Consider the following 57,671-nt stretch of genomic DNA (forward strand, 5'->3'; position numbering starts at 1 on the left):
GCGAGAGGCGAGAGGCGAGAGGCGAGAGGCGAGAGGCGAGAGGCGAGAGGCGAGAGGCGAGAGGCGAGAGGCGAGAGGCGAGAGCCAAATCTCGTCACGATGACCGGCGTTCCGTCGACCCACAGCTTTCTGTCCTGACAGCCGAGGACACTCGACCGTCAGACCGGGTTCAAACCCCTGAAACCCACTTCCGACCGTCAGACCGGGTTCAAGTCCCTGAAATCCATTTCTGCAGAATCATCGTTACGAGAAATCCCGCGATGCAGAACATGACCCAGCCGATATTGCCGAGCGTGGCCACGAACACGGCGTCCATCAGGGAAATACCGGCGATCATGCTGACCACGGCTCGCGGAATATCGCCCGAGTGCCTGCGCCTGAGATATCGCATGACGACCAGTAGCCAAGCGATCAACAGCAGCAAGGGCAGGAAGACCAGGCTGTCAATGGATGCGCCGTACAATCCGAACAGGACCGGTGTGAGCAGAAACAACAGTGGCCACATGTTTCGGACTTCGCCGAGACTTTCCTGCTTCGCCGTATACGTCAGTCCGATCAGATAGCACAATGAAATGACAGCGCCCGCGTAGAGTAGCGCATCTGGTGTGCTGGTGTAGCTCAGGCCTGCCGTGAGGTACACCAGTAGCCTGCAGGCGCCCATGATGACAGGGCCCAGCGTATTTCCCTTGTGCCATGCATTGTAGAGAGTGATGGTGGCACACAGGAAAAAAGCCGCGATGACAGCAGTCCAGCCTCCGCCCTGGATTGACAATGCGCAGGCGCTGACCAGCAGGATGGATAGCGCAAGCATGGAGAAGCCGGCGATGAAAACACTTCTCCTGCTGACTTTGCCAGAGGGTATCGGTCGTTCAGGACGCTTTCGTGAATCGATCTCGGCATCGAAGGCATCGTTCAGAAACATTCCGCCTGTATAGGCAGATGTCATTGCCAGCAGCAGCACGGGGAAACGCCAGTCAGCAACGGCTGCACCTGACAGCAACATACCTGCTGCCGTGTTTGTCCAGGCAGTTGGCAGATTGGATACCCGGCCGAGCTCGAAGGCGGTTCTTGTCGTCCAGCTCAAGACAGAGCCTCCATGACCCAGCGCATCTCGCGAATGATGGCCTGATCAACGGATTCGGTGCGCAGCTCAGGCGGAAGTACATCCCAGGTGTAGGTCTCGACTTCAAGGTGTTCACTGACAGGTTTCAGCTTGTGCCTGTTCAGTACGGCTTCCACAAAGGTTTGCGTGGAAGAAAAGTCCGCCAGCTCTTCCAGAAAGATCGGAACATGAAAGTGCACTCGCCATTCCCGGCTTTCCTGGCTGTCGCCCAGTTGCTCGATGGCCTCGGGCAGGTCTGTGAAGCGATTGAGGGTGCCGTCGTGATACTCGACAACCTGATGCAGATACACATTGTCGATGTACGGTTCAAGACGACCTACCGTATCGGCATTGACATCCTTCAACCGCAGACCGGAGCTTATCTGCAATTTGCCCACGGTGATGTTGGCTGATTCAAGCTTGGTCAGGCAGGCTGCAGGATCCTCGAATTCAACCGCAGCATGGCAGAGGTCAAGACAGAGGGTCAGGTGTTTCTGCAAAAGGTCCCGGGCGGTCTGTTTGCTGGTAGACAGCAGATTAGCCATCAGCGCGGCGGAAGTCTCGCCAAACAGCTGCTCGCTGAAGAAGTGGACACTCTCGTCAATGGTTTCCAGGTAGCAGCAAGGCTCGGGTTCCAATGCAAGGGACATGAACCTGCCAGTGTCTTCATGAAGCCTTGCCAGGTGAGCGGCGTGCCTGACCAGATTGTCGGCCATCTGACGAACATCATCGAGACTGATGACTCTTGCCTTGAAGGCTCCGGGGACTGTGCTGATACTGCCGTTACAGGCCTCCGGTAAAATGCGCGCAAGGACATTCGCCAGTTGATTGGTGTAACGCAGTCTCTCTTCATCCATCCAGTCTGGCAGGTAGACGTCTTCTTTCACCCGTGTACCGTGAAAGGGGCCATAGGGAAAGCCATTGATGGTGAATACGTAGAGATTGTTCTGGTCGAGGAATTGGCGGAATTCGTGCAAGGCATCCGTCCGGTCCAGATCGTCGACTGCTGCTGCCGAGAGCCTCAGGCCGATTCCGAATGCTTCTCCGGGTACCAGTGCGTCACGAATGCCGGGGATGTAGCGCTGCAGGTTTTCTCGCACTGCCTGCCAACTTTCACCTGCATGGATGTTCGAGCAATAACCAAGGTGGCTCAGGCTGCCTGATGCATGAACGAGTTTCACTGAAGGTTCTGTTCCAGCGTGGATGGAGTAGGCCACTACAACATAAATACGTTTGGATTAAAACCATCACATGAGTATCATCTCGCCATGAACAAGACACTCGTGATATTGGTCGTCGGTCTCAGCCCTGCGCTGGTTGGCGAACATACGCCTCATCTGTCGGCACTTGCCAAACGCGGTGGCTTGAGGCCGCTCAAGGCAGTTACGCCAGCAGTGACCTGTTCAGCGCAGAGCACATTGCTCACCGGCAAATTGCCGGCCGAGCACGGTATCGTCGCCAACGGCTGGTATTTTCGAGACTTGTCCGAAGTGTGGCTCTGGCGTCAGTCCAACAAGCTGGTAGAAGGAGACAAGATCTGGGATACAGCGCGCCAGAAAGACAGCCGCTTTACGTGTGCGAAGATGTTCTGGTGGTACAACATGTATTCCACCGCCGACTGGAGCGCCACGCCCCGGCCCATGTATCCGGCTGATGGTCGAAAGATCCCCGATCACTATGCCTACCCACCAGAATTGCATGATGAGCTGGATGAGAAGCTCGGGCAGTTCCCCTTGTTCAAATTCTGGGGGCCCGCCGCGGATATCACGTCGAGCAAGTGGATCAGCGATGCTACCCGGTATGTCATGGATACGCGCAATCCGACATTGACGCTGACCTATTTGCCACACCTTGACTACAACCTGCAGCGACTGGGGCCGAATCTGGATCATCCCGATATACAGAAGGATCTGCAGGCAGTGGATGAGTTGTGCGGAGAGTTGATTGCCACCGCCGACAAGCAACAGCAGAACATCATCGTGGTGTCAGAGTACGGTATCACGCCGGTAAGTGACGCTGTGCACATCAATCGGGAACTGCGACGAGCCGGGCTCGTCAAGGTTCGCAACGAGCAGGGGCGAGAGCAGTTCGATGCCGGCGCATCCGATGCGTTTGCCGTGGCAGATCATCAGGTAGCACATGTCTATGTCAACAACCCGGATGCACTGGAGACAACCAGAACCTTGCTGGAAAACCTGGACGGCGTTGAGCATGTACTGGACGAGGAGGGGAAGAAGGCCTGGGGATTGAACCATCCACGTTCCGGCGAACTGGTTGCGATCTCGAAGGCTGACCGCTGGTTCAGCTATTACTACTGGCTGGATGACGCTCGTGCACCGGATTATGCCCGTACGGTCGACATTCATCGGAAGCCGGGTTACGACCCTGTCGAATTGTTTGTCGACCCGGAAATCACATCTCCCAAGGCTGCAATCATCTCGCGACTGGCCAGAAAGAAGCTGGGCTTTCGTACTCTGATGGATGTCATATCCCTGAAGGACACCAAGCTCGTCAAGGGAGCACATGGCCGACCGACCGACAACCCTGAACATGGCCCCCTTGTGATCAGCTCACTGCCGGACCACCTGCCAGAGGGCGAGGTGAAATCAGTGGATTTCAAGGATCTGGTCTTGCAGCATATATTTGCCTAGGCTCAACCGGGTGGGACATTGCCCGGAGACCCTGAGGTTGCATTTGTCCAGGTGGCCACGGGCTATCTGGACCGGATCAACGTTGCCAATTCCGATAGATGCGGATGGAGTCAACGTGACTGCGCAGACTATCATGCTGATAAGGCAATTCTGGCACCACTATCATTGGCGTGCGCGATCCCATTGAATGTCCTTCGATCAGAAAACCGGTGACCTGTTCATCGCGAACATTGCTCAAGATCACTGGAGGAGGTGGGCCTTGAATAGGCCGGTAATCGCGGTCTGAAAGACGGCCGGGGTCGTGTGGAAGCATTCAGAGAAGGGTAGTCAGGACGGGCCTGCACAGCTGATTCATCTCTGAAAGAGCCGCCGGAGCAGTAGCGTGTCAATCATGAACACGCTGCCCGTGCCGCTCTTGCAGAGGGGTCTCAGCTCACTTGTTCACAGAGAAGAGCATCGATCATCTGCCGATGTTCGGTCATGTAGATCTTGAACCATTGGGTATAGTTTTCGGGGTGCTGCTCGATCTGCAACAGGGTTTCCGGAATGGTCATCCACTGAACATCACAGACTTCGTTTCGGTTGTAGTTCTCTACATCGTTGGCTTCATCGAATTGCCCATAGAAACAGTGAACGAATTCGTTTTCGAACAGTTCGCCAACACGAGCCTGATAAGAGATTTCCCCGAATTTTTCGACCGGAACCTGCCAGCCCAGCTCCTCTTTCTGACGCCGGTCAGCGCATGCCAGGTAGCTCTCATTCCACCGTGGATGAGAGCAGACGGTATTGGCCCACAGGCCGCCGGAATGATATTTGGTCTCGGCCCGTTTTTGCAGCAGCATTCTGTTGCCGTTGAAGACGAATATCGAAATGGCAGCATGTCGAATGTTGTTGAGGTGTGCATCCAGCTTCCTGATCGGATAGGCAGCCGTGTCGTCCTCGACACTGACTGCGGTAATCAGATCATCCAGATTGCTATCGATGATGCGGTTTTTCAACATGAGGTTTTATACTGCTACTCGATGATGAGCTTGTTCAGTGTGTGCTTGTCAGTATATTCCTCTATGACAGGTTCGCGTCCGCCTCGCAGCACGGAATTTCCTTCGTACAAACCGCGTTGGTCAACAGGTGGTGGATTCAGCCAGTCATCTTCCTTCATCTGGCCACTTTGCCCATAGGCATCGAGTGCATTCTGGTAACAGACGAGCTTGACGTGTTCCTCGGGTATGCCACGCTCCAGCGCGAGAGCGGCTGTTTTGGCTACACCCAGTGGTTCCGATATTCCCCAGTCACAGGCTGAATCGACCATGATTCTTTCCGCACCGTATTCGGCCAGAATATCGACCATGCGACTGTTGCCCATCTTGGTGGACGGGTAGATCGAAAATGCTGCCCAGAATCCCCGGTCGAGCACTTCACGCACGGTCTCTTCATTGTTGTGGTCAACGACGATTTTTGAAGGATCCATGCCGTGTTCGATGCATACGTCCATGGAGCGCGAGGTGCCCCGTTTCTTGTCTCTGTGTGGGGTATGGATCATCACCGGCAGATCCAGTTCCTTCGCGAGCTCGAGCTGCGCTCTGAAGTACTTGTCTTCCAGCTCGGTCTGTTCGTCATAACCGATTTCGCCGATGGCCACCACACCCTCTTTCAAGGCGAATTGCGGCAGTATTTCCATCACCGCTTCCGCCAGCTCCTCGTTGTTGGCTTCCTTGGAATTGAGGCCGATGGTGCAGTAATGTCGGATACCGAATTGACCCGCACGAAAGCGCTCGAAACCGATGATCGACGACAGGTAGTCCATATAGGTCGCGACATGAGTGCGGGGCTGACCCAGCCAGAAGGCTGGCTCGATGACAGCGACAACGCCTGCCTTCGCCATGGCTTCGTAATCATCCGTAACGCGAGAAATCATGTGCGCGTGCGGGTCAATGAACATCATGTGCTGATTTCCTGTCTTGTGCTTGATGTCAACGGAGAGGCATTGAGCCTGTTATCCGGGTTGATTGGTCTGTTCGATGATAGAGTCCCACGAGAGTTCTTCGTTGGCAACCGCGCTGACTTGTTCGGGGTAATTTGCAAGCAGCTTCTCAGCCCGTGGATCCGGGCAGCGGCTCAACGCCAGTACGGCTCCCTGATGCTCCAGTGGAAGTCCGGATTCCAAAACCTTTTGCAGGTCGTCAAGCATGCTACCCCTGGCGAATGGGCCCACACAGCGCCAGAGCTCCGGTGTCACCGGACGATGGGCTGACCAGCGTTCATGAGCGTAGTCACACAGTATACGCGCCAGTTCGGGGTTCGCTCTTTCATCGAGTCCCTGAATGGGATGCAGGGTGCTGTCGACAAACAATGCCTTGAGTACCATGTGGTTCCAGCGTAATTCTGAAAAGTGCTTCGCTGGATAGGGGTTGTGGTGTGCGATAGCCTCGAAAACAGCGCGCATATTGGTTCGCAGACCTTCGCCAATCTGCTTGTCCAGTTCATCCGATTGAGGGTAGAGAGCCGTTCCCCGATAAAGGCAGATGGATTCACTCAGATCGGCTGTCTGGCACATGGATTTGAACAATGCGGCAAAGTCTCGATTGGTCTGTTGAGAAATTCTGCAGAGAAGCAACACTCTGGCAGCCATGTCCAGGCTCCAGTCGGAGAGATTCCAGCCATTGACAATGGCATCTGCTGTGGCATTGTCCTGTGAGGAGGCCGCCAGGTCCTGACGACCCAGACGTCTGGGAATGAGACCGAAGGTAATGTGGATATCCCGCAAACTGTCATCGCTGTGCAACAGGTTGAGACGTTCCTGCAGCCAGTCGTACTGGTCAGCGGGCAGGCGTTGCATCAACAGGGCATCTAGGAAGTCCGGAGCTGTTGTCGTGTTCATTGCTGGCGGTGACAGGTTCAGTGGGGCGAATGACGTTACTGGCTACGACGTTGCTTCAGCCATTGGATGGCGTTCTCGACCAAGGCCGTATCGATTTCGTGTACTTCGATGCCGCGACCCAGAGCGCTCAAGAGGGTGATGGTCAGCTCACCCCCGAGATGTTCCCGGAAATCGGTCAACCCCTGTATGACATCCAGTTCGCCAGCGACGTTTCTCGTTTCCAGTGCGGGGTGCCACAGTTTGAATCCGAAATGTTCGAGCAGGAAGCAGATGCGCTGTTCGCTACCTTCGGGTAACAGGCCTCGCAGTACCGAGTAACGTGCATCCAGAGCAATACCGATGGCTACGGCTTCACCGTGACGCAGATGATATCGGGTCAGCGTCTCCAGGCGGTGCGCGGACCAGTGTCCGAAATCCAGTGGTCGCGCGCTTCCGGATTCGAAAGGGTCACCGCCCTGGCCAATCTGAGCCATATGCAGTTCAGCGCAACGCTTGATCATGTATTGCATGGAAGCCGCATCGAATGTGGCCAGCTTGTCGGCATTCTCTTCCAGCCAACCGTAGAATACAGGGTCTCGAATCAATGCAACCTTGACGGCCTCCGCCATGCCTGCCACCTTGTCTCTGGCAGGTAGCTGCTCAATGAATGCGTAGTCGTTGAGTACGGCAAAGGGTGGACAGAACGTGCCTATGTAGTTCTTCTGGCCAAACAGATTCACCCCGTTCTTGACACCGACTCCCGAGTCGTTCTGGGACAGTACCGTGCTGGGTACACGAACATGCCTGATACCGCGATGAGATGTGGCGGCTACCAGACCAACGGCATCGAGCAGTGCTCCACCACCGATACCCATGACATAGGAGTGCCTGTCGACATGATGATCTACAATCACCTTTTGCATTTTTTCCACGAAATGCAGATCGGATTTGATGGTCTCTCCCCCCGGAACAACAGTCGGTTCTGTCACGAGTTCCAGCTGTTCTGCGTGCACCGTGGCGTACTGTGCAATGTCTGCAATCAATCGTGGCTGTGCTTCTGCCAGGCCTTCATCAAGAAAGACCACGAAGCGATGACGTTTCAGTGGCTCGAGATGACTCAGGGTTTCTGCAAGCAAGGGGTTGTCGGGATTGAAAAGGTTCTGTGTAAACGACACAGGGAATCGGTAGGGCACACTGAACTCCTGCCAGGAGGTCGAATTCTGGAGGATGGGAGCCTGTCGGAGGTCTTCAGTCATCAATACTTCCTGTCAACGTTCGGGGTAGGAATGGCCGGATAACCCATCTATCCCGGCTTGCAGGGTGAATTCCTTCATCATAGTCCTGAACCAGGTAGAGGCATAGTCGCAGGGGATAACCAGCAAGAGGTACGCCGGGAAACTGTGACAATATGTCTTGCTTGTTGTAAGTTTGGGTCAATTGATAATGCCTGAGGCGACATTGAAGTACATCAACCTGGTTATCTGCATCCTGATGTTGATCTTCATCGGAGTTCAGTACAACGATCCAGACGGGCCGTTGTGGATGGCGATCTATGCTGTGCCTGCTTTCTGGGCTGCTCTGGCGTTTTTCAACCAGCGCTTGTTTCAAGTGCTCGTCGCGAAGAAGCTGATGTTGGTGTCGCTGATCGCGGCCTTGGCTGGCATGGTGTATTTCTGGCCCACGTCATCACATTGGTGGGCAAAGGATGTCTGGTGGGAAACCGAAACCGCTCGGGAAGGCATGGGCATGATGATTGTCACGATTGCCTTGCTGACCAGCTGGGCGGTCGGAAGAGTCCGATAGGGTCACGACGGCGCCCGCTTGAGTTACTCGAAGGTTACCTGTGCGATGGTGTTCTGCGTCGTCGGATTGCATCCTGTCGAGAAGAAAAAACCCTCGGTAGATTACCGAGGGTCGATGGTCTTCCCTGACCAGTGGCCGCTCGACGCTGAGCATCCTTGCTTTACCGGACTCCTCCCTGATCCGGTGTTCTTCCGAAACACGCCGAAGCTGCCTGCAACATCCTGTTGCGAGTCAACGCCTGGATTGCTGGAACAATGCCATTCGCTGTTACAGCGCTCTTCCCTGAACGCAGATTCATTGTGCAAGGACATCGGTGCCACGACTATCGGAAATGGCTTCTTCTCTTGTAGGAAATTTCCGAATTCAGCGAAAGCGTGATGCAGTATTCATATGCCAGGCGCGAGTCAGTTGGCGTCTGGAATGGAGGGTTTCTTGAGGACGCCCTGTCGGGTGGTGGGCAGGGTCTTGTGAGACTGATATGTTCCCGGAAACGGAAAAAGGCCTTCAGTGAAACACTGAAGGCCTGGTGCCATCCTTGGCAGCGGTGGGATTGGCGTTGAGCGTCATTGCTCGTTCCAGCTCCGTCCATGAGCTGGTGCTCATCCTGAGTATGCCGTTCCCACCTGCAACATCCTTTCTTCGGGTCTTCCTTGGCCTTGCTGCTAGAGACCGTTCGGATCCGTCCGAACATTGCCACGATCTTCCCTGACCGCGATTGCATTGTCGGTAAATTCCGGCAGCTCTTCTATCGGAAAAGGCTTCTTCTCTTGTAGGAATTTTCTGATTGCGACAGAACTGTGATGGAGCTGACATCATATTTGTCAACAGGTCGTGGTTTCCCACCGCACGGGGTCGGACCATGACTTTCGGGGTCGGACCATGAGCTCGAGAAATCGAGAATCAGCTCACAATTTGATCTGACGGGGTCGGACCATGAAAAGTGACGGGCTCGAAACATGAAGCCGGGAAGCCGAAATCAGGCGTCGGTTCTGAGCTGAAGGGGAAATAGAGGCCATGAGGGCAATGCCCTGTGACTCACAGGGCATGCCTTTCGTCGTGTAGGACGGACCAACAACGAGCTCTGAGCGTTTAACAGGCCGAAATCAGGGCGTTTCTGCAGCAGATAGGGGTGAATTTGGTGCCGATTTTCACGAAAATGTATGTTAAAACATGGCCTTATGGTGGTCCGACCCGTGGGTTAAAACATGGCCTTATGGTGGTCCGACCCGTGGGTTATGTGCGTTGGCGTTCCTGGTGGGTGAAGGCGGCGAATTGCCAGTGACGGATGGCGAGCAACATGGTTGTACCGTGTTTCAGGTCTGTGTCCAGTTTGCGGTCATCATTGGCCAGGTCGTCGAACAGCGTGCCAGCAGCCTGCAGACGCTGTACCAGCAGGTTGAAGGTGTGGTGGGAGATGTCGCCGCTGCGTGCAACCAACTCAGCGGTTTTGCCATTGAAATCGCCATCAAGGAACTCTCCCTGCACCTGATGCCGGAAATAACGCTCTATCGGTCCGTCCGGCTGCCAGTGAAAATTCGGGCTGATCAGGGGGCGAATCCGGTTGCCGGGTAGAAGCTCGGCGACTCGCATGCGATCCAGTTCTGCCAGTCGTTGTATGCACTCTGCCTCGGTGATGTTGTATTTGTCCAGTATCTGCTCGAAGCGCCAGTGGTTGACGACACAGTAGGCAACCAGCAGCAACTGGGGATCGCCCACCAGCCGCTCTTCCTGCTCAATGGTCAGCTGCTCCAGTACTTCCCGGCCTTGCCTCGCCAGGTTGGCAAGTTCAGAGAAGTCCAGTTCTAGGATTTCGCACAGTTCGTCGAGTCGTTTCAGCGTGAAGTTGCCATTGGCAAACATCTGCTTCACTGCCGACTCAGACAGGTTCAAGCGTGTAGCAATCTCTTTGTAAGCGATGCTGCGACGCTTGAGTTCCCTCTTGAGTGCGTCAACCAGTCGTCCTGATTGTTTCATGACATCAAAGTGCTGAATTGTTGTACTGGATGGGTAGTTTAGCTGCACTTTTACGACCAAAGTTGTCTCATGCAGACCGATTGACGAGACTTCATCCTGCTTTCAACACCAACGGAAGGATGGACATGAAGTTATTCACACGAATTTCAGCCACGCTCAATGCCGGCGCGGAATCGGCGGTCTCCCGCTTCGAGAACCATGAAGCGATTGCAGAGAGTGTATTGAAGTCGATTCGTCAGAATGCCTCGGAAGCCAGAGTGAGGCATCAACGAGTGGTCAGAGACGGGCAGGATCTGCGGCGTAGCATTCAAAATCTGAATCAGCAGATCGAACAGTGGAGCAGCCGGGCAAGAGCGTGCGCAACGGATGATGAAAGTCGTGCATTGGCTTGCCTGGAGAGACGCGCCTCGTGTCGCAAGCAATTGGCGCAGGCGGAAGAGGCCTTGCGCCAGCACATGGCACTTGAGGCTCGTGCCAGTTCGGATCTGGAGAAAATGCAGACCAGATTGGAACAGGTGACATTGCAGCGTAATCAACTGAGGTCGCGAGAATCGGTTGCCAAGGCGACCAGAGCATTGGATGCGGTTGATGGTCAAGGGTCTGCCGGAATCAACGAACTGTTCGAACGCTGGGAGGTGGTCATTGGCGAGTCGGAAATTCTCAGTGAAGCGGCAGCTACCACAACGGACCCATTGGCGCGTGAATTCGAAAACGAGGAACAGTGTGTTCAATTACGAGGTGAGTTGGAAGAGCTCCTGCACGGAGACTCTGATGACCATCAATGAGAGCGAGTACACTGTCAAGTTGTCTCGCCGCCAGATGACGATGGAGGGACCCCACAGGCCAGATTTCATGACAGGGCCAGGTGAATTCGATTGTGAGGATGATCCTTCACAGGAAGTAGCGCAGGATGTTCACTCTGTTCTGGATGAAAACTGTACTGCCGATGTTCCCCCGAAGTCGGCAATCCTGCAGTCGATCATTCGTTCCATGGTTCGTACCTCTACACTGGCCGGAGCCATACGTTTCTGCGGTGCAGGCATGATTGTCTTTGCCCTGTCTCTGTTCCTGATGCAGGGAGTCGATGCGGCCAATGACCTGCAGCGATTTTTGCTGTTGCTGATTCAGACTACCTTGCTGGGAGCCTCCGGGTTTGCAGTCGGATATCTTCTGAAGGAACCCAGAGGTGCCAGAGTATTCTTTTTAATTGCACTGATGTCGATACCGGCCAATCTGGCTGTGTTGGGGGGCATGATCTATTCTGTTGTGCATGCCGGGGAGTTGACGACACACTATCCGGAATATGCAAACTGGCACGCCAGTAATCTGGTCGAGATACTGACAGCGATGGCCTCGGGTGCCGTTGTACTTGCCCCGATGGCGTTTTTCGCGTTTTCCGTATTTGCTCGACAATCGCGGGTCTGGCTCACCGTCGCCTACCTTCTGGGCTCCACAGTTCTGCTGTTGCCTGTGCGAAGCATGCTCCCGGCAACCCTCATTGCAGCATTGCTTGCCACGGCGCTGATCCTGCTGATTCGGCGACATGGCTCTTCTCGGGACAAGGTCATGACGGGGGAAGAAAGACTCGCCAGGCTGCTGTTGTTCTTTCCACCTGTGTTGATACTTGCTCGCTCGGCGACGCTGTACGCCAGTGAGTTCAGCATGCTGGTGTCGCTGTTCAGTATCGTTTATCTGTTAATGAGGTTCTGCTGCAAACAGTGGCATTCACCATCGTGGTTCGCCAATTCTGTCCACCTGCTTACTGCCCTGGCTGCAACTTGCCTGGCTGGCTTGTACAGTTCTCTGCTGGCAATTGGGCACATCAATACCTCAGTCAATCTGTCATTCTGTCTCATCCTGGGAGCCTTGTTGCTGGACTTGTCGAGACAGGTGTCGAGTTCATCGGTTCGCTGGTGGATACACGTCGGGTGGGCGCTACTCTGTATCCCTGCGCTGTTCAGCTATCAACTGTTCCTGGGCGGTGCAAGCTCGCTGGTAGTGACGCTGTTGATTGGAGTACTGATCGTGGGCTCCGGCGTCATGACCAGACGTCGACTGGTCACTGCCGTTGGTATATTGGCGCTTCTGGGCAGCGTGCTACTGCAAGGGAGGTATATGACTCACATGCTGATGACCAGCAACTGGATGACACTGGCTCTGGTGGGTGCTGTGATAGTAGTGACAGGTTCCTTGATAGAACGTTATGGTGTTTCCGGGAAGCTTGGATTGCAGGCGTGGTTGAACAGGCCGGAATCAACACAAATGTGTCAGTCGTCATTCACGGAATCGAAAGATGTCAGGCTCGCCTTGAAGCAGAATGATGAGAAACGACGGGACATGGCAGCCTGAATGCCAGTTCTGAACATTCAGGGGAGACACACTCACAATGGTTGTGTCTCCCTTGTTCGTTTGCCAGAACCTGGCGTGTAGCCGGATTACTGTCTGGTCGTGCCTTACAGCATCATCTGGTAACTGGTGGGTACATAGCGATACCCACCTTCACCACGAGTTTCCACATAGCCCATTCCGGGAAACGGCATGTGATAACCCACGAAAGGCACCTTGTCGGTAGCAAGCATGTCGAATACCGTTTTCCTGGTCGCTGCTGCCTTGGCCTTGTCCATGTCGAATTTCACTTCCCATTCGGGGTAGGCCAGTGACCAGACGTAATGATTGGCCGTGTCTGCAACCAGAGCAAGCTGTCTGCCGCCGGATTCAAGCATGTACATCATGTGCCCTGGCGTGTGGCCGGCTGCTGACATACCGGTTATACCGGAAATGACCGAGTCACCATCTCCGATGAACTCCATCTTCTCCGCCAGCGGCTGAACCTTGGCCTTGAATCCCTCGTTATCCATCTTGGCCCAGGCGTCGTATTCGACCTGACCGGTCACATATCGGGCATTGGCGAAGGTGGGTGTCCCGTCATCCCCGGCCAAGCCACCGATGTGATCTCCGTGCATGTGCGTAATGACCACGACAGTCACTTCATCGGGTGATATGCCGGCTGCCGCCAAAGGTGCCGTGATGCCGGCGGGGTTCAATCCGGTGTCGAAGAGAATGACATCGGTGCCACTTCGGACCACGGTGGGTGTGAAGAAGAATTGCGCCTTGTCGGTTGGCAGAAAATTGGCTTCGCTGACGGTCTGAAACTCTTCTTCGGAAACGTTCATGCCAAAAATGTTTTGCGGTGCGTCTACCGTGCGAGTTCCTGCCAACAACGTGGATACTTCGAGGTCTCCCATCGTGAAAGTATTCTTGATCGCATTGGGCTGAGCCTCACTGGCGTGGCCATCAGCATGCGCGTCTTTCAGGCCGGCAAACACTGTGGCGGTAACTGGCAAGGCCACTGAGGCCGCCAACATCCGTCTGCGACTGATAACGGGCTGGGTCTGCAGCGTGGTGGAAGTCAGGTGTTTGGTCGTCATCTGCTTGTTCTCCATCAGGATGTTGTCTGTAGGTCGGAAAATTGTCGCACAGGTGGGGCAATCCTGATCGTATACGGCAATCACGTGATGGCAGATGATCAGAATAGCTCGCTGACCGCTTTGACAATGAAATGGCAGAATGATTCTGCAGACCTTTGCGATAGTTGCGTCAGGCGGGGTATGAACGATTCTGGTGAATCGGGTGAATCGGGTGAATCGGGTGAATCGGGTGAATCGGGTGGTTCGGTCGATTCGGGTAGATCAGGTGCTTCCCGCGCTCGACGACATTCACTCGCCTCTGTTGAAGTGTATGTCTCGAATGAATTGCGGGCGCATGAGCGACCTGGTGCCCTTCCGGCATGCCAGTTTAGACTGTGACGTTACTTTCGGAGTGGCAGTAGAAATGCGAAGAGCAATTACTGATCGGTGCTGGTGGCGTTTGCCGACGGGCAAAGACAATACGATTGCCGATGTCGCGGGCGTTAGCGTCGGTGAGGTGTCGATATATGACGAAGAGACCGTTTGCACCGGAGTGACGGCTGTACTGCCCCATGGCGGGAACCTCTATCGGAGGCCGGTACCTGCCGGTGCCAGTGTAATCAATGGATTTGGCAAGAGCATGGGACTGATTCAGTTGCAGGAGCTGGGTGAGATCGAATCTCCGATTCTCCTGACCAACACGTTTGCTGTACCGGTTTGTACCAGTGCATTGACCAAACGGGCTATCGAGAGAAATCCGGAGATAGGCCGTTCCGGCGCGACCGTCAACCCGCTGGTGCTGGAATGCAATGATGGGCAGGTCAATGACATCCAGGCATTCGCCGTGTGCGAGAAAGATGCAATGAGGGCACTGGATACGGCGAGTACGACTGTCAGGCAAGGCACGGTGGGAGCCGGAAGCGGTATGCGTACTTTCGGTTTTGCCGGAGGTATCGGTTCAGCATCCAGAATCGTCGAACTGCCAGGCGGCAGCTCGTTCACCCTGGGCGTTCTGGTGCTGTCGAACTTCGGGCAGCCATCCCGATTGCGGGTATTCGGCAAGCACGTGCCGATTGAAAAAGGCGATTTGCAGGAGGGTCGGGAGCCGTCGGAGAAAGGCTCGATCATCGTGCTGATGGCAAGCGATGCGCCGTTGGACGCACGGCAGTTGACACGGCTGAGTCGTCGAAGTGGTGCCGCTCTTGGCAGCCTGGGAAGCTGTTATGGGCATGGCAGCGGAGATATCGCGGTGGCTTTCTCAACGGCCAATGTGATTGAGCGTGGAACACAGGATGTTCATTCGACCAGTCGTCTTTGCGAGACTCGAATGGATGCGTTCTTCAATGCGGCTGTTGAAGGCACCGAGGAGGCGATTCTCAATGCTCTGTGGCATGCCGAACCGCGTGTCGGCTACGATGGTTCAGTGCTGCCGTCATTCAGAGAGGCGTGGCACGAAGCGTCAGGTGGGGAGACTTGAGCGCATCGTGAGGTATCCGCCCAGCCCAAACCAGGCGGAGCGATTACCATGGCACCCCTCAATCGGGTTGATAGGCCTGATCGAAGAATCGTTGCTCGAGCGCGACGGTGCGACTGAAGATATCCTCGACATGAGATTGCTCTGTGTCGTCGAGTGTGGCCCATACGGTATCCAGCTGTGTTCGCAGGTAGCTCACGACGCCTTCGAAATCAGGTCCAGCATGCAGGCTTATCCATTCGGCAAAATAGAAGGGTAATGTATCGGCCGGCGGGTTGAATGGTGTTGCCCACTCCAGATAGCTCCATTCGGCAACAACCAGCACCGCGATCATGCGAGCGTAAGAGCCCGACAATCGTGCCTCTGTCATTATGGCCTGAAAATCCTGCGTGACTGACCAAAGCTGCGGATGTCTCCAGCGTTCTTCACTGACGCCCAGAGCGTCGAACGAGCGCAGGAAATAGGTGTTCTCGGGACCGGTAATGACGGCCAGAAACTGCGCCAGCGGCACAGAATCCTTCAGTGTGGGTGCGTGCGCGATGGCAGTTGCGGCCAGACGAACGAAACCGTCGATGAAGGAATAGTCCTGAATCAGGTATTCGGCCATCCGGGCATTGGGGAGGGAGCCTTCGGCAAGCTCCCTGCAGAAGGCGTGTTGTGCGATGGATTGCCAGGCAGTGGCATTCGATTGCTGCAGAACGTGTGTGGGGGACATGGAATGTTCGAGGAGCGCGTCAGGTACCGGCATCAACGATACGCTGACGGTTGAGGGAAGATTTGCTTTCGGTGAGTATCAGAATACCAGTCCTTATCTGTTGGAGGAACCAGCAGGAGAGCGGTCGCAGCGCGATACCCATGCTGTCGACATTCTTCAATCTACACTGCCATGGTCCTGCTGGAACATCTCGACATGACTACCCACTTCATCGATATCATCCTTGAATCTTGCCAGATGAAGGACGGCATCTCCCTCATGGACCACCGGTAGTTCCATTCTGCCAATGATGACACCGTCGTGCAGAGAGCGGATCTCGTGGCGAGTGCCTTCGGAAGCGGATGCGATATGTCCCACGATATCGCCCTTGGACACCTGTGCTCCGAGACCGACATCGGCTCGGAACATGCCACTCTCCGGTGCTCTGATCCAGCGGCTGCTGCGAGCGACAAAGGGATCTTTCACCTTGCCTCGGGAAGCACGAGTGGCAGGCAGCATGTCCAGTGCTCGCATGACGTTCAGGATGCCGCTGACACCGGCGCGGATTGCCATGTCGTTGTAACGAAGTGCCTCACCTGCCTCATAGAGCAGGGTTGGGATACCCATTTCACTGGCAGACCCGCGCAGGGAGCCGTCGCGCACTGATGAATTGAGCATCACCGGAACACCGAACTGTCTGGCCAGTCGTTCGGTTTCAGGGTCGTCCAGATCTGCCCGGATCTGCGGCAGATTGGTACGATGACCCGAGCCGGTGTGCAGATCGATGCCATGAGTGCATACGGACACGATTTCCTGAATGAACAATTTTGCGAGGCGAGCAGCCAGAGATCCGTTGTCCGATCCCGGAAATACCCGATTCAGGTCGCGGCGATCGGGCAGGTAGCGGCTGACGTGTATCAGGCCGTAGGCATTCACCACGGGAACAGCAATGAGTGTCCCCTTTATCCTGCTCAGTGTTCTGGATGCCAATACCTGACGGATGATCTCGATGCCATTGAGTTCGTCCCCATGAATGGCAGCGCTGACGAACAGTACCGGGCCGCTACGCTTGCCATGCAGTACATGCACCGGCATGTAGATGCCAGTCTGTGAGCTCAGGTCAGGCATGGGCAGATTGATCAAACGCCTGTCGCCGGCAGCGATTTCGTTACCAGCCAGAATGAACGGATCTCTCATTTATCAGCCCTTGCCTCGTGTTCTGGTTAGGGTAGCTGGATTGGTGTCTTTTGCCATATGTTTTTCCATGAATTCGGCCTGCATGCTTGCAATATTCAGGGACGTTGCCCCTGCTCGTCGCACTCCAGTGCGTCTTCGTCGGGTCGCCTTGTCGGACGGGCGTACGCGGACTCTGAGTATCACCTTGTTTTCCGGTCGATCCACTAGTTATCCTGCTTTTTTCGACGTGGCCGTTTTGGCAGGGCAACGCGATATTTGAACTCGCTGATGACATCGCTGATCAGGTCCAGGCGGTCTGTGCGCACCGGATGAATGGCATAGACGCTACGTGGAATGGGTGCAGCGTCACGAACCAGAAATACCTCGCCGCCCTTGATTTCATCCGCGATTTCGCGCCAGGAAAAGTAGGCTGCACCACCGAACTCCAGAATGAAATCCAGCGCAACACTGGCGTTGGCGATTCGTATGGCGGGCTCCGGGGCATCGGGATAGAGTCGGCGATGCTGGAGCGCAGCACTCAGTCCCCAGTCGACACTGATGTAGCCATCTGCCATGGCCTCTTCGACAGTGACGTCCGGACGGGTCGAGGCCATGACCAGCTCCAGTTCTGCCACTTGCACTATATTGATGATATCGATCTGGGGAGGTTCCAGAATGAACCCCAGATCAAGCTGTCCGTCGAGAAGCTTGCGAATGAGTGTCTCGGGAGTGTGGTATTCGAGAATGAGGGCCAGCTCCGGATAGGTGCGGTGCACATCGTGTACCCACTCCTGCATTCCGGCATCCCAGACCCGGATAGTACCGCCCACGGCAAGCTGGGACGCTGTCTGTCCGAGTGAGACATCATGCCGAGCCTTGCGCCACTCCGCAATGAGGCGTTCCGCATAGCGTTTGAAGCGGTGCCCTTCCGGTGTCAGGTCGATCTGCCGCTTCTGACGGATGAACAAGGGCACGCCCAGCGTTTCTTCGAGCAGTTTGATTCTGGAACTGACAGCCGCCTGTGTTACAAACAGTTCTTCGGAGGCCTTGCGGAAATGCCGTAATCGCTCGACTTCAAGAAAGGTTCGGAGCAGCTCTATGTCCATGAACGACAGTTGATTTCAGGAGACAAGCCTTGAAGCATATACCTTACCGAATGCTTCTGTGTGTTGAATCAGGCTCTGGGGATGAAGCGCTGCGTCAGCGGTAGTCATAGCCATCCATCATCGTTCGGAGTGTGGCAAGTGGTTCGGTCTTCTACAGTCATTTGTAGTGTCGAGCTCGCTCCCGGGCGGTAGTAAGTGATTGCGAGTATTGACGTTCTGCTCTGCTGCGATAACCTCACGACTTGCCGCGCTGGCACTTGAGAGCGTCGCCCAGGGTACGAGCACTCCAGCCGATCATGACACCGATCAGCAGTACCAACCCGATCAGCACTGAACGCGGGATTTCGAAGCGCCAGCGGAGAAACTGGATATCGACCAGGCCGACATTCTGCGCACTGAAGATCACTACCATCAGAAACAGGATCATGGATATGCCTATTCGGGTGCGAAGATAGTTTGTATTCATTCGAAAGGTATCGTTGTTGTCGCGGTAGTGATTCTGTTGATTCCTGGATGACAGGCCCTGTGTGCCTGCCTGAACACGTTCATGGCACGGTAGCGGCGCATCGCGGTTGTATGGAGTAACGGGTCGAGAATTGTCGCCATCTGCGCGATCGATAACAGGTGAATGCACCTCAGTACTCTTCCCAACCCGGACCTCGAGACACATCGGAAGTTATCCGATTGCCTTCCGTTTTGTTTCCGGGGATGCGTCCTGTGAATCTCTGGTTGGGTGGGTTCCAGCTTGTTTCCGGTCGGTTGTCGAGTGGCGCGAATGATCGGGTAACACCTTCAACAAGTAAAATTGAATAAAATTGTGACAATGATAAAAATAATTTGTTGATAGGTGTTTGTGTACCACCATGCCTTGAGCGTATGGTGAAGGGTTCAAGCTGCAGTCGAGTCGTCTGCAGACATGCATCAATGGCGAAGAGGTTCGAATCTGACGCAAGGCAATATTTTGTTACGGCCTCTATTTTTCTGAGATTCGGGGCAGTGGCTGACCATCATCGTTTGCCAGGGTAGTCGGAGACGTCATTGCTTGTTGTCTTGTAGCCGTTCGACGATCAACTGTGCGTAGAGGCATGGCAACATGGCGAATTCACCCGACAACCCCATGGTGACGAACGACGGAATCAAGGTTTTGCCCTCGCGGATTGTGGCGGTCCCCACCGGTGTACCGGTGTTCATCGGCTATACCCGCAAAGCCGGCGAGGCTGATCAAAGTCTGAGCGGCAAGCCCGTTCGGATTGCATCGTTCGGCGAGTTCGAACGGGTGTTCGGGGCAGGCCCTGATCCGGTGCTGACGATTGATGAATTCTCTTGCGATGAGACCGGGGAACCGGCCATGGCTGACGGTGCCGCTTCCTATACCTTGCGTCGAGTGACGCCTGCATTCCATCTGTTTCAGAGTCTGGAGTTGTTCTATCTCAATGGTGGCGAATCCTGCTACATCATCTCGGTTGGAGACTATGGGGAGGTACCTGCAGCAGCGACATTGATCGCAGGATTGGAGGTGCTGGAGAACGTGGCAGAGCCCAGTCTGGTTCTTGTTCCTGATGCCGTGTCTCTGGATTCCCTGAGCGAGTGCGTCTCGGTCCAGCAGGCAGTACTGGCTCATTGTGCGCGAAGCGAGGGTCGGTTTGCCATTCTTGATATTCCTGAAGGCTATCGCTCACGCGACGACGGCAAGGATTGCATCGGGCAGTTTCGCGGAGCACTCGGTATCAACCACTTGAGTTACGGTGCCGCCTATTATCCGTGGTTGTACTTGAAGCCATCGCTGCTGCCTGACCCGTCATTCCGTAATCTTGATAGCGAGAGTCGCATGACCTTGGGCAGAATCATTGGCAAGGAGCAGGACAAGGAGCAGGACAAGGAGCAGGACAAGGAGCAGGGTAAGGAGCAGGGTAAAGAGCGAGGACATGAATCGGACGCCGGTCTTGGAGAGGCAGTCGCTTGTGACGCGGAAGTCGACAGCGATGCTGACTTTGGAGATATTCAGGCATTGTCAAACCGACTGATCGAAGGACTTCAGCTGGGCACTTCGATAGAGATAGACGGGGATGCTGGCAAACTGGAGCTCGCGTTGCGCGAACGCAGCCTTGCCTATCGGCAGTATGTTCGCAAGTGCCGGGAATTGCTGTCGCTGGTGCCGCCGGGAGGGGCAGTTGCCGGACTCTATGTTTCCGTTGACACTGGTCGTGGAGTCTGGCAATCACCGGCCAATGTCAGCTTGAACGGAATATCGAAACCTGCGGTACGTCTCACCGATGACGATCAGCAGGATCTCAACAATACGCCCCAGGGAAAGTCCATCAATACCATCCGGTCTTTTGCAGGAAGAGGTGTGCTGGTATGGGGAGGTCGAACGCTGGATGGCAACAGTGATCAATGGCGCTACATCAGTGTGCGTCGAACGGTGATCATGGTTGAACACTCGATTCGTCGTGCCTGCCAGGCGTATGTATTCTCGCCCAATGATGCTGGTACCTGGAACGCGATGAAGTCAGTGATCAACCCGTTTCTCGAGGACATCTGGCGGCAAGGGGGATTGAGGGGGAGCAAGGCGGATGAGGCTTATGCCGTACGTCTGGGACTGGGAGAGACCATGACCGAGCAGGACGTCCTGCAAGGGCAATTGCACATTCAGGTGATGATGGCATTGTTGCGTCCGGCGGAATTCCTTGTCATCACCATTACCCTCGATATGCAAACCCATTGATCTTGAGAGAAATCGGCACCGGCGTGTTTATTGAATTCTGGTTATCATTCCACCCCGATTGAGCAGAGTGCTGGTCCGCCACGACAGGATCAGATGCCACCATCAGGAAAGAATGAATGTTGCAAGAAGCAGGGTTGACTCACGAGCAGTTTCTGGAGCGTGTAGCGGTGTTGGCGAATGAGGCTCTGCAACTCTGGCCACTACCGGCTGGAGCAACGGCCCGTTTGATCAATTTGTCCGAAAATGCCACCTTTCTAGTTGAGGCTTCTGGTGGTTACAGGTCTGTTCTTCGCGTACATCGGCAGGGCTATCATTCACGGCAGGCGATTCTGTCTGAACTGGCCTGGATGATGGATCTGAACCAGAACGGGCAGGTGCCAGCTCCTGAATCCATTGCTGGTCGTAACGGTGAGGTAGTGCAAGAGTGGAGCGTTGATGGGATGCCGGGAACACGCTATCTTGTACTGTTCAAGTTCATTGAGGGAATTGAGCCGCACCCGACACAGGACCTTGTATCCTCCTTCGAGGAGCTGGGCGAGATTGCGGCGCGTACTCATCTGCACTCACTGGGCTGGCGTAGACCTTCAGGGTTCGAGCGTCTCGTCTGGGACCTGGCAGCAGTTTTTGGTGATGAACCGATATGGGGTGACTGGCGTCACGCACCCGCCATGGACGCTGAATCTATGGAGCTATTGGAGCACCTTCAGGAGCGTATCATTCAACGATTACAGCAATACGGAACCGGTAGCGATCGCTATGGCCTTATTCACGCAGACATGAGATTGGCCAATCTGCTGATTGACAACGGGGCGACGCGGCTGATTGATTTTGATGACTGTGGATCAGGGTGGTTCATGTACGACTTTGCTGCGTCGATCAGTTTCATGGAGGATCACCCGCAAGTTCCCGCCTTGAAGGAAGCATGGATTGCCGGTTATCGTAGAGCCCGCCCATTGACCGACGATGACGAAGCCGAGATGGACACCTTTGTGATGTTGCGGCGCCTGGCCTTGTGCGCCTGGATAGGGACTCACAGCGAGGTCGATATTGCAAGGGAGTTGGCTCCTGTTTTCGTGCCGGTGACGGCGGAGCTGGCAAGACGCTATTTGCAGCAGGAGTAACGCATTGCGACGTCGGTCGGATATTGGGGCAGCGATTCCGAGACAAGGACTGGTTCTTGGTACGGAAAGCGGCCGTTGCGGTGCAGTTTGTTTCGCCTGTTCATGCGACATTCAACAATCATGAGGGCAAGATGCTTGAGTCCTTATAATGACTTCGGTGTCGGTGTCGGTGTCGGTGTCGGTGTCGGTGTCGGTGTCGGTGTCGGTGTCGGTGTCGGTGTCGGTGTCGGTGGCAGGCTCATCGATCCGTGTGAGCACTGGCGCCTGTCGTGTTGAGATTTCAAGGGGGAAGGGCATGCAGAGAGTACTGGTTGTGGGGGCAGGACCGGCCGGACTGACCGTTGCGCTTGAACTTGCCCGTCAAGGCTTGAAGCCGGATATCATCGAGAAGAACCCGGTTGGATCGACTTTTTCCCGTGCTGTCGGTCTGCTGCCATCGAGCATGCAGATTTTCGAAGCTTCCGGAGTGGCGGAAACGATACGACGGGAGGCCATTGTGTTTGAGGCAGCCGTTTTTCATGTCGATGCGAAACAGACAGCCCGTGTGTCACTGCTTGCGGAGAGTGGTCAGAAGTCGATGTTGTTGGGTCTGGCACAAGACCGAACGGAAGCCATTCTGAAAACTGCCTTGCAGAATGCAGGTGTCACGGTTGGACATGGCGTCGAACTGGTATCACTTGATCTGAAGAAATCTCACGCCATAGCCACATTGTGTTCCGGTGAAGGAGGCAGAGAGGTCAGGGAATACGATCTGGTGGTCGGGGCCGACGGTGTGCGCAGCAACGTTCGCAGGAGTCTCGGGATGGCGTTCGAAGGCTTCGATCTCCCTGAGTTGTGGTCCATTGCAGATATCGATGTAGAAGGTTGGGACACATCCGTGTTCAGTGTGTTTCGCATGTCGGGTGGGCGTGTTGCGGTTGTTGCACCACTGGAGAAGAATCGCGTACGCGTCATCGCCAATACGGAAGACGCTGTCAAGAGCTTGCCCGTGCCCATCACGGTCACCCGAACCCGTCGAACAGCTACATTCAGAATCTCGGTGCGACAGGTGCCGCAGTACAATCACGGGCCTGTATACCTGGTTGGAGATGCGGCTCATTGCCATTCACCGGTTGGCGGTAGAGGCATGAATCTCGGGATTTCCGACGCCGCGGATCTGGCCAGACGAATTATCGAAGGCGATCTGGAAGGCTATGGTGTCACTCGCCATGCAGCCGGGCGAGATACCATCAAGTTCAGTGAGCGAGCACGCCGTGCGATGACAACCCGTAGTCCTGTCGTGAGGTTCGTGTTGTCAACGATGCTGAAGCTACTCGAGCGACACGACAGATTGCGGGAGCCTTTGCTTCGACGGTTGCTTGAATTACGCTGATTGCCGGGAGTTTGCCGGGAGTTTGCCGGGAGTCAGGCAAGAGTCAGGCAAGAGTCAGGCAAGAGTCAGGCAAGAGTCAGGCGGTCGAATCTGATTTGGTTCCTCCATGAGTAAATCACCAGCGCTGATGCGAAGACGGGAAGAACGCATTCCAGCCTGATAACATGGAGGTTCGATCCACGAATATTCATTTCCCTAAATCCATGATTCACGTTGTCGCAATTCTTACCGCAAAGCCAGGCAAGGGCCCCGAGTTGCTGGAGGCTATAGCGAAGGTGGTGCCTCAGGTTCACGCAGAAAAAGGCTGTATCGAGTATCAACCGGTTACGGATGCAGAAAATGCAGGGGCATCGCAGGACAAGGTCGGTCCTGATTCACTGGTTGTCATTGAAAAATGGGACACGCTAGACGATCTCAAGGCGCACTCCGCTTCCGCTCACATGGCTGCATTCGGCAAATCAGTGGCAGACATCATGGTTGGCAAAACGGTCCACGTTCTCGATTGAATGACAGAGGGGCTTTCCCGAGGCAGGGTTTCCGGCAGGCTCGCAATTGAGTCATCTGCCAAGGAGAGAGGCTGTTCATGCTGGCCTCCGCAGCTTGTCAACGTTGAAACCAGACGGTTTCGAAGTCAATACATGAAGTAATCGGCTTTTCCGACACGCGCGTCTTGTCAGTGGCGACAGGTCGCGCTAGTTTGCCAACAAATCACATGAAGACTTTACCAAGGATTGGGTATCGAACATGGAATGGACTCGCGCCATACAGCGCCTGCCCGCAACTGCGCTGCTTCTCGCGTCGTTGACAATTGCCGGTGAGGCGCTTGGGGTATCACTGGAATGTCCCATCGCATCCTCCACCGGACAACCGGCTTGTGGCAGCAGTGTCGATGTAGGCGCCAATGCACCGAGTAGTTCTCGTTCAGAACACGTGGGTAATCCCATCGATGTGGTGTCTGGCAACAAATACCAGAGCGAGATCGATATCAGGCTGGGTGGTTCCAGGCTCTCTCTGGCAAGGCACTACAACAGTTCACATGCCGCAGTAAATCTCGGCTTGGGCAATGGCTGGCGGCATACCTACTCGGTGGTGTTGTCCACCAATGGTGAGGACATTCGTCAGATCCAGCAATCTGATGGACGGTTGATAGAATTCTTCAGACAGGGAGACTTGTTCAGAGCCAATGACGTCTCGGACGGGTACGTGGTTGAATCTGTCAACCGGGCACACGTCTGGTATTTGCCGGACGGCCGCAGACTCTCCTTCCATGGGTCCTTTCTCACTCGTCTCACGTTTGCTGATGGCGAGCGTTTGAGCCTGATGTATCGCGGCATGCGTCTGCACTCCGTGACAGACGATCTCGGGCGGACGCTGCAATTCAACTATGCCGCGGGAGATGTGGGGTTGCCTGTCTATGACATGTCAGCGAACATGTCAGCCCCTGGACATTTGCAGAGTGTAGACCTGCCTGGCAGGGAACAGATTCGGTTCAATTACTCCGAACGTCAGAATCTGATTTCCGCTATCTATCCCTTTGGGGCCGCCCGGGATGCCGCTCGTCGCTATCAGTATCGTGATGCTCTGAATCATGCCCTGCTGACCGAACGTGCGGATGGTGTGGGAAGGATAATCGGCCGTTGGCATTATGACGAGTTGGGACGTGCCGTCAGTTATTCCAGCGGCAGCAACATTCGTTCTGACGGTAGCGAGAGAGGCCCTCCTGATCTGACTCTGTCGTATTTGCCGGGAGGCGAGGAAGATTCCGGTGTCACACGAGTGTCATTCCGCAACGGTGTCGAGCAAATCCATGATTGGACACTGAATGACCAAGGGCAGGTGATTGCACTGGACAGACGTGGTGAGGGTGCCGAACAGACAACTCCGGCTTCGACCAGCTCGACCAACTCGATTACCGAGAGACAGCCGGAAGATGCGCCACAGGTGCAACGTTACCCGCACGATGTACTGACAGTACTGTCACTGAGCGAGATGGGATATCCAGCCACGGTACAGTACTCGCTGGATCGCGACGCAACGACTCATCTGCTTGAGTCGGAATATGATCAGACTGGCCGTCTCGTTGATGTCAAGTGGTTGAGTGGCGTCCTGGAGGATTTCAATGACGGGCAAGTGGTGACAGGCGATGATGTCATTCGCTATGCAAACAGGAGCAAGGCAACTGGCAGAAACCGGGAGGTAGCATTCGCGGCATTGGCTCGCATGGGTCAGATCGCCGGGATGGCGTCCGAATTTCTCGAGCAAACGAGCAAGGAGCTGACCGTTGGAAGCCTGGTCACCGGGCAAGAACTTGATCAGGCATGGTGGTCCAATGCCGAGAAATCAGGCAGGCATGGTTCGGGACAGACACGCAAGGCCAGAAATTCATCGGAAGCAGGAGCAGCAGATCCTTGCCAGGATCCTCTCGAAGACTGCGCTTCATTGCTCAGGACTCGAGATTATGCCGAGGTGGCGGAGTGCGCCTATATCGATGCGGATTGCAGCACCAGGTTTGTGGAGGCAGATCTGGCTTCTCTGGGTCTGGAATTAAGAGATCTGCATGATGGATCATTCCATGCTGAAATATTCCATGACAGGGAAAACGAAGAATATATTGTCTCTTTTGCTGGAACGGATTTTGTCAGTGGTGGTGATTGGCTATCCAACATTGAACAGGAATTTGGGTTTTCAGCATTTCAGTATGAGAAGGCAGTTCGGCTCGCCGGGCTTCTCGCGGAGGTTGTTCCATCAGATCAATTGACGTTTGTAGGGCATTCTCTGGGAGGCGGTTTGGCAACTGCCGCCGCAGGCACAGGCGCGGGTGATGCAATCGTTTTCAATCCAGCCGCTTTGACACAGGAGTCCGCGGGCAGGTTGAACATCGACTATGAATCCTCGGCCAGCAATACGACCATTTATAGCGTGAGTGGAGAGCTCCTTAGTGATATCCAGACAAATATCGATTTCACGAATGAGCCGCCGGGGAATTTTCATCTCATGAGGCGTCCGAGTTTTTCCTGGATAAAGGAGAATGTCGATCAGAACTCGCGGCTGACATATGGCGTGAGAATCGGCGTGACACTTCATGGTATGAAAGCAGTCAGACAATCGCTCGCTGAGTCGATTGACAGGAATTTATGTGTTTGACGGGTCTCAGGAGAGCAGACTAAATGCGTTCAATTTTTTCACGGATACCGATTACTCGAATTGTTCCTCGAGTCATGAATCTGTTGATAGCTTCTTTCTTTGTGCATTTTTTCATTGGTCAGGAAATTTCCCATGCGAGAGAGCTGCCTCAGCATGAAATCACTGCTGATAGTAGTGATTTCGCATTGAGAGACTCTTTACTTGACATGGATTATGAAAGTTTCAAAAGCCATCTATCGAATGGGGCAGATCCAACGGCGTGGTTGGACGACTCACAGTTCGGCTGGGTTATGTGTGCAGCAACGGAGTCAGGTCGAGAAGAATATTTGAAATTGTTGATAGAGAGTGGTAATGACGTCAATTTTCGGCAGACGGATATCAGCAGCGCAATTTCATTACCATTGACTTGTGCTGTTCGGTTTGGAAATCTCAATGCATTGAAGTTGCTGGTAGACGCAGGTGCACAACCAGAGAGAACTCCTTGTGATGCTTGTGTCAACCGCAAGCCAATGAGCGTGATGTCGGAGGCCATCCTCGTCAGAAAGTACGAATTGGCTGACTGGTTGTTCAACAAGGGAAACTACACGGATGCGCAGTTGCGTACCGATGCGAGCATTCTGCAGCGCCAGAAAGTCAATGAATCTTCCGCCCAGAATATCCATCGATTGACACTGGCCGAAAAACTGCGAGAAAGTGGGTATGAAGTCAGGCTGTGGAGCAGAGGTGAAGAATCTGACTAACGACGAAGCTTGTCTGAAGTCTCTGCTGTCAGACAGATGCCACGAGGCCCGGCCGTAAATCTGACCGGACCGCGTGCAGTCGAGAAACTACTGCCTGATCAACCTGCTGGAGTTGCAAGTTCGATGGTTTCACTGCGTCGCCATATGACCGGACTCGCATCGGAGGCTGTGGCGTCCAGTGAATTCGGTGGCAGGTAGTCCGGTGTGACATGGTATTCGTAGCTGGTTCCGGGTTGTACCGTGTCATCAACATAGTCGTGGGCGCCGGCGGGAGCGCGGGCTAGTGGCACCCCATTGCGCCAGATCAGGTAGCGGCCATACCTTTGTACGGCAGGATCGCCGCCGAAGGATATCTGCACGAGACGTGCTCCATAGATGATGGATGACAGACTCTCCAGTGGTTCGTATGCAGGTACCTGACGCACACTCTGGGACAGAACGGAGCCATTCTCGTCAATGACTGACAGAGTAATCTCTGCCGCTGCACCGTCGAGCGGATCGAAGGTGTGGGTCAGTGTGTCAGCATTCAGTTCTTCAACAAGTCGTCCTCCGAACTCCAGGCGATAGCCGGCAGCAGCAGACAGGGTCGATGCGTTCCAGCGTGCTGACAGAAAGGCGGGGCCTCGCTCGATGCGAGTGAATCCTGGGCCGTTCTCGTCCAGGCTGCGTTGCTGACCGGGGAAGGCGCTACCGTCTTCGAAAACCACATCGTCACGACCGTTGCCGTCTACGTCCAGGGGGCCGTTGCGGTGGTCACGTGGCAGGCGGAATCCGACAGAGCCATCCATGTCATCCAGCCAGATGATGTCCGGGCGCGACCCTGACCTGCCAAAGACGATGGCGTCGCTGGAAGCACCTCGCATCCCGAAGTCGGTAATGCCATCGCCGTCGATATCGCCGACGTCTCCGAATCCGCCACCGGCGATACAAGGGCTGGCAGCAGCTTCTACAAGGCGAGTTACTGATGGAGTGGTTTGATTGTCGAGAGTGTCAACGGTAGTGGTCCCATTGCTGCTGCCATAGAAGATGGCTGAACGTGCTCCGTATCCGCATCCCGATGTGCCAAGTGAATGATTGACGACCAGGTCGTCAAACCCGTCGGCATCGACATCCCCCAGGGCTGACGCTGCACAGTAGGTGCTGGCGGAGCAATCGCGAACCAGTTCGACACCGTCTGCAATGGTCGCGTTCGTTATTCCGCTGCGTCCGTAAATGACCTGAGGGCCGAGTTCCACGCGATTGAGGGCCAATATATCGTCAGCGCCGTTTCCATCCACATCACCCGCTGCTTCAATATACGCTTGAGGTCGGAGTGTCAGTAGAATTTCGCCGTCATCCAATTCATCGGAGCTTCGATTTGCGGGAAAACCTGCTCTGCCTTCAATGATCTTCCAGGCTTGCGACGAGGATTCTCCGAGAGTCTTGACGAGCACATCGTCGAAGCCATCGGCATTGAAATCTCCCAGTGTCGTCAGACCTCGATCGAATCCGGCAGGGACCACATCGTCAAGGCTGAAGCCATTCTGTCCATCAAGTGAACGCACATCTATCAATGAGTCAGTCAGACCACCGAAGATGACAGCGCCGACACCGGGGCCGTAGCCAGTAGCGGGGGACACAAAAGCTGCGATGTCGATTCGATCATCGCCATTGACATCCCCGATCTCATATATCGACGTGACATCGAGACAATTACCGCCAGAGCCGTAGATGATGCGCAAGGATCCTTCGAGATCAGAGGTGGTCAGGGTCGAGCTGGAGATCGTTGCCGAGGGCAGTAATACGCCTGCTGCACATTCACTGACCATTCCAGCTGGTGCGAGAAATACGTAATCGGAAATACCGTCACCGTCTGTATCAGCGATGGGAAGGCTGCCTTCACGACCGCCAAAGCGGCTATCGCTGAGCATGACACCGTTCAGTGTGCGCTGTACGGACAGCGTGCGAGTGGCTGGATCCTCGATGCTGGCGGGAAACAGGAGGTTGCCGACTCCACTTCCTGTGGAATCGCCGCCATTGCCATTGCCATTGCTGTCGCCACCACCATTGCTACCGCCGTTATCTGAACCATCGTCGCTGCCGTTCGTCATGCCATCGTCCTGACTGGCGTCTGGCGTGTTCGGGGAATCACTGCATGACGACAATGCCAGTATGGCAAGGAGAGATAAACAGGCGGGATGAGTTTTCATGTGAACGCTCTTGCAACGGTCTGGTTTTACCGAGCATCGAAAAGGTGTGAAAGCGGGTTCGAGGCGCGCGCTGAAGTCGCCTTCAGCGATCGGCCCAAGCGCGAATCTATCAATATGCCCGCTGGCCTGTCTCGGTAAGAGTGGCGAAAAAAATGCTTGCATCCCGTGTTTATCACCAAGTGATGAACTGCGGGTAAGCCAGCGATGAACTGCTGGCGGCAATCTGTCTACTCCATTCACAAATCGGGGAAGGACAGTGACTTATTCTACAAACACGCGTGTTCTGGTCACCACGAGTTGGACCACCCTGGCCTTGCTGGTCGGATCGTTTTCAGGAGGCGTCATGGCTTGGGATGTGCCGACCAATCTTGGCGAACAGGATGATGCACTGGTCTGGGAGTCCGAAGCTCCCAGTTTCAACATCTACGAAGATGGTGGCTATATTGCGACTGTGCACGGGACCAACAGCTATGAGCCGATATTCTCGAACAGTGAGTATCAGGTTGTCGCTCATGACCATGGCAATCAGTTCACCGCCATCTCGGCCAGCTTTTTCTACCTGGACGATGATGATGACGGCGATCTTGAGCCAGACGACTCGGAGGAGTTGGAATTTGATGAAGCTGAGTTGTATTTCGAGCTCAACAATACCGACGGAGATCTGGGTATTCACTCAGTCGTCGACGGCGATGCCTGGACGAATCTGAAATATGAAGATGTCAATGGTCGTGTGTTGATTGACGTTCAAGTAAGCGGGGTCATGGCCAAGCAGGGGCTCACCGAGTTTTTCTTCGAAAGTGCTGAACCAACTTTCGACGAACTTTCCCCGGCTGATTTCTTTGCCCGATTTCCCGCGGGTATCTATGATTTCGAGGGTACAACCATCGACGGTGAAGACATCGAGGCAGAAACGATGCTCTCTCAGGTGCTGCCAGCGCCGGCGACGATCTATATCGGAGCCAACCCGGCGGGCCCCTTCGAGGGCTGTGAGGATGATTCTGCCCTTGATCCGTCTGCCATGATGGAGCTTTCGGGTGGGCTGCGCGCTCAATGGGACCCTGTTACCACACACCATCCAGACATCGGAATGCCGGGTGAGATCGAGGTGGAGATCTATCAATTTGTCTTCGAAGGCGAAGAGGTACACCTGAGTGTGGATCTGGATGCGGACACCACCGAATTCATCATCCCTGCTGAATTCATACACAGCGGAGCCCCGGGAAAACTGGAAGTGCTGGTTCGCGATGCTACGCATAATCAGGTGGGAACCGAGGCCTGTTTCCAGGTTCAATAGTGCCGCTGGAGCCTCAGTCTGCTACAGGCGTGCTTGCCGGTGTGGTTGAACTACCAAAACCGCACCGGCAGCGTCTCGATGACAGGCAACGGTAGCATCAGAATTCGTAGGTGAGCTCTACCGCGATACGATCGATCGATTCCCTTTGACCGGAATCCATCAGCTCTCCGGTAATCAGCCGTGCAATACTCAACTCGGTCTGCAGACCATCGATTGGCTCGAACTCCAGACTCAGGCGAGTTTCGTGTCCCAGTCTGCGATCACCGGTATTCAGATCAAGGTCGATCTCGGCCTCCAGAGTATCGTCATGGAGCGAATCTCGGCTATAGCGATGGTGGGTCAATGCATAGCGGGTGCTGCCGAATATGTGTCCTCGAAGCTGGATCGTGGCTATACGCAGATTGGACAGCTCCGGGTCGAGGACTTCTCCGTAGTAGTGATGATCGATCTCGTTCGAGTGCAGTCCGGTTTGTCGGAAGGTGCCGGAACCTTCAGCTTGACCGAGGTCTGTGCCTGATCCGATGGAGTAGCCCAGAGACAATGTGTGGTTTGACAGTTGCTGAGGTGTCCAGTGCAGCCAGACGCTGAAAGCCCAGGCATTTGCGGAGACCGAATCCACCGGCGCTACATCCGGCTGGTTTTCCTGATCATCATCGTCCGTATTGTCCGAGTCCGGACTTTCGACATCCGGGCTATCGTCATCTTCCACTGCCTGCGTTCGCAAGGTTCCGCCCATCCACGCTCCCCGCGACTGCAGTTCGAATCGGTGGCCACGATTGGTGACATGGGCCTGGCGCAGCTGCAGGCCAATCCAGGCCAGGCCGTCGTCACTGGAGTCTGCATTGACGGAAGTTTGATGGCGTGCTGGCTGATGGCGAGAGGAGCGATCCTGGCGAGCAGTCAGATGTACATCCCACTGAGTCCATTCGGAGGGTCTGATTCTCAGGTGACCGAACAGCCAGTAAATGCTGTCCAGTTCGGGATCCCGGGGCGCCGGGTTGCTGCGTGGTGCGTCTGAGCTTCGGCCCAGTCCGACCATGTGGAATGATCGTTCGGTGTGTCCTCGTAGGGTCACAGCGTCCAGTTCCTCGTCCCACCACCAGCCCTCGTCGTCAGTGATATTCTGTCGTCCGATACGTAATGAGGTATTCGTATCGGTATTCCCGCTCCATTGCAGCCAGTATTCCTCTAGCACCGCACGATTGTCGACATCGGATTGCAGGTCGCCCTCGAATTTCTGCTGTTCGGAAATCAAATCAATGTCCACCAGGCCGACGAGAACCTGGCTTACACGGTAGGATCGCCTGAACTCGAGTTCAGCGGTAAAGGCCGGGGACACCAGATCTTCCGCGTCATCGGCTGACAGTGCATGGCGATGGGACTCATAGGAGAGTGTCAGGACCGTTTCAGACTCGTGGGCTGATTCGGCATCCTCGTCATCCTCCTCGCTCCAGCAACTGGTAGAGGTCAGGGCAAGCGGTACGGCGAACAACAGAGTAGGAATGATCGTCATCGTGTTCATTGAATCTCCTCAGCATTTCGCTTTCCCACGCCTCTCCCGGGTCACAGGCCTCACACGAATCTCACGCATAACACAGATCACACAGATCACAGACGTCCAGCCTGGCCAGTCATCTGTCGTGACGCTACCGTTGTCGGGTTACGAGGGTGTCGTGTTTCCGGTTTTCGATTCGTTCCGTGCACCTTGTTTGCTGACTTGTCGACTGACGATCCGGCCGACACCTGTTTCATGCAGTCGCAATCGGAATACGGTACGTTTTCCCGGAATCGAACTCACTGTCAGTTCGCCACCATGTGCCTTTGCCACAGCGTGGGCGTAGCTGAGACCCAGTCCACAGCCCATGCCCCCACGACTGGAATCGGCTCGGTAGAACCGATCGAAAACATGGTTCAACGAGATGGGAGGTATGCCGATACCATTGTCAGCAACCTCTGTCACGACACAGCCGTTCATGCGCTTCATCGCTACGGAAATCTCGCCGCCCTCGGGCGTGTATTTCAATGCATTGTCCAGCAGGTTGGAAAGCAATCGTTGCAAGCTGTTGCTGTCCGCCTTGACATGGCATGCTCTTTCGATCGAGCGAAGCAGGGCAATTTGTTTGAGCTCCATTGCCGGTTCGAAAAAATCACAGGCATCCCGGCACAAGTCGCTCAGATCGAGTGTCTGCGTATGCAGCGTCAGTACACCGGCCTCGGCTTCGGCAACGTCCAGCGACAAGTCGATCATTCGAATCAGCCTGTCACATTCGGACACCGTGTGATCGACACTTTCAGCGATCTGCCGGGAGTCGGGAGGTTTGTGCAGCAGAGACTCGGATATCAGTCTGATTCTGCCCAATGGGCTGCGTAGATCGTGAGCGATATTGTCGGTCATCTCTCGCATATGGTGAATCAATGCCTGTAAACGACCAGCCATGGCATCGAAGGTGTCCGCCAGTGATTGCACTTCTTCCAGTTGCCCTTGCAAGTTGGCTCGGGAATCCAGATCTCCCTTGCTGAAACCCTTGGCAGCGACACTGACTCTGTGAATACCGGACACGGTTCTGCGGGTGACCAGCCAGACCAGCAGGGACGCGATGGGAATGGCCAGCAGGAACACGGCCGTGAATGCGAATACCAGCAGTTCGGTGATGTCCTGATGGTCCTCGGTCGATTCGCCGAGAATCAGTACATGCTCCGGCGATAGCCGACCGTAGATGGTTCGTGTCCGTGCCTCCTGGCTATCCAGGTCCATTGTCAGAATCACCGGCTCGTACGCGTTCGATAGTTGCGCCCTCACCAGCGAGAAATCCGGTTCGAGGCCATTCCAGAAATACATGTCGGATTGATGGATCAGGGTCAGGTCAGAATCCAGAAGCATGAGGAAAACGGACTCATGCTCATCGTTGGCTGTCTCCTTGTTGATTTCGTCAATGACACCGGAGATTCCCTCATTGCTCAGCGTGTGGGAAAATTCACTGATGTCTTCCATCAGATCCTCATCCATGCTTTGCATGAGCATTCGGTTGATGGACCAGTAGAGCAGGGTGAAGCAGACCAGCAACAGCAGGGTGAAGGTGAGAACCGTATAGACGGTGAGCCTTCCACTCAGTGTTCTGGACAGTTTCATGCTCAATCTGCTTCGCGTTTGAGTACATAGCCAGCGCCACGTATCGTGTGAATGAGTGTGTGCTGGTACTGCTTGTCGATTTTCTCCCGCAGCTTGCTGATTCTGGCTTCGACGACATTGGTGCAAGGGTCAAACGTGTAGTTCCAGACACGCTCCATGATCATTGTTCTGGAGACCACAATGCCCGCGTTTCTGATCAGGTATTCCAGAAGCGCAAATTCCTTGGGTTGCAAGTCGATGCGTTGTCCTGCTCGGCTGACGCTGCGAGAGAGCAGGTCCATTTCGATATCGTCGAAGCATAGGGTCGAGGAGCTGTCAGTATGGGCGGCCCGGCGAGACAAGGCTTCGAGACGAGCCAGAAGTTCGGAGTAGGAAAAGGGTTTGATGAGATAATCATCACCACCGGCACGTAGTCCGGTGATACGATCATCAACGCTTCGTCTGGCGCTGAGTATCAGTACCGGGGACTGAATACCCTGACATCGCATGCGCTCTATCACTGCAAGTCCATCCAGCTTTGGCAGCATCAGATCGACGATGGCAACGTCGAAACGCTCGTTCAGTGCATAATCAAGGCCGTCGAGACCGTCCTGAGCGAGCAGCATCGTATGTCCCGCTTCACTCAGACCGCGCTGTAGAAAAGCGGATACGACATCATCATCCTCTATCAGAAGAATCCTCACTGAACATTCTCCAGGCGTGTCACGGAGCAGGTTCACACATCATGCGAATCATTTCATCCGTTCGCAGGCAGTCTTCTGCAGATCAACTGCGGATCGAACCCGCCGATACTGTCACTCTAGAACAACGAGGCCTTGAGTAGTATTATCAATTGATGAACTTTGAACTTGTCGGTGGCTCGTGGCGTGTAGCGTGTAGCGTGTAGCGTGTGGCTTGTTGGTTCGTGACTCGGTAGCTCCGCAAGCAGAGGAGCTTTGGTGCCTGTTCTGGCTCCCGTTCCAGTACCTGCTTGGGTGACCGCTTTGACGTCTGATTTGACGCCTGCTTGAGATCAATGCTCCCGTGAGCACATCATCTTGGCAAGATCCTGGCGAGGAATCATGTGTGTACCCGCCTGCTTCCACAGTGACTGTCCATCATTGTCCATGAAATCGGTCTGCTGTTTCATGCGCGTGGTGTCGTCGTCGACTCGTTTGCGAATGATGTAGCGTACATTGCCGCGTGGCCCGAATATGATAGTAGAGCCACCAAAGAAGCTGAAGGAGCGGCCATCGGGTAGTTTGACATGTCGGTGCTGTACAACCTCGGCTACCGTATCGAAGGTCACTTCCTGATGTACCCCGACTCGGCGGGCGGAACGCACGGACTCGATGAGCGGCAGATCATAGCCGCCGGCGTCGAATTGCGGTGAACCTGGCGCGACCAGACCAAATTCGCGGGCCAGCAGTGGCTGGCTGACAAGACGCCCCAGGGCGCCGGCCTGCCGACGCATCTCTGCAACACTGACAGGTTTGGCAGGATCACCGTCGAATTCCATGCTGGAGAAACTCAACTCCGTCACACGTGGTATCGAGATATGGGGTGAGCCCCACAGCAAGGCGTCTTCTGTCATGGCGGTCGTGCCTTCGCCGAACATGCCACGTTCTCCAAATGCCTTGATGATGGCCTCGCGATAACCAAGCTTGTCGTCGGGTACGACATCGTAGTCGGCGGTAATCAGAGCGCGCAGATAGTCGCCGAAGCGCAGGTCCACCGGCGGACAGTAATCGATGGCGCGGATACAGATACGCAAGAACTGATCGGCAATGCGTCTGACCTCATCAACGAGGATTTCGCGAAGTTCACTGGAGAGATCGCCAGCCGGTAACTGCCCGGTCCCCGCCGTAGCCAGTTTCAGGTAGCGCTTCGAACGTCGTTCGTAGACCAGCAGAAATGCCGAGAAGACAGCTCTGGCCATTACCCTGCCCAGTTTGTGTGCCTGGGTGCCGGCGTTTTCATAACGCAGGATGCGCTCGGGTGATATGGCTCCCTTGTCGCTATCGGCAAAGTCGTCCGGCAGGTCGATCAAGGTACGCAGAGCCTGTCCGTCACTGTTGATACCGCGCCCGAACTCCTGAGCGATATCCACCAGTACATCGGCCTTGCGCAGATCACCACGTGATTTGCAGATGGCGCTCGTGACGACATCCTTGATGGTGAAATGCTGGAATACGGCCACGACATCTGCAAAGGCTTCATGAAAGGCCAGCACATCGGGGTGGCTGGGCATCATGAAGTGTGCGCGCAGACCGTCCAGCAGGGCATGACTGGTTTCGTGCACGATGACATCGTGCGAGACGCTGGTAAACACGTATCCGACGCCCTTCTGCACGACGGGTGTCGAGTGCCGTGCCTTGAAGTAGCCAAAGATGATTTCACCCGCAGCGCGGTCGTACCAGGCATTGGGTTCCTCGGCGCCGTGTGGACGTAACAGCAAGCGGTTACGCGGTCCATCCCCATCATCTCTGCAGCGTGGGAATGGCCAGGCTACGTGACGACCCAGAGCCTGACGAAACTTGTCGTAGGTCGCCATGGCGACGGCATAGACCATCTGTTGATGAAACTTCGGATCGGACAAGGATGGGTTGTAGCCATCCTCCATCACTACATGGGGGTTCTCGAGGTCGGCGATGCTCCATGTCTGATCGCCCAGGCCGCGATTGCAGACTTCCATCACCGATCCGATCGGTCCGGGGTCCAGTGGTTCGTAGGGCACCTTGCAGACTGCAAGCCCGCTATCCGAGCGACTGATACCGGGGTTGATGGAAAAGACCTTGAGACGACGATACAAGGGTTCTCCCGGTTCTCGTTCGTGCAATCGTGTGCACCATGCCAAGGCAATCCGGTAACTGATCCGATAGAGCTCGCTCTCTCCTGGCTCATGATCCTCTGAGGCATCCGAGGTATCCGAGGTATCCGAGGTATCCGAGGTATCCGAGGTATCTGAGGTATCCGAGGTATCCGAGGTATCTGAGGTATCCGAGGTATCCGAGGTATCCGAGGTATCCGAGGTATCCGAGGTATCCGAGGTATCCGAGGTATCCGAGGTATCTGAGGTATCTGAGGTATCTGAGGTATCTGAGGTATCTGAGGTATCTGAGGTATCTGAGGTATCTGAGGTTTTCGAGTTTTTCGAGATATCCAGACTTTCCGTCGTCTTTGCTGTCTTCGCTGTTACCTTGCCGGAGTCCGCGCTTACCTCTGCGCGGCTCTCTGTTTCCGCTGGCGAATCCTGTCGGTCAGCTTCGACATCCTGTCTGGATTGCCGGCCTTCTGGCAGGATTGCCGATGCTCCATTTTCATTGGCCGCATCGGCCGAGGAACCCATGTCAGCGAGTTGTTCGGGCGTGCTGGCTTTCAACGCTACATTGGACGAATCAGAGCCCGCAATCGCGTCGGCGGGGGTGGGGGGTGTTTTTCTGATGCCGCCATCCTCCACGGTGGCGCTTGTGCTGGCGCTTGTGGTTGTATTTGTGGCCTTTGGCGTTGCGTTGGCAGGACGTATTGCCGCTTTCCCTTTGGCGTTGGCCGGACTGGACATTGGTTTCGCTTTTCCGGAAGCTGAAGCAGCGCTTTTCTTCTTTCCTGCCTTGAGTCGTGATTTGGCGGAACTGGCCGGCTTCTTGTCCAGGATGTCGCCGTCACTCATCGACGGGGTACTCCAGCTCTTGACTTGCCGCGGTCAGGTTACTGTTGGCTGATGAAGCACCGCTGTTCGAATGCAGTTCCAGAAAGCTGCGGCTGAGGGCTGTGGCGTCACAGTGTATCTCCGGGGTCTGTCGAGGAGTGCTGCCGAATGCCAGCAGTACACGTTGCAGAAAGTCGGTATTGCTCAGGCCCTGGATACCCTCTGCCAGAATCTTCGTTGCCATGCGAGTGAAGTCGCCTTGTCCATTGCTTTCGTAGGCCAGTTCGGTAGATCGACAGGCACTGAACAGGACGTCACGCTGCTTTCCTGGTGCTCTGGAGGCGCTCTGCCGTACTTTTTCGATGCGCTTCCGGTAGACCTTCTTCATGTGTTTGCTGGGCGGCAGAAAACGGGACCGGACACCCTGAGCGGTGGACGCATTCGCCATCATCAGTGCCATGCGTGTAGCAGAGCCGGAGTGGCAGCAATCGAAGAAGCAGGTCATGGTCACCCTGTCCGGCAATCCTTCAATGAGTACCCGAAGCTCGTCATCAATGATCAGGCCATCGTTGGCAAAATCACAATCGACTGCGCACAGACATTCATCCAGTGCGGGAGAATCCCCCTGAGCTTCATCGCCATCGATATCCTTGAACTGCGTGCCATGTCCGGCGAACTGCAACACCAGATGATCCCCGGGGCGACTCGAGTTGATCAAGTCGGCGACGCACTCACGTATCCGGTTGGCTGTGGCTTGTTCGTTCTTCAGCATCGTGACCTGGTAGCCCATGCCGCTCAACGTCTTCTTCCACAGTTTTGCATCGGCAACACAGCCGGCCAGAGGGCTGCGCTGGTACTTGTCGATACCGATACACAGAGCGATGCGTCGGCCATCGCCCATGACCGGTTCAGGGGCCGGTGGAGGCTTGTTGGGGGACGGCGTCTGTTCGTCACGCTCGTCGCTGTTGCCTGCCCACGTATCCGCAGCGCCAGCCTTGGTCTTCTTGGCCTGCTTATGCTGCTGTTTTGATTTTTTCTTCTTTTTCTTGTCCTTTTTCCTGTCTGCCTTGGACTTTTCGGGTTTGTTCCCCTTCTCAGGATTGCCCTGAACTGGTTCGGGGCGGGATTGCGGAGCAACGGATGCCGGGGCAGATTGGAGGCCAGGACCGTCGGGTTTTTCCGATGGGGGCAAGGCTGCATTGTCAGAGGAAAACGCATCAGCTGGATCCAGTCGAGACAGGTGCTCCAGATGCTCAGGCCAGTCGAACTGGTCATTCCAGAAATTCGTGAAGCTGCGTGTGCCATCGTCGGGGAAGGGTTCTATCTGCTCCCCATTGCGCAAGCCGAGCATGCGCCGCAGGACACTCTCCATGGTGTGCACATCATCATCAAAGCCTCCATGCGTCAAGGCGGTGGACGCATTGCCGGATTGCGAGTCCGATGTTGGTGACCAGACGACTTCTGCAAGCTCTGATGAGCTACCGTCAAGTCCGAACAGGCGGCGTGTTTCCAGGTCGCGTCGCAAGGACTCCTCGAGGCCGAGAATATCGGTATCGTCTGCATCTTCCAGAGCTCTGGACACCAGATACAGCAAGGATTTTCGATAGACCGAGGCAACCGTGTCGGCCTTCTCTCGCTGCTTGTTCATGGTGAAGAGCGTCAGGGAGCCGATCCCGTTGCCCAGTAGCGGCGCGATATTCTGCTTGAACAGATCGTTGCGTACGGCGGGTGCCAGATAGTGAACGGTCTTGATGGGAGCGTTGCGCGCCGCCAGCAGTGGCAGGAAATGCGCGTGGAATATACTGCCGGCGCTGTGTCCGACAGCATGGACATCCATTCGATCTGCATGGTCGCCAAGCAAGTCTGCCAGCTTGCCAGCGACGTAATCGGCGCCATTGCCGGAATCACTGGCCAGTTCAGCACTGGACTTCATGCCGCCCCAGATCAGACGACCACCGGCAGCGCTGGAGATCTCTTCGATGACCCTATCCGTGACATTGTCAGTCAGCCAGTCCAGTACGCCTCGAGTGTCGGGCGCGCGACTTCTTGTCATCGCCTCTTCAACGAGTTGTCGAACGGTTTCGGCAAATCCGGTTTCCCAGATGAAGAACACGGGATAGACACCATTGGCACGCCAGAAGGGCAATTGCTTGATGGCCCCGAGCAAGGCGTTCTTTTCGGAGACCAGTCCGCCGTGAGCATAGAACAACAATTGCGCTCGACGGTTGTCGGCGACGGCTGACTGGATTTCCAGCGGGAGAAGCTCTTCGAACAGTCGGTCGACGTCCTGCTGCGTGGTCTCCATGCGCCCGCTGTCGGAGAATTGGCCGCGTTCGAGGTTGATGGTATGAGCGCTGAGTTCCTCCAGTATGTCAATCGTCAATTCGCGACTGCCGCGGTGAGTGCCCCGAGAAGCGCTGTCGGGCAGATCGGCGTTACCATCGTGTTCGGCATCCGACATGTCATCGGCCTGTACCGCATCAGGGTTCATGCCGCGCATGAGTTCATAGGCACGAGTTGCCCGGCGAGGAAAGGGTGTGTCGGCGCTACGGCAACTGTGTGACTCCAGTTCGAAAGCGCATATCTGCTCGATCCATTGCGCCTTGTTCGAGCTGGAACCCGGGCAGGTCTTGGACGACATTTCATTGTGGAAGCGCAATGCATGGGCTTGCAGTCCGAAGCGATTCTGCACCGACTTGATGACAGCCAGGGTCGCCTTCAGTTGTTCGGACGACAATTGTTCTTCATCAATGTCGAAGTCGCCGATCATCTCGATCATGAAGGGGCCAGCATGACTGTTGCCGTTGAACCCTCTGGCACTGGCGGGCGCCCAATTGAAGTTGCGACACAACCAGATGCTGCCATTGGGTGCCACTGTCACATGCTGACCGATATCACTCCAGCCATTGGTTTCGGTGTGATAGCGCCACATGCCTTCGATGGTGGCCAGTCCCTGATAATCGGACTGACGGGGTCGCCAGGTATGATGCAGATGAACTTCGGTGATCTGACGAGAGAAAGGGTATGTTGATACGATATCCTGAATCTCGTACAGGTTCGCGGACTTGAATTCTCTCGCCATGATCTCTGACTCCCGGTGATGGCCTCGGTAGCAATCACCCTGACGGTTGCACGGCCAATCCACTCCCTGGTTCAGCAACAGGCATCGCAAGCCCACTCTCTCGGTATCGTTTTCAGCAGCTGCTGGCAGTTTCCTCAAGGCATCTCATTGCCGGCAATGCATGAGTAACCCTTGTCGCACTCCGCAGATGAACCCACCCGTGAGCGAGTGATGCTCCATGATTAGAACACTTTCAAATTGTCGATTTGCCGCTGAATCCCGGCAACTAGCTGATAGTTCAGTAAACGCTGCGCATCGACGACATTAGCTTGACGGATTCACCTCGCGGTGTCGTGCCGGTGACGGTTTGCTGTCAGGTTGGCTCCCTGTGGATTACCATTACACAGTTCTGCTGTCAGAATCCCGACGCTCACTCGTTCATCCTCCATGGTCCGATACAAAGCCTTTGCGAAAGAACTGGCCCTGCTGATTGAATCAGGAGAGTTGCGTCCCGGGCAACGTTTGCCCTCCGTGCGCGAAAGCAGTCAGCGTCGAGGCTTGAGTGTGTCGACCATTCTGAAGGCCTACCACTTGTTGGAGGCCCAGGGGCTGGTGCAGGCGCGACAACGTTCAGGATTTCATGTCAGCCTGAGCGCAGACACCTACCCGCAGCTGCCGACCTCGTCCCAACCGGAGCTCGATACGGTAGAGGTGGGCAAGAGTGCGCTGATAGCTCAGGTCTTGCATGCGCTGAAGAACGACAAGGTAGTGCCGATGGGCTCGGCGTTTCCGGATCCGCAATTGTTCCCCTTGAAGCGACTGTCGCAATCCCTGACCCGCAGCATGCGCAGATTGGAACCGGCCAGGGCTGTAATGGATATCACGCCGGGCAATCCGGAGCTGTTGCGGCAGATAGCGCTGCGTTATCACCTGCACGGGCATGAACTGGACATGGATGAACTTCTGGTGACGCATGGCGCCATGGAAGCGCTCAATCTGTGTCTGCAGGCCGTGACGAAACCGGGCGATGCGGTCGTCATCGAATCACCCAGTTTCTATGTCTGTTTGCAGGCGCTGGAACGACTGGGGCTGCGAGCCATCGAAGTCTCGACGGACCCGGTACAGGGAATGAACATTGAGGCGCTGGAGCAGGCAATAGCCCTGCATCGACCGGCAGCCATCTGGTTGATGAGCAATTTTCAGAATCCATTGGGCAGCCTCATGCCGGAGTCCAGAAAGCGTGCGCTGGCGGAACTGCTGTCGCGGCATCAGTTGCCTTTGATCGAGGACGATGTCTATGGCGAGCTGTATTTCGGGGAAAGCCGTCCCGCACCGATCAAGGCCTTCGATCGGGACGGGCTCGTGCTGCATTGCAGTTCGTTTTCCAAATGTCTGGCGCCGGGCTATCGCATTGGCTGGGCGGCGGCCGGGAGATTCTGGCCTCAGGTACAGGCCCTGCAATTGGGTACCAGTCTGTCTGCAGCCATACCCTCGCAACTGGCCATCGCGGATTATCTGGACACCGGCGCTTTCGACACGCACCTGAAAGGCCTGCGTCGCGAACTGGAGCGGCGACGAGACGCTATTCTGGGTTGTGTGCAGCAGTATTTTCCGCTGCAGTGCCGGGTCACCCAGCCTCAGGGAGGCTATTTTCTGTGGCTGGAGCTGCCGCCGAACTTCGACAGTTTCCGGCTTTATCGGGCCGCCTTGCAGCATGGCGTCAGCATTGCGCCCGGCAGTCTGTTCGGTGTCCGTGACGATATCTCGCGTGGACTGCGGTTGAATTATGGTTATCCATCGGCAGAAGATGCGGAGCGGGCCATGCAGCTGCTGGCTCGCTTGCTGCCAGTGAGTGAACGAAAAGGCAGCGGTGACTGACGCCAAAGTGGCGCTGATCCGCGCTGTTGAATGAGCGATTCCCGGGAACTGTTATGCTTTTCCGGTCGGCGCCTGTCCCTGTACCTGTGGCTTGTCGAAGCGGATAATCGGCGAATGAACAGGAAACGTTTCAGAGTTGTCGGCAGGTGGGTTGTCCCTGCATTACTGGGAGTCTTCTCGGCAGTACTGTCTGCCGACGACAATGCCATGGGGGATCGTCTGCAGGCCTGTGAAGCCTGTCATGGCAGAGCCGTGAACTCCCCCGAGGATGAACTCTACTACCCTCCGATCAGTGGCAAGCCGGTCGAGTACCTGTATCAGCAATTGCTGAATTTCAAGGAAGAGCGCCGGATCAACCCGACCATGAATCGGATGCTGGCCTATCTCAGCCCGGAGTATCTGCATGAGATCGCTGCCTGGTACGCTCGGCAGTCACCGTCTGATCCAGATCTTGTTCAGCCTGAAGCAAACGCAAACGCAAACGCAAACGCAAACGCCAATGCCAATGCCAATGCCAATGCCAATGCCAATGCCAATGCCAATGCAGGCGCAACTGCAGGCGTTGAGACTGATCCGGTGCGCGCAGCTCGTGGCCGACTGCTGGTGCAAACGGGTAATGACTCACAGGTCGCCTGCATGGACTGTCACGGCGGTGACTTGCAAGGCGATGGCTTTGCCATACCCGGATTACGCGGGTTGAGTACTCATTACCTCTCTGCGCAGCTGGGTGCCTGGAAGGCGGGTACGCGGCGGGCACGCGATCCCGACTGCATGGCCGAGGTGGCTCGTTCACTGAGCGGTGAGGACATCGATATCGTTGCCCGGTGGATTGCCAACGCACAGGACGCTGATCTGACGTCGACCACGGTCAACACGACAGCCTTGCCTCGAGAATGCGGGGCAGTGCAATGAGCCAGATGCTGCCTGGCGTGTTGCGCCGTAGCAGATTGCGATCTGCCAGTGCACTGTTGTCGCTTGTCATGGCAGTGTCCGCCTGTGGCCAACAGGACAATGCTGAAACCCTTGTCAGTCCTTTGCCGGACAGGTTTGCGGATGTAGTGGAACGAGGTCAGTATCTGGCCCGTGCGGGTGATTGTGTGGCCTGTCATACACAGGTCGGAGAGCCTGAGTTCAGTGGCGGAAAAGCCATACCGACGCCTTTTGGCAGGATCTACAGCAGCAATCTGACCTCTGACAAGGTCTCGGGCCTGGGGCAGTGGAGCGCGGATGACTTCTGGCAGGCCTTGCATCATGGCAAATCGAAAGATGGGCGCAGCCTGTATCCGGCCTTCCCTTACCCCAGCTACAGTCACATGACACGCGATGACAGCGACGCCCTGTTTGCCTACCTGCAAACCGTTCCTGCCGTCGATCGTACACCGCCGGCTCATGAGCTGGAATTTCCGTACAACACGCAACTGGCTCTGAACGTCTGGCGTCTGCTGTTCTTTCGACCAGAGGTATTCGAAGCGGATGCGCAGCGGTCGGAGAGCTGGAATCGAGGAGCCTACCTGGTGCAAGGCCCCGGTCACTGTGCTGCCTGTCACACGCCTCGTGGACGGCTGGGTAACAGTCAGACTCGATACGAGCTGGCGGGTGCCCATATCGATGGTCTGGAATGGGATGCACTACCGCTGACACGCGGAAATCTGCCACAAGGGGACAGACATGCGTTGGTGGAATTGCTGAAACGGGGAGCCAACGAGCATGACGTGCTTTCCGGTCCAATGGCCGAAGTGGTCTTGCACAGTCTTCAGTATCTGAGTCGGGAGGATCTGGCCGCCATGGTGGACTATCTGTTCAGCCTGCCGGCGGGAGAGTCACCGCCAGCGACGCAGCTAAGCGTCAGTGCTGATCTTGCGCATCAGCTCTACGAGTCGGGAAAACAGCTCTATGCCGATGACTGTGCCGACTGCCACGGCAGTGACGGGCAGGGTGAGCCCTATCGTATTCCGGCGCTGGCAGGCAACAGGGGAGTGACCGCGGCATCACCAAACAATGCCATCCGCTCTTTACTGGACGGCGGATTCGGCGCCAGCACCGAGGAACGACCGAGACCTCATGGCATGCCGCCTTTTGCCCATCAACTGGATGATTGGCAGGCGGCAGCTGTGTTGACGTACATCAGGCAAAGCTGGGGTAACGAGGCCACTGCCGTCGCTCCAGAGACCTTGCGGCAACACTGAGCCTGTCTCCCTGCATGACCTTCTTCGGTGTCAATGGCCGAAAAAGGTCATGCAGGTGCTCTGCAATGCACGGGCTGGTTCAGTACACCATGGGAAAGCGGTAATAGTCATTGAGTCTGGAGACATAGCTCGTCTCGATGGCCTTGAGATCGTGTAGCTCCGGACTCTCTTCAATGGTTTCTTTTTCCATCCCGACCATGAGTTCGCGTTCCTCCCAGGAGATTCTGTCGATGGAACGAGGAGAGATGACGACGGTTCTGCCAGGCAGCCACTTGCTGGTGTCCACTGCCAACAGATCGATCGTCCATTGCTCCGTGTTGATGACCATGTCGGACAGGGGACCGAGCTTGCCATCGGCTGCATGGATGGTATACCCCTCGATTTCACTGGCACTGCGCAGATGTCGGTCTGCCTGCTCCCGTGCCAGTTCCTGAAGTTCCTTTTCGGCACCGACCGGTTCACCGGGACGTTCTATCAGTGTTGCCGGCATCATCAGTCCGGCATAGCCGGGGAACAGCAATGTATTGTGGCTGGCTGCAATGTAGCTGAACTCGTTGCGATGCTGGTCGCTGACGGGCTGATGCTCATCCGCTGAAGGAGCATCCTCGACGTCCTTCTTTGTCAGGGAAACCTGAAAACTACCCTCCTGGGGAGTAATGCTGGTTATCTTCTCGCCGTCGATCAGTATCTTGTTCGACGAAAACCAGTTACCGGTCTCGACGACGAACCATTTTATCTTCCAGGTCTCGTCATCCAGATAGATATCGTGCAACTTGCCTATGTGGTCCGAGCTTCCCTTCACATCGTAGTGGCGCAAATCGGAAAAGATACAGTAGGTCATACTCGTCTCCTGCAAGATGAGTGAGGATTTCAGTTGTAGCAGGCTCGCTCATGCAAGAGTTACCGATGTAACAAATACGCTCGTTTTCCGCGGCTAATCGAGCTTGTTTGTCAGCGCTACCGGGTTCAGAATCTGCGACAGTTGCTCACGTGACAAGTCCGTAAGCTGCTCGGCAACATCCAGAACCGGCCTGCCTTCGGCATAGGCCTGTTTGGCAATTTCGGCAGACTTCAGATAGCCGATGTGGGGGTTGAGCGCTGTTGCCAGAATGGGATTGCGATGCAGTGCTGACTCGATTGTCGCATGATTGACGGTGAAGCCGGTTATGGCCTTGTCACCGAGAAGCCGCGCCGCGGAACCCAGCAGTTCGATGCTCTCCAACAGGCGAGAGGCTACCAGTGGCAGCATGACATTGAGTTCGAAATTACCGGATTGGCCCGCCAGGGTGATGGTGGCGTCGTTGCCGATGATCTGCGCTGCCACCATGGCCGTGGATTCCGGGATGACCGGATTGACCTTGCCGGGCATGATGGATGATCCGGGTTGCAGTTCCGGTAATCGGATCTCCGCCAGGCCTGCCAGGGGGCCTGAGTTCATCCAGCGTAGATCGTTGCTGATCTTCATGAGGCTCACCGCGGCGGTTTTCAGGCAACCGGACAGGGCCACAGCAACATCCTGAGAGCTCATCGCGGCGAAGGGATTCGGGGTGGGATGAAAATCGATCGGCTGCTCTTCGCTCAGGTAACGGCATGTCGTTGCTGCAAACTCGGGAGGTGCATTGACACCGGTACCCACGGCGGTCCCTCCCAGCGCCAACTGATGAAGCTCAGGCTGAATGGCCTTGATGCGGACAAGGTTGTCTCTGATCTGTGTCGACCAGCCACTGAGTACCTGGCCGAACGTGATCGGCATGGCGTCCATCAGATGAGTGCGTCCGGTCTTGCAGACATCGGCCAGCTCGGTGGCTCTGCTCATGATGCAATCGTCCAGATGCTGAAGTGACGGCAACAGGTGATCCTGCAATGCCAGTGCTGCACTGACGTGAATGCTCGATGGAATGACATCATTGCTGCTCTGGCTGCAGTTGACATGATCGTTGGGTCGCAGCACGATGTCCTCCATGCGGTTTGCAAGGCCCGCAATGACCTCATTGGCGTTCATGTTGGTACTGGTGCCGGAGCCTGTCTGAAAGACGTCCACGGGAAAATGCTGCAGCAGCGTGTCCTTGTCGACCAGCAGGCGGTCGCAAGCCAGAATGATGGCCTGGGCTTCAGCCTCTGACAGGCTGCCCAGGTCCTGATTGGCTTTCGCCGCGGCCTTCTTGATTTCAAGCAGGGCCATCAGGAAGCGGACAGGCATGCGCTGCTGGCTGACCGGAAAGTTCATTACAGCGCGTTGAGTCTGAGCGCCGTAGAGCGCATCGGCTGGGACTTCGACCTCGCCCATGCTGTCTTTCTCTGTACGTGTTGTCTTCATGATCCTGCTGCCCCTGTGCAATTGCTCGACTGATGCAGGGACAGACTATCAAAACAAGGCTTGAAGCCATTGGATGTTTTCGGATTGACACGATGTACCGGTAGACGCATCGACAGATCATCGGACGGTCGTTGATCCGGAGGCCTGATCCATGCCGAGTGCAGAGTGCAGAGTGCAGAGTGCAGAGTGCAGAGTGCAGAGTGCAGAGTGCAGAGTGCAGAGTGCAGAGTGCAGAGTGCTGAGTGCAGAGTGCAGAGTGCAGAGTGCTGAGTGCTGAGTGCTGAGTGCTGGAGTGCTGGAGTGCTGGAGTGCTGGGGGCTGGAGGGGCGAAGCGCGGCGACCAGTCGCTGCTACCTTGACGGGCTGTTTCGCCTGGTTGCCGGAGATTTGGCGGGAGGGGTATCGGCGTGGTGAAGTACGACTCTGTCCCTGCCTTCAGCCTTGGCTCGGTACAGGGCCTGGTCTGCGCGGACGACGACTTCATCGATACTGGCACCATCCATGGCTTCGGCAACGCCGATACTCATCGACAGTTGCTGCCTGTCACTGATGGCGATGCGGCTCTCGGAACGCAATCGTGTCAACAGGGATGTCATGGTGTCGAAGGCATTGTTGCCAGCCGTATTGGTCAGCACGATCATGAATTCCTCGCCACCCCAGCGAGCCACACAGTCCGTTTCGCGCAACGATCGTTGCAGAAATTCGGCAAAGCTGACCAGAATCGCATCGCCGGTATCATGACCGTGGCTGTCGTTGATGCTCTTGAAGTGGTCGAGATCGCAGAGGCAGACGCAATAGGGTATCCGGTTACGCTGTCGGTGGGCTTCCGTGCTCTTCAGGAACTCCAGTACGTGACGGCGGTTGTACAGGCGGGTCAGCTCATCGGTGCGAGCATGCTCACGAAGCTCGCGGCTTTGAAGCGAAAACATGTGACGCACCAGCATGCCGGTCAGTATCATCGAAAATCCCGAGACCAGTATGTTCAGAAAGAAGATGCCGTTTACCAGTTGCGGGGTGTAGTCGGCGGATCGGTCACTGCTGACGAAAGCACTCAGGCACCCGAACAGCAACATCGTCAGCATGCTGATCAGCGCCGAGTGGCGGAACTTCAGACTGGGGTTGAGGGCGATGAGTATCGTGACGGGCCACAGATAGAAATGAAACCCGAAACTCGGGCCGAGTATGCTCGTGGCCACGATCGCATGCGACAAGACTTCGAACGTTGCAAGATGCACCGCCATGCCCGGCCTTGCCGTGGATGCAAGCCATATGACATAAATCCAGAGGCCGCAGCTCACCACGTTCAAGGTAACCAGCGACCACAGATTCAGCAGCACGAACAAGCCGCAGAATCCGACGTGAATGCAGAATCCGCACAGGCCCGCCATGGTAGTGAGTCGGTCAGGCCCCCTCTCTGACAGTTCCTCCAGCGAGAAGGACAGTTTTTGTATTGCCGAAGACAGCATCAGGGAGGTTGGTTTCTGACTCGCAATGGGTGTGACAGGGGCAAGTGCATGCGCAAGGTAATCAGAAGATCGGCAGCCGTGGCGGAATGATTAGCTCGTCATGAGGTTTTACGCCGAGTTGTGAGCATGTCCTGCTTGACGGTGCAGATATTGCTATGTGCAGGCTACTACCTGTGCTCTCGATCTGTTTTCCAGAGCGAGCTGCGCCGGGTGGAAGCTGATCGTCGGAACAGGCTGCTTCGGTTGGGGGCTGGATGGTGAAACTGCCCATGGTTCTGTAGCAGGGTGCTTCCCTTGTCGCGATCCGGTGACTTCGAACCTGTGGTGCTCGAATCAAGACATGAATATCAAGGAAATAATGACAGAACGGGTCGTCACGGTAGAGATGGATGATCCTCTGAGCATCGTCAAGGAAGTCTTCGACAATTGCCAGTTCCACCATTTGCTGGTGGTCAATCACGAGATACTCAGCGGTGTGGTGTCCGACCGTGATCTTCTCAGGGTCATCAGTCCTTACCTGGGAACACTCGCCGAGAATCGTCGAGATACCCAGACACTCTCCCAGCGAGTGCACAAGATCATGACCCGCAAACCGGTGACGCTGGATGTGACGGCAAGCGTTGCCGACGCCATCGATGTGTTCAATACGGAAAGGATTTCCTGTATCCCGATTGTGGATGACGCTGGCAAACCCATCGGCATCGTCAGTTGGCGAGATGTGATGAAGGTTCTCTAACCGGAAAAAGGGTCATTGCAGCGGGCCAAGCGAGTGGACGATGCAGCCAGTTCGGAGGTTGCTACGCGCCAGAGGGGGCACTCTGATACCAAATTTTGCAGTGCAGCATATTTGTCTTGCAGCGCAAGATATTCGCTGAAATCATGTTGCACTGCAAAATCAACGGCGATTTGTCGTGTCATGTTCCTCAAGGAGGGATGAGGGTAGGATAAGAGCCCGAACCGTCAGACTTGGTCGATTTGATCCAAGGCTTGAACAACGTTACATGCCCTCGACCGGATTGATGGGTCCTGCCGAGTACAAGAACCGGGAAAGTCCTCGAGAGAGCCCTATGCAGATACCCGAGATCAGCGCCGTTGACTTGTTTGATCCTTCCAGTCGCGGGTACCAGGAAAGTCTGGTCAAAGTGCGCGTGGCGGCCGAGGATATCGGCTTCATGACCCTGACCGATACCTGTCTTGGCGAAGACGATGTCAGGCGTGTCTTGAGTGCCTATCGCGACTTCTTCACGTTGCCGACGGCAAGGAAGGCGGAGTTCAACATGGCGAATACCGGCTCCAATCGAGGGTGGGGCGCATCAGGCGCCGAGCAGGTGGACCCGGCGTCCAATCCGGATTTCAAGGAAGTGTTCGACTGTGGGCTTGAACTGCCACCGGGAGATCCGCTGGCCCGGCATACCTACTATGCCCCGAATCGCTGGCCGACCGAGCCTGCCGGTTTTCGTGAAAACATAACGGATTACTACACCCGGGCAACCCGCATATCACTGGATCTGCTGAGTGCCATCGCCAGTTCGATCGACGAGCCTGCGGACTATTTCAGAGACAAGTTCGACAAGCCAATGGCCTTGCTCAGAGGCAACTACTATCCGAGCAGGCCTCTGGATGCTACCGAGCGAGATTTCGGTATTGCCCCGCATACCGATTATGGTTGCCTGACGTTGTTGGCGATGGACGGATCGCCCGGCCTGGAGGTGGCGACTCGCTCGGGAGACTGGGTTCCGGTTACTGCAAACCCCGGCACCTTCGTCATCAATTTCGGCGAGATGCTGCAAATGTGGAGTAATGGCCGTATCGTGGCCACGCCTCACCGCGTGATCGGCGGGGCAGAGGAGCGCATGTCGGTGCCGTTCTTCTTCAATCCGCGTGCGGATGTCAATGTGGCGCCCTGGGGGAGTGCTGAAGTACGGCTGGCCGGTGAACATCTGTCTCGCCGCTATGACGAGACCTATGTTCACCGGCAACCGGCCAGTGGCGCCGGCTAGAGATCGGTCTATTCCAGAACCAGTGTGCCGAACACCGATGGATTCTGATGCGCGATATCGGCACTGCCGGTAGGGAGGTTCCATGCCCATCGCGCATTGCGATCACCGCCGCCGTCATCATCGTTGACCTGCAATTCGAAACCGAACGGTTCGCCGGGAACGATGCCGGCCGAGCTCAGGCCGATTCGCAGTTCGTAAACGTCCTGTTCGAACTGCCTGCGGATCGTGCCATCGGGGCCTATGCCGGGCCCGGTGGTGAACCTGATTGACAGCGGTGCAGACGATGACTGTGGTCCGGCGACCGCCCCCGAGGATGTGGATTGCTTGTCTGCACCGGCCAGTTGCAACGGGAAAATACGGCTGAAATCGTTGCTGTCGTAACGATTGGATTTGCTGTTGTCGCCATCGATGAACAGTTCCAGACTGTCATCCTGATCGATGTCACTACCCGAATCGCGATTCCTGTCGCCATCATCGTCAACCAGAACCAGCACATACAGATAGGTTCCGTCATGCATGGCCGCCCAACGACGTCGGTCCGAGCCGGCTGATTCGTTGGCGTCGTCATCGATGATCAACTGATCGATGACCAGGGGTGCACCGCTGTTGTCGTTTTGCACGGCAGCCGCCCATTCGCCGATCAGTTCGCCGTTGTCACCCAGCAATTCCAGGCCTTCACCATCGATGACCGGAGCATCTTCGGCGGCAATGCGTGGCACGATGACATCGGCCACGACTGGCGGCGGGTTGGTGTCGGTGCCCGTGTCAGTACCGGTGTCGGTGCCCGTGTCAGTACCGGTGTCGGTGCCTGTGTCAGTACCTGTATCGGTGCCTGTATCAGTACCTGTATCAGTACCTGTATCAGTACCTGTATCAGTACCTGTATCAGTACCTGTATCAGTACCTGTATCAGTGCCTGTATCAGTGCCTGTATCAGTGCCTGTATCAGTGCCTGTATCAGTGCCTGTATCAGTGCCTGTATCCGTGCCTGTATCCGTGCCTGTATCCGTGCCTGTGTCCGTGCCTGTGTCCGTGCCTGTGTCGGTACCTGTGTCAGTACCTGTGTCAGTACCTGTGTCAGTACCTGTGTCGGTACCGTTTTCGGGTAGTAGCGGGTTGGTGCCATCCTGACGCTCTTGCAGATTGGTACGGCCATCGTTGTCCGTGTCGATATCCGTGGAATAACCGCTGTTCTCGGAGCGAGTGATCTCGCCGGCAGCGGAGACATCCAGGGTTTGCGTCAGTGTTGCCAGAGCGACATCGCCCTGCTCCAGTCTTTCAAACCAGGTCAGGGTTGTCTGGTAGGTTCTACCCGGGGCTACATTGATGGTGCCGCTCCAGTCGTTGCCCGAGCCGCGCGTCAGAGAGACCGCTGAACCACCGGCAAACCGAATCTCGGGACGCAGGTTGGCCTGAACGACGCTCGAAGCATTGAGCAGTTCCTGTGGCAAGCCGATAGCGACATTGGGCCTGGCCGGCAAGGTTGTGACGGTACCGCTGTCGGAGCAGGCTGCCAGAATGGCAGAGCCGATCAGGATCGTGGTGGCATTGCACAGAGTGCGAACATGTGAGCGCATGATGTTCTCTCTCATTGCAGGGAAAAGGTCAGCGGTACCACTTCGGAATCCTCTCCGTCATCACTCACCAGAGAGGCCACGGCGCCTACGGCCAGGACACCCAGCGTGATCTGGACCCAGCGACGTTTCAGCAACGGTATCCGCTCCTGCGCAGCGACTTCCGGAGCTGCTTCCTGATTGCCGGAAATGGGACTGACCGGTGCCGACAGGGTTCGCTGGTAAGGGTCGAAGGCAAAGCCGCTCACGGTTCGATTACCCGTGGTATCGATGGCTTGCACATAGTATTCAATGGTTCGCAGATCATTGAAGTCCGTCGGGATGGAGACACTGTAGTAACCCGTGTTGCCCAGCGCTTCCATCGGGGCGGGTGTGAACGGTAATTGACCTTCCCGGCGATAGTAGAGCGTCACGTTGTCCAGCGTATTGTCTTCGGCCACCTGGGCGGTAAATACCTGAGTGCGATCAGCGATACCCTCTGTCAACTCTTCCAGCTCGATGATGGGAGCAACGGTATCTACCGACTGGGCGTGAACGAATCCGTTTCCGGATAACAACAGCAGGAGACTCAACCAGACGAGGCGAACTCCGCGAAAATGACGAACATCCAAGATGACTGACTCCAGACGCAATGGGGGGCAAGTATACGGAAGGTTGCAGGGCGCGCCGTGATGCATGCTGGGGTTCCTGCATACAGTTAGGTAAGGGATCGGGTTTTGAGAGTGGATTCTCGCCTTGAGGTTCCGAACGGGCGGGATTTACCCGCTAGACTACGCTGCACGCTTGTCCGCCAGTATCGTGATGATCAGAAAAACACCAGTGACAATTGCATGGGTATCTGCAGTGATCAGACTGCTCGAGCCGGCAGCATGACGCAGAATAGCGACGGGTTCACACAATTGTGGCCGACCTTGTTCCTGCAGCGTCAGTTGCCATCTGCCGACATTGCCAATCAGGCATTGCGACAGTTTCTGATGATGCAGGATGACTCTCAGGCGCAGTTGACCACGGACTATCGGCAGCAGAACCTCTTCGAACAAACTCATCCGGCATTGCAATGGCTGCATCAGTGCATCAACAAGACCATTGCCGATTATCTGTCGAGGTCGGGGGTCAGTGTGAGTATTCAGTGGCAACTGCAAGGCTGGGCCAATATCAATCGACAGGGTGATTACCATGGCTTGCACAATCATCCGCACAGCTATCTCAGCGGTACCTACTATGTGGACATGCCTGAGCAGCCCTTGTCCGCCAGGCAGCGTGATGATCTCAATCCGGGCGATATCTCGTTTTTCGATCCTCGTCCCCAGGCAAACATGAGCGCGATTGCCGGTGACCCGCAGATTGATCCGGAGCATCGCGTTACGCCAGCAGCGGGTCTGCTGCTGCTCTGGCCATCATTCGTGCATCATGCCGTACATCCGAACTTTGCCGAGCAGCCGCGGGTGTCCATATCATTCAATGTGGTACTGCGGCGCAGCGAGACCCTGTTGCCCGATCAGTAGCGACGTTCAGGCCGAAGATTGAGCACGGAAGCCGAGCCGAGCCGAGCCGAGCCGAGTCACGTCACGTCAAGTCAAGTCAAGTCAAGCGTGGTGACGCAGGGTTGAGTTGCTGATTGCGGGCGAGGGTATGTCGTGAATTACTGAATGGGTTCAGGGGCCGGGCAGGAATTGCGGGCGTTTTTCTGATTTATAAGATAAACTGACAATGCTGATGTCTGTCTTCAGGGCATGTCCTGTCGATGATTCGACAAGGGGGTGTCGTCAACCGGGAGTGCTCGAGGCCATGTTCAACGGAATCCATTGCGTGCTCTACGCTTTTTTCGATCGTGATGGAAAGCTGGATGAAGGCGCCATGCGCGCCCAGGTTGACTGGGTCTTGAACGCCGGTGTTGACGGGGTGACCGTGCTCGGCCTGGCCACCGAAGTACAGAAACTGAGTGACGCAGAACAACGTCAGCTCGTCCAGTGGACCGCCGAGAGCCTTTGCGGGCGTGTGCCTCTGTCCGTCACCATTACCGGCAACTCGGTCGAGGAGCAGCGCGATCGCGTTCGGTTTGCGCTGGAGCACGGCGCCTCCTGGTTGATTCTGCAACCGCCTGCTGCCGGTGGCTACGGTCCAGCCACCTATATCGATTTCTTCGCGGCCGTCGCTGACGGGTTCGATATTCCCTTCTCCATTCAGAATGCTCCGCAGTACCTGGGGCGGGCTTTGCAGGCTGACGACGTTGCACGGTTGATTCAGCGCAACCGGGCTTTTTCACTGATCAAGGCTGAGACCTCTGCGGTGGATCTTGCCGGGCTGGTGGAACGTTGTGGGTCCTCGCTCACGGTACTCAATGGTCGCGGCGGTCTGGAAATGACCGATTGCCTGCGTGCCGGGGCCAGCGGCTTCGTTCTTGCCCCCGATGTGGTTGACCACAGCAAGCGCATCTTCGATCTGTGGCAGACCGGGGACAGAGAGGCTGCCGAGCATCTCTACAGCGAGGTGTTGCCGGCCATGACGTTCATGATGCAGTCCATCGAGCATCTGATCTGTTATGGGAAGCGTCTGTTTGCCGCTCGAGCAGGACTGCCGGTACATGATCGACAGCCTGCACTGCAAGCCACCGAATTCGGGCTGGAGAGAACGGCATACTGGGCCGCACGCATGGATGCTCTGGCGTCAGGTTCGTCAGGTTCGTCAGGTTCGTCAGGTTCGTCAGGTTCGTCGGCTACTCATTCCCCGGCCGACGATACCTGCTGACAAACTCAGGCTCCATGGCAGGAATGAAAGCTGCTTCAGCAGTGTTTCATTTGCAGGCCAGTTCCCTGGCATGCCGGAGCCGGTTGATGAGTTCGAACCCCAAATCTGCTGTGAATCTGCGACATGTGCTGGGTTTTCCCGTGTATTTTCTGCAGATATTTTCCGGCGCAAAATCCTTCGAGAAGAATCCACTGCTCGGCAGTCGCTTCCTGAATGCCAATAATCTGCATGTGCTGAGAGTGTCACTGGCCATGCGCATGGCTGCGATGCGTCGACGTCGTCTGCGTTCGCGGGTGACTGCGGCGCAGGCTGAGGCCTACGAGAGGGATGGGTATGTGCGAATCGACAACTTTCTGCCCGAGTCGCAATTTCGTCAATTGCTCGAAGAAATGCACGGTGGTGAATTCGAACGGGTAGACATGCGTCAGGGTGCCACGATCACGCGGCGTTCGATGATTGATGATCAGGATCTGCAATCACGTCCCGCCCTGCGTCAGGCGCGCGACAACCAGGAACTCATGGGGCTGGTGCAATATGTCGGCTCGCATGCCGGTCAGGCGCTGGTGACATTACAGACTGTTCTGGCAAAGGCGAACGGCAACCCTGACCCGCAGAGTGATCTGCACAGCGACACCTTTCATGCCACTGCCAAGGCCTGGCTGTTTCTGACGGATGTGGGTGAGGAGGATGGACCGTTCTGCTACGTTGCCGGTTCTCACAAGATGACAGAACAGCGGTATGCCTGGGAGAAAGAGATTTCGACATCGCTGGACGCGGTGGAGAATACCTATTCCAGGCGTGGATCCTTGCGTCTGTCACCCGACAGGCTTGCCGCGCTGGGTTACCCGCAGCCGACACGCATGGTGGTAAAGGCCAATACCCTGATCGTTGCCGATACGCACGGGTTTCATGCCCGTTGTGCCAGTCCTGTGGATACGACACGTATCGAGATCTATGCATCGCTGCGGCGCGCGCCCTATCTGCCGTTTGTCGCAGGCTCTCTCGGGGGCTTGCATGTGGGGGCTGTGCCTTTTGTGAAAAAGCGGGTGAATCGCCTGGTGGTCTCGGGCCTGAAACGCATGCAGAAGCTTGGCCTCAGGGGTTGTCCCTGGCATCCCATCGGGCAGGGCAAGGTCGATGAGTGGACCCACGGACAATAGCGACAAGCTGCCAGCATTCCTTGTTCGCTCGCTTGTCACCCCGCGTTGGCTGACGACCCGGCGGTTTCACCAGCAGGTCCGCGCCGGAAAACACTCCGTGCGCGACTGTATTCACCGGTCTATCGCATTTCTACTGCGCGTCTTCATGTCGCATTGAGGCTAGTATCGATTATTTACATCCAGACCAGCATGATCATCGGTACGGCAATGCTGATGATGACCAGATCCAGCAACAGGCCGACTTTCCAGTAGTCCTTGAAGGCATAGCCGCCGGGTCCCATCACAAGGGTGTTGGATTGGTGTCCGATGGGTGTCAGATAGGGTGAGGCGGCACCGATGGCAACCGCCATCAGGAAGGGATCGACCGGCAGATCGAGACCGCTTGCCAGACTGAAGGCAATGGGCGCCATCAGTACGGCGGTGGGTGTGTTGTGTACAAGGTCCGAGAGCAGCATGGACACGGCCATGACCAGTACCAGCATGGACCACAGTGGCAAACCATTGGATAACTGGATGATGCCCTGGGCAATGACATCGGTGGCGCCGGTGGTCTGCAGTGCCTCGCCGATGGGTATGAGAAAGCCGAGCAACACGATCACCGGCCATTCGATACTGCGATAGGCCACTCTGAGAGACACCATCTTCATCAGCACCAGCACACCGACGACTGTCGTGAAGGCGATCTGCACGGGGACCCACCCCATGGCGGCCACGAAAATACCCAGCGCAAAGGTTCCGGGAATCAGGAAGACACCGCGACGCGCATTGATTTCCAGGCCGCGGTTCTTGATGGCCAGGCAGCCCAGGCTCATGCAGAGCTCCTCCAGAGCCTGGGTCTCGCCCTGCAGCAGCAATACATCTCCGGTCTTGTATTTGATGTGTTTCAGACGGGTACGGGCAGCATGACCTTCACGGGCCACAGCCAGCAGATTGACCCCGAAGCGCTTGTGCATGCCGATGCCGCGCATCGACAGGCCTTCAATGGCCGAGTTGGGCATGACGACCGCTTCGATCACACGCACTTCCGGGGACTTCAGCCAGTCGGGGTCCACGACTTCTGCACCGGCTTCGAGCATGCCCGGGTTCTCGAACAGTGGTTGCAGCGACTCGCTATGGCCCTCGAGAATCAATACATCTCCGGCCTGGATGAGTTCGATCGAGGGTGGTGCCATGCGGCGCCGATCCTTGCGAATGATGACCATCACGGCCACTTCATGTTCGCAGGTCTTCTCCAGCGCGCCTACCGAGGTACCGACCAGAGGAGAGTCGGCGGGTACGCGAACCTCGGATACGTAGCGTGCGATATGGAACTGTTCGGAATTCTCCTCGTCGGTTTCCGACTTCTTGCCGGGCAGCAGGCGCCAGCCGATGGTGATGAGATAGAGCAAGCCACCGAGCGCGACGGTCAGGCCAACCGGGGTGAAGTCGAACATGCTGAAGGGCTCGCCGACATTGTTGGCGCGGAAGGTGGCGATGATGATGTTCGGCGGCGTGCCGACCAGCGTGACCAGGCCACCAAGCAGGCTGGCGAAAGATAGCGGCATCAGCAGTTTGGAGGCGGGGCGTTTGGATTTCTGGGCATCACGCAGGGTGATCGGCAGCATCAGAGCCAGTGCACCGATATTGTTCATGAAGCCGGACAGGAAAGCGGTGACACCGCAATTGGCGGCAATCTGCGTGGACAGAGAGCCCCT

Annotated in this window: 45 protein-coding genes and 1 pseudogene (1 of these 46 running past the window's edge); 22 read left to right on the forward strand and 24 right to left on the reverse strand. The window is 55.8% G+C overall.

Annotation, left to right across the window (positions count from 1 at the left end; all coding sequences use genetic code 11):
* Positions 1-208 precede the first annotated feature (208 nt).
* Together ACUNV4_RS28145 and eboE are read right to left on the reverse strand one after the other, a co-directional pair.
* A complete protein-coding gene (locus tag ACUNV4_RS28145) occupies positions 209-1,084 on the reverse strand; it encodes a UbiA family prenyltransferase (RefSeq protein ID WP_430882000.1) in 876 nt (291 codons plus the stop codon).
* Positions 1,081-2,283 carry a metabolite traffic protein EboE gene (gene eboE / locus ACUNV4_RS28150; RefSeq protein ID WP_430882001.1) on the reverse strand — a complete coding sequence of 401 codons (1,203 nt, stop codon included), beginning with the start codon at positions 2,281-2,283 and terminating at the stop codon, positions 1,081-1,083. The genes ACUNV4_RS28145 and eboE overlap by 4 nt, the downstream gene beginning before the upstream one ends.
* Before the next feature lie 87 nt (positions 2,284-2,370).
* On the opposite strand from eboE, the gene ACUNV4_RS28155 reads away from it, so the two are divergent.
* A complete protein-coding gene (locus ACUNV4_RS28155) occupies positions 2,371-3,753 on the forward strand; it encodes an alkaline phosphatase family protein (protein ID WP_430882002.1) in 1,383 nt (460 codons plus the stop codon).
* A gap of 428 nt (positions 3,754-4,181) precedes the next feature.
* Here the strand turns inward: ACUNV4_RS28155 and ACUNV4_RS28160 are convergent, their stop codons facing one another.
* From ACUNV4_RS28160 to ACUNV4_RS28175, 4 genes are read right to left on the reverse strand one after another with little or no spacing between them, the layout of a single operon-like run.
* Positions 4,182-4,754, reverse strand: coding sequence for an isopentenyl-diphosphate Delta-isomerase (locus ACUNV4_RS28160; RefSeq protein ID WP_430882003.1), 573 nt, complete (start codon positions 4,752-4,754; stop codon positions 4,182-4,184).
* Between the two features lie 14 nt (positions 4,755-4,768).
* On the reverse strand, positions 4,769-5,695 hold the full coding sequence (locus ACUNV4_RS28165; RefSeq protein WP_430882004.1) for a TatD family hydrolase: 927 nt from the start codon (positions 5,693-5,695) through the stop codon (positions 4,769-4,771).
* A 51-nt stretch (positions 5,696-5,746) separates the two neighbouring features.
* Complete coding sequence (locus ACUNV4_RS28170) at positions 5,747-6,631, reverse strand: EboA domain-containing protein (RefSeq protein WP_430882005.1); 885 nt, start codon at positions 6,629-6,631, stop codon at positions 5,747-5,749.
* A 35-nt stretch (positions 6,632-6,666) separates the two neighbouring features.
* A complete protein-coding gene (locus ACUNV4_RS28175) occupies positions 6,667-7,866 on the reverse strand; it encodes a 3-dehydroquinate synthase (RefSeq protein ID WP_430882006.1) in 1,200 nt (399 codons plus the stop codon).
* Positions 7,867-8,068: 202 nt separating this feature from the next.
* Between ACUNV4_RS28175 and ACUNV4_RS28180 the strand changes: the two genes are divergently transcribed.
* A complete protein-coding gene (locus tag ACUNV4_RS28180; protein WP_430882007.1) occupies positions 8,069-8,413 on the forward strand; it encodes a transmembrane 220 family protein in 345 nt (114 codons plus the stop codon).
* Between the two features lie 1,233 nt (positions 8,414-9,646).
* Here ACUNV4_RS28180 and ACUNV4_RS28185 read toward each other — a convergent pair.
* The gene (locus ACUNV4_RS28185; RefSeq protein WP_430882008.1) at positions 9,647-10,387 is read right to left on the reverse strand and encodes a helix-turn-helix domain-containing protein; all 741 of its coding nucleotides are present in this window, start codon (positions 10,385-10,387) and stop codon (positions 9,647-9,649) included.
* Between the two features lie 125 nt (positions 10,388-10,512).
* Between ACUNV4_RS28185 and ACUNV4_RS28190 the strand changes: the two genes are divergently transcribed.
* Both ACUNV4_RS28190 and ACUNV4_RS28195 read left to right on the forward strand, forming a co-directional pair.
* A complete protein-coding gene (locus ACUNV4_RS28190) occupies positions 10,513-11,172 on the forward strand; it encodes a PspA/IM30 family protein (RefSeq protein ID WP_430882009.1) in 660 nt (219 codons plus the stop codon).
* 67 nt (positions 11,173-11,239) lie between these two features.
* A complete protein-coding gene (locus ACUNV4_RS28195; protein WP_430882010.1) occupies positions 11,240-12,736 on the forward strand; it encodes a hypothetical protein in 1,497 nt (498 codons plus the stop codon).
* 104 nt (positions 12,737-12,840) lie between these two features.
* Here the strand turns inward: ACUNV4_RS28195 and ACUNV4_RS28200 are convergent, their stop codons facing one another.
* Positions 12,841-13,815 carry an MBL fold metallo-hydrolase gene (locus ACUNV4_RS28200; RefSeq protein WP_430882011.1) on the reverse strand — a complete coding sequence of 325 codons (975 nt, stop codon included), beginning with the start codon at positions 13,813-13,815 and terminating at the stop codon, positions 12,841-12,843.
* Positions 13,816-14,149: 334 nt separating this feature from the next.
* Between ACUNV4_RS28200 and ACUNV4_RS28205 the strand changes: the two genes are divergently transcribed.
* Entirely contained in the window at positions 14,150-15,271 is a 1,122-nt protein-coding gene (locus tag ACUNV4_RS28205; RefSeq protein ID WP_430882012.1) for a DmpA family aminopeptidase, read from the forward strand.
* Positions 15,272-15,329: 58 nt separating this feature from the next.
* On the opposite strand, the gene ACUNV4_RS28210 is transcribed toward ACUNV4_RS28205, so the two are convergent.
* From ACUNV4_RS28210 to ACUNV4_RS28225, 4 genes are all read right to left on the reverse strand, one after another.
* A complete protein-coding gene (locus tag ACUNV4_RS28210; protein ID WP_430882013.1) occupies positions 15,330-15,983 on the reverse strand; it encodes a TenA family protein in 654 nt (217 codons plus the stop codon).
* Positions 15,984-16,139: 156 nt separating this feature from the next.
* Positions 16,140-17,159, reverse strand: coding sequence for a succinylglutamate desuccinylase/aspartoacylase family protein (locus ACUNV4_RS28215; protein WP_430882014.1), 1,020 nt, complete (start codon positions 17,157-17,159; stop codon positions 16,140-16,142).
* 203 nt (positions 17,160-17,362) lie between these two features.
* On the reverse strand, positions 17,363-18,244 hold the full coding sequence (locus ACUNV4_RS28220; protein ID WP_430882015.1) for a LysR family transcriptional regulator: 882 nt from the start codon (positions 18,242-18,244) through the stop codon (positions 17,363-17,365).
* Positions 18,245-18,479: 235 nt separating this feature from the next.
* On the reverse strand, positions 18,480-18,710 hold the full coding sequence (locus tag ACUNV4_RS28225; RefSeq protein WP_430882016.1) for a lipopolysaccharide assembly protein LapA domain-containing protein: 231 nt from the start codon (positions 18,708-18,710) through the stop codon (positions 18,480-18,482).
* A gap of 627 nt (positions 18,711-19,337) precedes the next feature.
* Between ACUNV4_RS28225 and ACUNV4_RS28230 the strand changes: the two genes are divergently transcribed.
* From ACUNV4_RS28230 to ACUNV4_RS28265, 8 genes and pseudogenes are all read left to right on the forward strand, one after another.
* Positions 19,338-20,969, forward strand: coding sequence for a phage tail sheath family protein (locus ACUNV4_RS28230; protein WP_430882017.1), 1,632 nt, complete (start codon positions 19,338-19,340; stop codon positions 20,967-20,969).
* Positions 20,970-21,085: 116 nt separating this feature from the next.
* Positions 21,086-22,090 carry a phosphotransferase enzyme family protein gene (locus ACUNV4_RS28235; protein WP_430882018.1) on the forward strand — a complete coding sequence of 335 codons (1,005 nt, stop codon included), beginning with the start codon at positions 21,086-21,088 and terminating at the stop codon, positions 22,088-22,090.
* A gap of 135 nt (positions 22,091-22,225) precedes the next feature.
* Complete coding sequence (locus ACUNV4_RS28240; protein ID WP_430882019.1) at positions 22,226-22,366, forward strand: hypothetical protein; 141 nt, start codon at positions 22,226-22,228, stop codon at positions 22,364-22,366.
* Between the two features lie 19 nt (positions 22,367-22,385).
* Positions 22,386-23,462, forward strand: a complete 1,077-nt coding sequence (locus tag ACUNV4_RS28245) for an FAD-dependent oxidoreductase (protein WP_430882020.1) — start codon at positions 22,386-22,388, stop codon at positions 23,460-23,462.
* Between the two features lie 203 nt (positions 23,463-23,665).
* The gene (locus ACUNV4_RS28250) at positions 23,666-23,968 is read left to right on the forward strand and encodes a putative quinol monooxygenase (protein ID WP_430882021.1); all 303 of its coding nucleotides are present in this window, start codon (positions 23,666-23,668) and stop codon (positions 23,966-23,968) included.
* Positions 23,969-24,206: 238 nt separating this feature from the next.
* Positions 24,207-24,605, forward strand: a pseudogene (locus ACUNV4_RS28255) (DUF6531 domain-containing protein); the annotation flags it as partial.
* Between the two features lie 633 nt (positions 24,606-25,238).
* Entirely contained in the window at positions 25,239-26,606 is a 1,368-nt protein-coding gene (locus ACUNV4_RS28260; RefSeq protein WP_430882055.1) for a hypothetical protein, read from the forward strand.
* A 74-nt stretch (positions 26,607-26,680) separates the two neighbouring features.
* The gene (locus tag ACUNV4_RS28265; protein WP_430882022.1) at positions 26,681-27,346 is read left to right on the forward strand and encodes an ankyrin repeat domain-containing protein; all 666 of its coding nucleotides are present in this window, start codon (positions 26,681-26,683) and stop codon (positions 27,344-27,346) included.
* A 98-nt stretch (positions 27,347-27,444) separates the two neighbouring features.
* Here the strand turns inward: ACUNV4_RS28265 and ACUNV4_RS28270 are convergent, their stop codons facing one another.
* The gene (locus ACUNV4_RS28270) at positions 27,445-29,535 is read right to left on the reverse strand and encodes a hypothetical protein (RefSeq protein ID WP_430882023.1); all 2,091 of its coding nucleotides are present in this window, start codon (positions 29,533-29,535) and stop codon (positions 27,445-27,447) included.
* Positions 29,536-29,791: 256 nt separating this feature from the next.
* Here ACUNV4_RS28270 and ACUNV4_RS28275 point away from each other — a divergent pair, with 256 nt between their 5' ends.
* Positions 29,792-30,829, forward strand: coding sequence for a hypothetical protein (locus ACUNV4_RS28275; RefSeq protein WP_430882024.1), 1,038 nt, complete (start codon positions 29,792-29,794; stop codon positions 30,827-30,829).
* Between the two features lie 97 nt (positions 30,830-30,926).
* Here the strand turns inward: ACUNV4_RS28275 and ACUNV4_RS28280 are convergent, their stop codons facing one another.
* The 5 genes from ACUNV4_RS28280 to ACUNV4_RS28300 form a co-directional block, all read right to left on the reverse strand.
* The gene (locus ACUNV4_RS28280) at positions 30,927-32,351 is read right to left on the reverse strand and encodes an alginate export family protein (RefSeq protein WP_430882025.1); all 1,425 of its coding nucleotides are present in this window, start codon (positions 32,349-32,351) and stop codon (positions 30,927-30,929) included.
* Between the two features lie 138 nt (positions 32,352-32,489).
* Positions 32,490-33,959, reverse strand: a complete 1,470-nt coding sequence (locus ACUNV4_RS28285) for a sensor histidine kinase (protein WP_430882026.1) — start codon at positions 33,957-33,959, stop codon at positions 32,490-32,492.
* 2 nt (positions 33,960-33,961) lie between these two features.
* Entirely contained in the window at positions 33,962-34,642 is a 681-nt protein-coding gene (locus tag ACUNV4_RS28290; protein WP_430882027.1) for a winged helix-turn-helix domain-containing protein, read from the reverse strand.
* A gap of 329 nt (positions 34,643-34,971) precedes the next feature.
* Positions 34,972-37,608, reverse strand: a complete 2,637-nt coding sequence (locus tag ACUNV4_RS28295; protein ID WP_430882028.1) for a peptidase M4 — start codon at positions 37,606-37,608, stop codon at positions 34,972-34,974.
* Positions 37,601-40,669, reverse strand: coding sequence for a caspase family protein (locus ACUNV4_RS28300; RefSeq protein WP_430882029.1), 3,069 nt, complete (start codon positions 40,667-40,669; stop codon positions 37,601-37,603). The genes ACUNV4_RS28295 and ACUNV4_RS28300 overlap by 8 nt, the downstream gene beginning before the upstream one ends.
* A 426-nt stretch (positions 40,670-41,095) precedes the next feature.
* Here ACUNV4_RS28300 and ACUNV4_RS28305 point away from each other — a divergent pair, with 426 nt between their 5' ends.
* The 3 genes from ACUNV4_RS28305 to ACUNV4_RS28315 all read left to right on the forward strand — a co-directional run bounded on the left by ACUNV4_RS28305 (position 41,096) and on the right by ACUNV4_RS28315 (position 44,712).
* A complete protein-coding gene (locus ACUNV4_RS28305; RefSeq protein WP_430882030.1) occupies positions 41,096-42,526 on the forward strand; it encodes an aminotransferase-like domain-containing protein in 1,431 nt (476 codons plus the stop codon).
* A 114-nt stretch (positions 42,527-42,640) separates the two neighbouring features.
* Positions 42,641-43,438, forward strand: coding sequence for a c-type cytochrome (locus ACUNV4_RS28310; RefSeq protein WP_430882031.1), 798 nt, complete (start codon positions 42,641-42,643; stop codon positions 43,436-43,438).
* Positions 43,435-44,712, forward strand: a complete 1,278-nt coding sequence (locus tag ACUNV4_RS28315) for a c-type cytochrome (protein ID WP_430882032.1) — start codon at positions 43,435-43,437, stop codon at positions 44,710-44,712. The genes ACUNV4_RS28310 and ACUNV4_RS28315 overlap by 4 nt, the downstream gene beginning before the upstream one ends.
* 79 nt (positions 44,713-44,791) lie before the next feature.
* Here the strand turns inward: ACUNV4_RS28315 and ACUNV4_RS28320 are convergent, their stop codons facing one another.
* The 3 genes from ACUNV4_RS28320 to ACUNV4_RS28330 form a co-directional block, all read right to left on the reverse strand.
* Complete coding sequence (locus ACUNV4_RS28320; protein WP_430882033.1) at positions 44,792-45,553, reverse strand: PRC-barrel domain-containing protein; 762 nt, start codon at positions 45,551-45,553, stop codon at positions 44,792-44,794.
* A gap of 93 nt (positions 45,554-45,646) precedes the next feature.
* The gene (locus ACUNV4_RS28325) at positions 45,647-47,029 is read right to left on the reverse strand and encodes a class II fumarate hydratase (protein WP_430882034.1); all 1,383 of its coding nucleotides are present in this window, start codon (positions 47,027-47,029) and stop codon (positions 45,647-45,649) included.
* Positions 47,030-47,379: 350 nt separating this feature from the next.
* Complete coding sequence (locus ACUNV4_RS28330) at positions 47,380-48,495, reverse strand: GGDEF domain-containing protein (protein ID WP_430882035.1); 1,116 nt, start codon at positions 48,493-48,495, stop codon at positions 47,380-47,382.
* 340 nt (positions 48,496-48,835) lie between these two features.
* On the opposite strand from ACUNV4_RS28330, the gene ACUNV4_RS28335 reads away from it, so the two are divergent.
* Together ACUNV4_RS28335 and ACUNV4_RS28340 are read left to right on the forward strand one after the other, a co-directional pair.
* Positions 48,836-49,231, forward strand: a complete 396-nt coding sequence (locus tag ACUNV4_RS28335) for a CBS domain-containing protein (RefSeq protein ID WP_430882036.1) — start codon at positions 48,836-48,838, stop codon at positions 49,229-49,231.
* A 331-nt stretch (positions 49,232-49,562) separates the two neighbouring features.
* Positions 49,563-50,495, forward strand: coding sequence for an isopenicillin N synthase family dioxygenase (locus ACUNV4_RS28340; protein ID WP_430882037.1), 933 nt, complete (start codon positions 49,563-49,565; stop codon positions 50,493-50,495).
* Between the two features lie 8 nt (positions 50,496-50,503).
* Here the strand turns inward: ACUNV4_RS28340 and ACUNV4_RS28345 are convergent, their stop codons facing one another.
* Both ACUNV4_RS28345 and ACUNV4_RS28350 read right to left on the reverse strand, forming a co-directional pair.
* On the reverse strand, positions 50,504-52,072 hold the full coding sequence (locus ACUNV4_RS28345) for a sugar-binding protein (RefSeq protein ID WP_430882038.1): 1,569 nt from the start codon (positions 52,070-52,072) through the stop codon (positions 50,504-50,506).
* A gap of 11 nt (positions 52,073-52,083) precedes the next feature.
* A complete protein-coding gene (locus ACUNV4_RS28350) occupies positions 52,084-52,680 on the reverse strand; it encodes a hypothetical protein (protein ID WP_430882039.1) in 597 nt (198 codons plus the stop codon).
* Between the two features lie 258 nt (positions 52,681-52,938).
* On the opposite strand from ACUNV4_RS28350, the gene ACUNV4_RS28355 reads away from it, so the two are divergent.
* From ACUNV4_RS28355 to ACUNV4_RS28365, 3 genes are all read left to right on the forward strand, one after another.
* Positions 52,939-53,574: a 2OG-Fe(II) oxygenase family protein gene (locus ACUNV4_RS28355; protein ID WP_430882040.1), complete on the forward strand. Its 636-nt coding sequence runs from the start codon at positions 52,939-52,941 to the stop codon at positions 53,572-53,574.
* A gap of 283 nt (positions 53,575-53,857) precedes the next feature.
* Complete coding sequence (locus tag ACUNV4_RS28360; RefSeq protein WP_430882041.1) at positions 53,858-54,817, forward strand: dihydrodipicolinate synthase family protein; 960 nt, start codon at positions 53,858-53,860, stop codon at positions 54,815-54,817.
* Positions 54,818-54,903: 86 nt separating this feature from the next.
* On the forward strand, positions 54,904-55,977 hold the full coding sequence (locus ACUNV4_RS28365) for a phytanoyl-CoA dioxygenase family protein (RefSeq protein WP_430882042.1): 1,074 nt from the start codon (positions 54,904-54,906) through the stop codon (positions 55,975-55,977).
* Positions 55,978-56,150: 173 nt separating this feature from the next.
* Here ACUNV4_RS28365 and ACUNV4_RS28370 read toward each other — a convergent pair whose 3' ends face one another.
* Positions 56,151-57,671: the 3' portion of an SLC13 family permease gene (locus tag ACUNV4_RS28370; RefSeq protein ID WP_430882043.1), read on the reverse strand. Its footprint extends 258 nt past the window's final position; 1,521 of the gene's 1,779 nt are visible here — the last part of the coding sequence; its start codon lies beyond the right edge, outside the window; it ends in the stop codon at positions 56,151-56,153.

It is taken from the genome of Granulosicoccus sp. 3-233, from assembly GCF_052681095.1.

What these genes read in the sequence shown, in the direction of transcription:
- ACUNV4_RS28305 (WP_430882030.1), top strand. Translation starts at nt 41,096, where the DNA reads ATGGTCCGATACAAAGCCTTTGCGAAAGAACTGGCCCTGCTGATTGAA.
- ACUNV4_RS28320 (WP_430882033.1), bottom strand. Translation starts at nt 45,553, where the DNA reads ATGACCTACTGTATCTTTTCCGATTTGCGCCACTACGATGTGAAGGGA.
- ACUNV4_RS28315 (WP_430882032.1), top strand. Translation starts at nt 43,435, where the DNA reads ATGAGCCAGATGCTGCCTGGCGTGTTGCGCCGTAGCAGATTGCGATCT.
- ACUNV4_RS28195 (WP_430882010.1), top strand. Translation starts at nt 11,240, where the DNA reads ATGACAGGGCCAGGTGAATTCGATTGTGAGGATGATCCTTCACAGGAA.
- ACUNV4_RS28235 (WP_430882018.1), top strand. Translation starts at nt 21,086, where the DNA reads ATGTTGCAAGAAGCAGGGTTGACTCACGAGCAGTTTCTGGAGCGTGTA.
- ACUNV4_RS28360 (WP_430882041.1), top strand. Translation starts at nt 53,858, where the DNA reads ATGTTCAACGGAATCCATTGCGTGCTCTACGCTTTTTTCGATCGTGAT.
- ACUNV4_RS28340 (WP_430882037.1), top strand. Translation starts at nt 49,563, where the DNA reads ATGCAGATACCCGAGATCAGCGCCGTTGACTTGTTTGATCCTTCCAGT.
- ACUNV4_RS28345 (WP_430882038.1), bottom strand. Translation starts at nt 52,072, where the DNA reads ATGCGCTCACATGTTCGCACTCTGTGCAATGCCACCACGATCCTGATC.
- ACUNV4_RS28310 (WP_430882031.1), top strand. Translation starts at nt 42,641, where the DNA reads ATGAACAGGAAACGTTTCAGAGTTGTCGGCAGGTGGGTTGTCCCTGCA.
- ACUNV4_RS28335 (WP_430882036.1), top strand. Translation starts at nt 48,836, where the DNA reads ATGAATATCAAGGAAATAATGACAGAACGGGTCGTCACGGTAGAGATG.
- ACUNV4_RS28160 (WP_430882003.1), bottom strand. Translation starts at nt 4,754, where the DNA reads ATGTTGAAAAACCGCATCATCGATAGCAATCTGGATGATCTGATTACC.
- ACUNV4_RS28165 (WP_430882004.1), bottom strand. Translation starts at nt 5,695, where the DNA reads ATGATGTTCATTGACCCGCACGCGCACATGATTTCTCGCGTTACGGAT.
- ACUNV4_RS28205 (WP_430882012.1), top strand. Translation starts at nt 14,150, where the DNA reads ATGAGCGACCTGGTGCCCTTCCGGCATGCCAGTTTAGACTGTGACGTT.
- ACUNV4_RS28185 (WP_430882008.1), bottom strand. Translation starts at nt 10,387, where the DNA reads ATGAAACAATCAGGACGACTGGTTGACGCACTCAAGAGGGAACTCAAG.
- ACUNV4_RS28355 (WP_430882040.1), top strand. Translation starts at nt 52,939, where the DNA reads ATGACGCAGAATAGCGACGGGTTCACACAATTGTGGCCGACCTTGTTC.
- ACUNV4_RS28155 (WP_430882002.1), top strand. Translation starts at nt 2,371, where the DNA reads ATGAACAAGACACTCGTGATATTGGTCGTCGGTCTCAGCCCTGCGCTG.
- ACUNV4_RS28265 (WP_430882022.1), top strand. Translation starts at nt 26,681, where the DNA reads ATGAATCTGTTGATAGCTTCTTTCTTTGTGCATTTTTTCATTGGTCAG.
- ACUNV4_RS28170 (WP_430882005.1), bottom strand. Translation starts at nt 6,631, where the DNA reads ATGAACACGACAACAGCTCCGGACTTCCTAGATGCCCTGTTGATGCAA.
- ACUNV4_RS28250 (WP_430882021.1), top strand. Translation starts at nt 23,666, where the DNA reads ATGATTCACGTTGTCGCAATTCTTACCGCAAAGCCAGGCAAGGGCCCC.
- ACUNV4_RS28200 (WP_430882011.1), bottom strand. Translation starts at nt 13,815, where the DNA reads ATGACGACCAAACACCTGACTTCCACCACGCTGCAGACCCAGCCCGTT.
- ACUNV4_RS28220 (WP_430882015.1), bottom strand. Translation starts at nt 18,244, where the DNA reads ATGGACATAGAGCTGCTCCGAACCTTTCTTGAAGTCGAGCGATTACGG.
- ACUNV4_RS28270 (WP_430882023.1), bottom strand. Translation starts at nt 29,535, where the DNA reads ATGAAAACTCATCCCGCCTGTTTATCTCTCCTTGCCATACTGGCATTG.
- ACUNV4_RS28330 (WP_430882035.1), bottom strand. Translation starts at nt 48,495, where the DNA reads ATGCTGTCTTCGGCAATACAAAAACTGTCCTTCTCGCTGGAGGAACTG.
- ACUNV4_RS28175 (WP_430882006.1), bottom strand. Translation starts at nt 7,866, where the DNA reads ATGACTGAAGACCTCCGACAGGCTCCCATCCTCCAGAATTCGACCTCC.
- ACUNV4_RS28210 (WP_430882013.1), bottom strand. Translation starts at nt 15,983, where the DNA reads ATGTCCCCCACACACGTTCTGCAGCAATCGAATGCCACTGCCTGGCAA.
- ACUNV4_RS28285 (WP_430882026.1), bottom strand. Translation starts at nt 33,959, where the DNA reads ATGAAACTGTCCAGAACACTGAGTGGAAGGCTCACCGTCTATACGGTT.
- ACUNV4_RS28245 (WP_430882020.1), top strand. Translation starts at nt 22,386, where the DNA reads ATGCAGAGAGTACTGGTTGTGGGGGCAGGACCGGCCGGACTGACCGTT.
- ACUNV4_RS28295 (WP_430882028.1), bottom strand. Translation starts at nt 37,608, where the DNA reads ATGAGTGACGGCGACATCCTGGACAAGAAGCCGGCCAGTTCCGCCAAA.
- ACUNV4_RS28365 (WP_430882042.1), top strand. Translation starts at nt 54,904, where the DNA reads ATGAGTTCGAACCCCAAATCTGCTGTGAATCTGCGACATGTGCTGGGT.
- ACUNV4_RS28215 (WP_430882014.1), bottom strand. Translation starts at nt 17,159, where the DNA reads ATGAGAGATCCGTTCATTCTGGCTGGTAACGAAATCGCTGCCGGCGAC.
- ACUNV4_RS28190 (WP_430882009.1), top strand. Translation starts at nt 10,513, where the DNA reads ATGAAGTTATTCACACGAATTTCAGCCACGCTCAATGCCGGCGCGGAA.
- ACUNV4_RS28225 (WP_430882016.1), bottom strand. Translation starts at nt 18,710, where the DNA reads ATGAATACAAACTATCTTCGCACCCGAATAGGCATATCCATGATCCTG.
- ACUNV4_RS28230 (WP_430882017.1), top strand. Translation starts at nt 19,338, where the DNA reads ATGGCGAATTCACCCGACAACCCCATGGTGACGAACGACGGAATCAAG.
- ACUNV4_RS28280 (WP_430882025.1), bottom strand. Translation starts at nt 32,351, where the DNA reads ATGAACACGATGACGATCATTCCTACTCTGTTGTTCGCCGTACCGCTT.
- ACUNV4_RS28300 (WP_430882029.1), bottom strand. Translation starts at nt 40,669, where the DNA reads ATGGCGAGAGAATTCAAGTCCGCGAACCTGTACGAGATTCAGGATATC.
- ACUNV4_RS28325 (WP_430882034.1), bottom strand. Translation starts at nt 47,029, where the DNA reads ATGAAGACAACACGTACAGAGAAAGACAGCATGGGCGAGGTCGAAGTC.